General features: G+C 64.1%; 53 protein-coding genes and 3 tRNA genes (1 of these 56 only partly in view). 26 read left to right on the top strand and 30 right to left on the bottom strand.

Annotated features, from left to right (window positions below):
• Window positions 1-20 precede the first annotated feature (20 nt).
• Genes ACIPY3_RS00980 through ACIPY3_RS00970 form a run of 3 tightly spaced genes read right to left on the bottom strand, consistent with a single transcriptional unit; the run spans window position 21 to window position 3,155 of the window.
• On the bottom strand, window positions 21-917 hold the full coding sequence (locus ACIPY3_RS00980) for a carbohydrate ABC transporter permease (RefSeq protein ID WP_400329001.1): 897 nt from the start codon (window positions 915-917) through the stop codon (window positions 21-23).
• A complete protein-coding gene (locus ACIPY3_RS00975) occupies window positions 917-1,861 on the bottom strand; it encodes a carbohydrate ABC transporter permease (RefSeq protein ID WP_400328998.1) in 945 nt (314 codons plus the stop codon). Before ACIPY3_RS00975 ends, ACIPY3_RS00980 begins: the two co-directional genes overlap by 1 nt.
• A gap of 22 nt (window positions 1,862-1,883) precedes the next feature.
• The gene (locus ACIPY3_RS00970) at window positions 1,884-3,155 is read right to left on the bottom strand and encodes an ABC transporter substrate-binding protein (protein WP_400328995.1); all 1,272 of its coding nucleotides are present in this window, start codon (window positions 3,153-3,155) and stop codon (window positions 1,884-1,886) included.
• Window positions 3,156-3,380: 225 nt separating this feature from the next.
• Between ACIPY3_RS00970 and ACIPY3_RS00965 the strand changes: the two genes are divergently transcribed.
• Window positions 3,381-4,598: an ROK family protein gene (locus ACIPY3_RS00965; RefSeq protein ID WP_400328992.1), complete on the top strand. Its 1,218-nt coding sequence runs from the start codon at window positions 3,381-3,383 to the stop codon at window positions 4,596-4,598.
• 24 nt (window positions 4,599-4,622) lie between these two features.
• Here the strand turns inward: ACIPY3_RS00965 and ACIPY3_RS00960 are convergent, their stop codons facing one another.
• The 12 genes from ACIPY3_RS00960 to ACIPY3_RS00905 all read right to left on the bottom strand — a co-directional run bounded on the left by ACIPY3_RS00960 (window position 4,623) and on the right by ACIPY3_RS00905 (window position 16,277).
• On the bottom strand, window positions 4,623-6,194 hold the full coding sequence (locus ACIPY3_RS00960; protein WP_400269526.1) for a Na+/H+ antiporter: 1,572 nt from the start codon (window positions 6,192-6,194) through the stop codon (window positions 4,623-4,625).
• An 85-nt stretch (window positions 6,195-6,279) separates the two neighbouring features.
• The gene (locus ACIPY3_RS00955; protein ID WP_400328989.1) at window positions 6,280-6,936 is read right to left on the bottom strand and encodes an NAD(P)-binding oxidoreductase; all 657 of its coding nucleotides are present in this window, start codon (window positions 6,934-6,936) and stop codon (window positions 6,280-6,282) included.
• An 83-nt stretch (window positions 6,937-7,019) separates the two neighbouring features.
• Window positions 7,020-7,093, bottom strand: a tRNA-Met gene (locus ACIPY3_RS00950).
• Window positions 7,094-7,153: 60 nt separating this feature from the next.
• Window positions 7,154-7,225, bottom strand: a tRNA-Thr gene (locus ACIPY3_RS00945).
• 117 nt (window positions 7,226-7,342) lie between these two features.
• Window positions 7,343-7,801 (bottom strand): LysM peptidoglycan-binding domain-containing protein, encoded by a 459-nt coding sequence (locus ACIPY3_RS00940; protein WP_400328986.1) that lies wholly within the window; start codon window positions 7,799-7,801, stop codon window positions 7,343-7,345.
• A 98-nt stretch (window positions 7,802-7,899) separates the two neighbouring features.
• Window positions 7,900-9,963 (bottom strand): DEAD/DEAH box helicase, encoded by a 2,064-nt coding sequence (locus ACIPY3_RS00935; RefSeq protein WP_400328983.1) that lies wholly within the window; start codon window positions 9,961-9,963, stop codon window positions 7,900-7,902.
• A 382-nt stretch (window positions 9,964-10,345) separates the two neighbouring features.
• Entirely contained in the window at window positions 10,346-11,002 is a 657-nt protein-coding gene (locus ACIPY3_RS00930) for an MOSC domain-containing protein (RefSeq protein ID WP_400328980.1), read from the bottom strand.
• Between the two features lie 271 nt (window positions 11,003-11,273).
• On the bottom strand, window positions 11,274-12,110 hold the full coding sequence (locus tag ACIPY3_RS00925; RefSeq protein WP_400328978.1) for a hypothetical protein: 837 nt from the start codon (window positions 12,108-12,110) through the stop codon (window positions 11,274-11,276).
• A 1,011-nt stretch (window positions 12,111-13,121) separates the two neighbouring features.
• A complete protein-coding gene (locus ACIPY3_RS00920; RefSeq protein ID WP_400328974.1) occupies window positions 13,122-13,409 on the bottom strand; it encodes a hypothetical protein in 288 nt (95 codons plus the stop codon).
• Between the two features lie 269 nt (window positions 13,410-13,678).
• Window positions 13,679-13,876 (bottom strand): hypothetical protein, encoded by a 198-nt coding sequence (locus ACIPY3_RS00915; protein WP_400328972.1) that lies wholly within the window; start codon window positions 13,874-13,876, stop codon window positions 13,679-13,681.
• Window positions 13,877-14,103: 227 nt separating this feature from the next.
• Window positions 14,104-14,778: a response regulator gene (locus ACIPY3_RS00910; protein WP_400328970.1), complete on the bottom strand. Its 675-nt coding sequence runs from the start codon at window positions 14,776-14,778 to the stop codon at window positions 14,104-14,106.
• The gene (locus tag ACIPY3_RS00905; protein WP_400328967.1) at window positions 14,775-16,277 is read right to left on the bottom strand and encodes an ATP-binding protein; all 1,503 of its coding nucleotides are present in this window, start codon (window positions 16,275-16,277) and stop codon (window positions 14,775-14,777) included. Before ACIPY3_RS00905 ends, ACIPY3_RS00910 begins: the two co-directional genes overlap by 4 nt.
• A gap of 150 nt (window positions 16,278-16,427) precedes the next feature.
• Here ACIPY3_RS00905 and ACIPY3_RS00900 point away from each other — a divergent pair, with 150 nt between their 5' ends.
• Genes ACIPY3_RS00900 through ACIPY3_RS00885 form a run of 4 tightly spaced genes read left to right on the top strand, consistent with a single transcriptional unit; the run spans window position 16,428 to window position 21,010 of the window.
• Window positions 16,428-17,111, top strand: a complete 684-nt coding sequence (locus tag ACIPY3_RS00900; protein ID WP_400328964.1) for a Tat pathway signal protein — start codon at window positions 16,428-16,430, stop codon at window positions 17,109-17,111.
• A gap of 2 nt (window positions 17,112-17,113) precedes the next feature.
• Window positions 17,114-18,322 carry a glutathionylspermidine synthase family protein gene (locus ACIPY3_RS00895; protein ID WP_400328961.1) on the top strand — a complete coding sequence of 403 codons (1,209 nt, stop codon included), beginning with the start codon at window positions 17,114-17,116 and terminating at the stop codon, window positions 18,320-18,322.
• Window positions 18,319-19,842 (top strand): APC family permease, encoded by a 1,524-nt coding sequence (locus ACIPY3_RS00890; RefSeq protein ID WP_400328959.1) that lies wholly within the window; start codon window positions 18,319-18,321, stop codon window positions 19,840-19,842. The genes ACIPY3_RS00895 and ACIPY3_RS00890 overlap by 4 nt, the downstream gene beginning before the upstream one ends.
• Window position 19,843: 1 nt before the next feature.
• On the top strand, window positions 19,844-21,010 hold the full coding sequence (locus tag ACIPY3_RS00885) for an acyl-CoA dehydrogenase family protein (protein ID WP_400328956.1): 1,167 nt from the start codon (window positions 19,844-19,846) through the stop codon (window positions 21,008-21,010).
• Window positions 21,011-21,063: 53 nt separating this feature from the next.
• On the opposite strand, the gene ACIPY3_RS00880 is transcribed toward ACIPY3_RS00885, so the two are convergent.
• Complete coding sequence (locus ACIPY3_RS00880; protein WP_400328953.1) at window positions 21,064-21,705, bottom strand: TetR/AcrR family transcriptional regulator; 642 nt, start codon at window positions 21,703-21,705, stop codon at window positions 21,064-21,066.
• Between the two features lie 152 nt (window positions 21,706-21,857).
• On the opposite strand from ACIPY3_RS00880, the gene ACIPY3_RS00875 reads away from it, so the two are divergent.
• Genes ACIPY3_RS00875 through ACIPY3_RS00860 form a run of 4 tightly spaced genes read left to right on the top strand, consistent with a single transcriptional unit; the run spans window position 21,858 to window position 28,151 of the window.
• Window positions 21,858-23,192 (top strand): ABC transporter substrate-binding protein, encoded by a 1,335-nt coding sequence (locus ACIPY3_RS00875; RefSeq protein ID WP_400328950.1) that lies wholly within the window; start codon window positions 21,858-21,860, stop codon window positions 23,190-23,192.
• Window positions 23,189-24,139 carry a carbohydrate ABC transporter permease gene (locus tag ACIPY3_RS00870; RefSeq protein WP_400328947.1) on the top strand — a complete coding sequence of 317 codons (951 nt, stop codon included), beginning with the start codon at window positions 23,189-23,191 and terminating at the stop codon, window positions 24,137-24,139. The genes ACIPY3_RS00875 and ACIPY3_RS00870 overlap by 4 nt, the downstream gene beginning before the upstream one ends.
• On the top strand, window positions 24,136-25,068 hold the full coding sequence (locus ACIPY3_RS00865; RefSeq protein ID WP_400328944.1) for a carbohydrate ABC transporter permease: 933 nt from the start codon (window positions 24,136-24,138) through the stop codon (window positions 25,066-25,068). The genes ACIPY3_RS00870 and ACIPY3_RS00865 overlap by 4 nt, the downstream gene beginning before the upstream one ends.
• Window positions 25,068-28,151 (top strand): glycoside hydrolase family 2 TIM barrel-domain containing protein, encoded by a 3,084-nt coding sequence (locus ACIPY3_RS00860; protein WP_400328941.1) that lies wholly within the window; start codon window positions 25,068-25,070, stop codon window positions 28,149-28,151. The genes ACIPY3_RS00865 and ACIPY3_RS00860 overlap by 1 nt, the downstream gene beginning before the upstream one ends.
• 71 nt (window positions 28,152-28,222) lie before the next feature.
• Here the strand turns inward: ACIPY3_RS00860 and ACIPY3_RS00855 are convergent, their stop codons facing one another.
• The 6 genes from ACIPY3_RS00855 to ACIPY3_RS00830 form a co-directional block, all read right to left on the bottom strand.
• Window positions 28,223-29,557: an MFS transporter gene (locus ACIPY3_RS00855; RefSeq protein ID WP_400328938.1), complete on the bottom strand. Its 1,335-nt coding sequence runs from the start codon at window positions 29,555-29,557 to the stop codon at window positions 28,223-28,225.
• Window positions 29,554-30,081, bottom strand: coding sequence for a winged helix-turn-helix transcriptional regulator (locus ACIPY3_RS00850; protein ID WP_400328935.1), 528 nt, complete (start codon window positions 30,079-30,081; stop codon window positions 29,554-29,556). The genes ACIPY3_RS00855 and ACIPY3_RS00850 overlap by 4 nt, the downstream gene beginning before the upstream one ends.
• A 148-nt stretch (window positions 30,082-30,229) precedes the next feature.
• Entirely contained in the window at window positions 30,230-31,537 is a 1,308-nt protein-coding gene (locus ACIPY3_RS00845; RefSeq protein ID WP_400328932.1) for a glycosyltransferase 87 family protein, read from the bottom strand.
• Window positions 31,538-31,541: 4 nt separating this feature from the next.
• Window positions 31,542-32,711: a cystathionine gamma-synthase gene (locus tag ACIPY3_RS00840; protein ID WP_400328929.1), complete on the bottom strand. Its 1,170-nt coding sequence runs from the start codon at window positions 32,709-32,711 to the stop codon at window positions 31,542-31,544.
• A 34-nt stretch (window positions 32,712-32,745) separates the two neighbouring features.
• On the bottom strand, window positions 32,746-34,131 hold the full coding sequence (locus ACIPY3_RS00835; protein WP_400328927.1) for a cystathionine beta-synthase: 1,386 nt from the start codon (window positions 34,129-34,131) through the stop codon (window positions 32,746-32,748).
• A 66-nt stretch (window positions 34,132-34,197) separates the two neighbouring features.
• Window positions 34,198-34,590 (bottom strand): VOC family protein, encoded by a 393-nt coding sequence (locus tag ACIPY3_RS00830; protein ID WP_397324358.1) that lies wholly within the window; start codon window positions 34,588-34,590, stop codon window positions 34,198-34,200.
• Between the two features lie 143 nt (window positions 34,591-34,733).
• On the opposite strand from ACIPY3_RS00830, the gene ACIPY3_RS00825 reads away from it, so the two are divergent.
• The 3 genes from ACIPY3_RS00825 (at window position 34,734) to ACIPY3_RS00815 (ending at window position 37,600) form a co-directional block, all read left to right on the top strand.
• Entirely contained in the window at window positions 34,734-35,708 is a 975-nt protein-coding gene (locus tag ACIPY3_RS00825; protein ID WP_400328924.1) for a DNA-3-methyladenine glycosylase family protein, read from the top strand.
• Window positions 35,709-35,819: 111 nt separating this feature from the next.
• Window positions 35,820-36,788, top strand: coding sequence for an ATP-binding cassette domain-containing protein (locus ACIPY3_RS00820; RefSeq protein ID WP_400328921.1), 969 nt, complete (start codon window positions 35,820-35,822; stop codon window positions 36,786-36,788).
• The gene (locus ACIPY3_RS00815; RefSeq protein WP_400328918.1) at window positions 36,788-37,600 is read left to right on the top strand and encodes an ABC transporter permease; all 813 of its coding nucleotides are present in this window, start codon (window positions 36,788-36,790) and stop codon (window positions 37,598-37,600) included. The genes ACIPY3_RS00820 and ACIPY3_RS00815 overlap by 1 nt, the downstream gene beginning before the upstream one ends.
• Here ACIPY3_RS00815 and ACIPY3_RS00810 read toward each other — a convergent pair whose 3' ends face one another.
• Complete coding sequence (locus tag ACIPY3_RS00810) at window positions 37,601-39,277, bottom strand: AMP-binding protein (RefSeq protein WP_400328915.1); 1,677 nt, start codon at window positions 39,275-39,277, stop codon at window positions 37,601-37,603.
• 83 nt (window positions 39,278-39,360) lie between these two features.
• On the opposite strand from ACIPY3_RS00810, the gene ACIPY3_RS00805 reads away from it, so the two are divergent.
• Window positions 39,361-39,639, top strand: coding sequence for a putative quinol monooxygenase (locus ACIPY3_RS00805; RefSeq protein WP_385665677.1), 279 nt, complete (start codon window positions 39,361-39,363; stop codon window positions 39,637-39,639).
• 91 nt (window positions 39,640-39,730) lie between these two features.
• On the opposite strand, the gene ACIPY3_RS00800 is transcribed toward ACIPY3_RS00805, so the two are convergent.
• Window positions 39,731-40,111, bottom strand: a complete 381-nt coding sequence (locus tag ACIPY3_RS00800) for a thioredoxin family protein (protein WP_400328912.1) — start codon at window positions 40,109-40,111, stop codon at window positions 39,731-39,733.
• A 184-nt stretch (window positions 40,112-40,295) separates the two neighbouring features.
• Window positions 40,296-42,026, bottom strand: a complete 1,731-nt coding sequence (locus tag ACIPY3_RS00795; protein ID WP_400328908.1) for a GDSL-type esterase/lipase family protein — start codon at window positions 42,024-42,026, stop codon at window positions 40,296-40,298.
• A 258-nt stretch (window positions 42,027-42,284) separates the two neighbouring features.
• Here ACIPY3_RS00795 and ACIPY3_RS00790 point away from each other — a divergent pair, with 258 nt between their 5' ends.
• From ACIPY3_RS00790 to ACIPY3_RS00780, 3 genes are read left to right on the top strand one after another with little or no spacing between them, the layout of a single operon-like run.
• Entirely contained in the window at window positions 42,285-42,992 is a 708-nt protein-coding gene (locus ACIPY3_RS00790) for a TetR family transcriptional regulator (RefSeq protein ID WP_400328905.1), read from the top strand.
• The gene (locus ACIPY3_RS00785) at window positions 42,958-43,968 is read left to right on the top strand and encodes an ABC transporter ATP-binding protein (RefSeq protein WP_400328902.1); all 1,011 of its coding nucleotides are present in this window, start codon (window positions 42,958-42,960) and stop codon (window positions 43,966-43,968) included. Before ACIPY3_RS00790 ends, ACIPY3_RS00785 begins: the two co-directional genes overlap by 35 nt.
• Complete coding sequence (locus ACIPY3_RS00780) at window positions 43,961-44,761, top strand: ABC transporter permease subunit (RefSeq protein ID WP_400328899.1); 801 nt, start codon at window positions 43,961-43,963, stop codon at window positions 44,759-44,761. Before ACIPY3_RS00785 ends, ACIPY3_RS00780 begins: the two co-directional genes overlap by 8 nt.
• Here the strand turns inward: ACIPY3_RS00780 and ACIPY3_RS00775 are convergent.
• A complete protein-coding gene (locus tag ACIPY3_RS00775) occupies window positions 44,758-45,339 on the bottom strand; it encodes an acyl-CoA thioesterase (protein ID WP_400328896.1) in 582 nt (193 codons plus the stop codon). The genes ACIPY3_RS00780 and ACIPY3_RS00775 overlap by 4 nt on opposite strands.
• Window positions 45,340-45,516: 177 nt before the next feature.
• Here ACIPY3_RS00775 and ACIPY3_RS00770 point away from each other — a divergent pair, with 177 nt between their 5' ends.
• Both ACIPY3_RS00770 and ACIPY3_RS00765 read left to right on the top strand, forming a co-directional pair.
• On the top strand, window positions 45,517-45,738 hold the full coding sequence (locus tag ACIPY3_RS00770; RefSeq protein WP_400328893.1) for a hypothetical protein: 222 nt from the start codon (window positions 45,517-45,519) through the stop codon (window positions 45,736-45,738).
• 43 nt (window positions 45,739-45,781) lie between these two features.
• Window positions 45,782-46,543: a potassium channel family protein gene (locus ACIPY3_RS00765; protein ID WP_400328890.1), complete on the top strand. Its 762-nt coding sequence runs from the start codon at window positions 45,782-45,784 to the stop codon at window positions 46,541-46,543.
• Between the two features lie 362 nt (window positions 46,544-46,905).
• Here ACIPY3_RS00765 and ACIPY3_RS00760 read toward each other — a convergent pair.
• Window positions 46,906-46,987, bottom strand: a tRNA-Tyr gene (locus ACIPY3_RS00760).
• A 129-nt stretch (window positions 46,988-47,116) separates the two neighbouring features.
• Window positions 47,117-47,383: a hypothetical protein gene (locus ACIPY3_RS00755; RefSeq protein WP_397324371.1), complete on the bottom strand. Its 267-nt coding sequence runs from the start codon at window positions 47,381-47,383 to the stop codon at window positions 47,117-47,119.
• A gap of 199 nt (window positions 47,384-47,582) precedes the next feature.
• Here ACIPY3_RS00755 and ACIPY3_RS00750 point away from each other — a divergent pair, with 199 nt between their 5' ends.
• From ACIPY3_RS00750 to efeB, 5 genes are all read left to right on the top strand, one after another.
• Entirely contained in the window at window positions 47,583-48,074 is a 492-nt protein-coding gene (locus tag ACIPY3_RS00750) for a YajQ family cyclic di-GMP-binding protein (protein ID WP_400328886.1), read from the top strand.
• Window positions 48,075-48,306: 232 nt separating this feature from the next.
• Window positions 48,307-48,651 (top strand): type II toxin-antitoxin system HicB family antitoxin, encoded by a 345-nt coding sequence (locus ACIPY3_RS00745; RefSeq protein ID WP_400328883.1) that lies wholly within the window; start codon window positions 48,307-48,309, stop codon window positions 48,649-48,651.
• A gap of 211 nt (window positions 48,652-48,862) precedes the next feature.
• Window positions 48,863-49,717, top strand: a complete 855-nt coding sequence (gene efeU, locus ACIPY3_RS00740; RefSeq protein ID WP_400328880.1) for an iron uptake transporter permease EfeU — start codon at window positions 48,863-48,865, stop codon at window positions 49,715-49,717.
• A 31-nt stretch (window positions 49,718-49,748) separates the two neighbouring features.
• The gene (gene efeO / locus ACIPY3_RS00735; protein WP_400328877.1) at window positions 49,749-50,945 is read left to right on the top strand and encodes an iron uptake system protein EfeO; all 1,197 of its coding nucleotides are present in this window, start codon (window positions 49,749-49,751) and stop codon (window positions 50,943-50,945) included.
• Window positions 50,942-52,375: an iron uptake transporter deferrochelatase/peroxidase subunit gene (efeB, locus tag ACIPY3_RS00730; protein ID WP_400328874.1), complete on the top strand. Its 1,434-nt coding sequence runs from the start codon at window positions 50,942-50,944 to the stop codon at window positions 52,373-52,375. Before efeO ends, efeB begins: the two co-directional genes overlap by 4 nt.
• An 85-nt stretch (window positions 52,376-52,460) precedes the next feature.
• On the opposite strand, the gene htpX is transcribed toward efeB, so the two are convergent.
• Both htpX and ACIPY3_RS00720 read right to left on the bottom strand, forming a co-directional pair.
• Window positions 52,461-53,330, bottom strand: coding sequence for a zinc metalloprotease HtpX (gene htpX, locus ACIPY3_RS00725; protein ID WP_400328871.1), 870 nt, complete (start codon window positions 53,328-53,330; stop codon window positions 52,461-52,463).
• Window positions 53,331-53,423: 93 nt separating this feature from the next.
• Window positions 53,424-54,695, bottom strand: a complete 1,272-nt coding sequence (locus tag ACIPY3_RS00720) for an MFS transporter (protein ID WP_400328868.1) — start codon at window positions 54,693-54,695, stop codon at window positions 53,424-53,426.
• 92 nt (window positions 54,696-54,787) lie between these two features.
• On the opposite strand from ACIPY3_RS00720, the gene ACIPY3_RS00715 reads away from it, so the two are divergent.
• The 3 genes in view from ACIPY3_RS00715 to ACIPY3_RS00705 are tightly spaced (at most 30 nt apart) and all read left to right on the top strand, a layout consistent with a single transcriptional unit that may run on beyond the window.
• Window positions 54,788-55,618, top strand: a complete 831-nt coding sequence (locus tag ACIPY3_RS00715; protein ID WP_400328866.1) for a hypothetical protein — start codon at window positions 54,788-54,790, stop codon at window positions 55,616-55,618.
• A gap of 30 nt (window positions 55,619-55,648) precedes the next feature.
• Entirely contained in the window at window positions 55,649-56,125 is a 477-nt protein-coding gene (locus ACIPY3_RS00710; RefSeq protein WP_400272665.1) for a Fur family transcriptional regulator, read from the top strand.
• Window positions 56,126-56,132: 7 nt separating this feature from the next.
• On the top strand, window positions 56,133-56,227 hold the 5' end (the start) of the coding sequence (locus ACIPY3_RS00705) for a catalase (RefSeq protein WP_400328864.1). 1,387 nt of this gene lie beyond the right edge of the window; only the first 95 of its 1,482 coding nucleotides appear in the window; the start codon lies at window positions 56,133-56,135; the stop codon falls past the right edge of the window.

Here is a 56,227-nt window from a genome sequence, read left to right as displayed (position 1 = left end):
CTGGCCCGGCAGGTCAACACTCAGCCCTTGACGGCTCCCTGGGTCACGCCCGCCATGACCCATCTCTGCGTAAACAGGTAGGCAACAATCGCCGGAGCCATGGCCATCAGGTACGACGCGAAAGAGACGTGGTAGTTGTTGCTGAACTGCGTTTGGAACAGGCTCTGCCTCACGGGGAGGGTCTGGAGCGCCGGATCGGAAATGATCAACGACGGCATCATGAAGTCGTTCCAGGCGTACAGGAACGCGAAGATTCCCACGGTTGCGCTCATGGGGGCCAAGAGCGGGAAGATCAACTTCCAGAACGTCTGCCACGTGGTTGCCCCATCGATCCTGGCACTCTCTTCCAACTCCATGGGAATCGACCGGAGGAAGGCGGTGAACAGGAGCACGCTGAAGCTCAACTGGAACATGGTGGCCAGCAGGATGACGCCGAGCGGATTGTCCAGGCCCAAGCGGCCCGTCAACTGGATCTGCGGCAGCGCAACTACCGGGAACGGGATGAACATGGCCGCCAGCAGGTAGAAGAACGAGTAGCGGAACAGCCGCCGCTCCCAATTGCGCACTATGGCATAGGAGGCGAAGGCCGCCAGGACAATGGTGGCCACCACCGTCCCTGCCGTGACCAGCAAGGACATCGCAGCACCAACCGGGAAGTTGGTCAGCGTCCAGGCCTGGACAAAGCCGTCCAGGCTGAAGGGAGCAGGCAAGGAGAAGGCGTTGCCGTCCACCGCCTGGCCTTGGGTCTTGAAGGCCATGGAGACGGTGACGTAGAGGGGCAACAGGACCGTTACCGCGCACAGGATGAGGATGGTGGTTCCGGACCAGTTGATCCGTTCCGGCCTGTCGGCTGACCGACGGGTACTGCCGGTGGCTTTGGTGTTGCCCTCACGTCCGAGGGTTGCTTGTGTGCTCATCAGAGGGCATTCCGTCCGCGGGTCAGGGATAGCTGTACGAGGGAGATCAGGATGGCCACCACGAAGAAGATGGTGGCGTTGGCCATCTGGTAGGCGTAATCGCCACCGTTGAAGCCGGTGATGACGGTCATCGCGATGCTCCTGGTCGACGTTCCCGGACCACCGTTCGTCAGCCCGACGATGATGTCGTAGGCATTGAGGAAGCCTTTGAACCCCAGGATGACATTGATGACCACATAGCCGGCCACGAGGGGCAGGGTGATTTTGAGGAGTTGCTGCACTTTGCTGGCGCCGTCAATTTCCGCAGCCTCATAAACGTCTCCCGGCACGGCAACAAGTCCGGCGATGTAGATCAGGAGCGACCCCGGCACGGCCTGCCAGGCGGTGACCAGCACGACGGCGATCCACGCGAGATCGGGGTTGGCGAGGAGACTGCCCTCCAGCCAAGGAATTCCGGTGCCCGCGCCGAGCGCAGGGAGCGAATTCGAAAAGAGGAAATTGAAGACGTAGGCGATGATGATGCCCGAAACCACCATCGGGATGACAAAGACGGTGCGCAGCGCGGACTTCATCCGGATGCGGGAGGTCAGCCCGACGGCCAGCAGGAAGGCGATCACGTTGACCACGATCACCGTGACAATCGAGAATCCGAAGGTGAACAGGTAGCTCTGCAGGATGGCAGGGTCGCTGAAGATTGCAATGTAATTGGTCAGCCCAACGAACTCCCAGTCCCCGATTCCGATGGAATCCGTGAAGCTGAAGAAGATGCCAATGATGCCTGGAACGGTGATTGCCAGGGTGAACAAGACAAGGCTGGGCAGCAGGAAGAGGTAGAAGATCGGCTCCACCCGCCTGCCGCTGCGCCTGGCGGGACGTTCTTTCCCTGAGGCTGCCGGGCCGTTCGCGGAGGATTTCTCTGACGCTGGTGTAGTGATGATGGACATGTATCTGGCTCCTGGTTCTGCGCTACTGGCGGAAAGCCAGGCGTGCCCAATCTGAGTCAAGCGTGCGGAGGGTGGATGCAGGGTCGGCTCCGAACACGAGCGCCTGCGTGTAGTTCATGATTGGAATCGTCTTGGGGACCAGTACGGACGGACCCTGGTAGACCTGGGCCTTGTCGTAGTACTCCACCATTCCGGCGATCCGGGGATCCGGGACGCCGGCCGCATCCTTGGTAGGCGTGAAACCCAACTGCGACTTGTTGTACGCGTCGATGACCTCAGGCCGGTACAAGTACTCCAGGAAGTCCCGGGCGGCCTCTTTGTGCTTGGACGCTTCAGGAATCCACGCCGCGAGGTCGACGTTGACGCGGACCCGCAGATCCTTGGGATCCTCGGTCATGGGCAGCGGAAAGGTTCCGAGATCAAGGCCTGGAGCGGTCTTGGCAACTTCGCTAAAGGCCCACGGTCCCTGCAGGTACATTGCCGCCTTCCCCTGCGAGAAGGCGAGGTTGCCGTCTCCATATGCCCGGCTGGCAGCGTCCTTGTTCACGTAGTTTTTGGCGAGCGTCAGCATCTTGTCCACCGGCTGGCCAAAATCCTTCTGGAACGAAGCCTCGGAGCCGGATCCAACGGCCGTACCTTCGGAGGCCAGGTTGTCGAAGAAGCCAAGTGTGTCCACTTGGCCACCCACCGCATAGTCGAACCAGCCCTGGGCGATGGTCCAGTCATCTTTCCACGTGGCATAGAAAGGCGTCACTCCGGCAGCTTTGAGCTTCTCGCACGCGGCAATCAGCTCGCTCCAGGTGGTAGGCACCTTGATGTTGTTGGCCGCGAAGATTTGCTTGTTGTAGATCACCGAGGAGGCCATCACCGAATATGGCAGGGCACTGGTGCGGCCGGGGTAGGAACCGTACTGGTCCATAAGCGGCTGGAGGTCTTCGCGGACGCGGCTGGCTGCACCCGTGCCGGAGAGATCGCTCAACGCACCCCGCTGGACGAAGCGCGAAGTCTCCATGTTGTAGTTCGCCAAGGCGATGTCCGGCGGATTGCCGCGGACAAAGCTTGCCGAGACCACATCGACGCCGGACGTATCCAGCACCACTTCCGTGTGGTCCTGCGAGGCGTTGTACTCGGAGACGAGCTTGGTCATGAAACCAATCGCTTCCCGCTTGCTGAAGGTGAAGCGGATGGTTTCCTTCCCGTGCTCTCCTGCACATCCCGAAAGAAGACCGGCAAGCAATGCCAGCCCAAGGCCCATGGCGGCCCAACGTTTCTTGCGTGTCACTTTCACAGACACGTGATCCTTTCGTCGTGCGGCCCCTCTGCCGCATGCCAACGGGGTGATGGCGCGCGACACCACCCCGGGATTTTAGATAGGAGATAAATTTATTACCTGTCGCAAGTATTATGTGAGGGCCGCCACACCGTCAAGCCCGAAGCCGTAACACGGCGAAGTCTAAATTTATGTACTAAATTTAGAGAGGCCGATACCTCTGGCGGCCAGGAAAGGTGGGAACACACGATGCTCACTGGAACGGCGCCCTCAACCCAGCTGGTCCGCAGGCTTAACGCCGGGGCAATGCTCAAGGCCATGCGCGGCGCAGGGGTTGTCACCGGAACCGAGCTGATGGCCCAGACGGGACTCTCCCGGGCAACCGTCATTTCCATTTGCGACGAGCTGGTCCGGCTCGGCTGGCTTCGGGAACTCGAGAACCAGCGCGGCGCGGGCGATTACGTCAAGGGACGCCCGGCCCGGCGTTTCGTGTTCGACGATGGCGCCGCCAGCGTCCTGGGCATCGACATCGGTGCCAACAAGATCACCACGATCGTCGCCGACATGGCCGGAAACCCCCTCTCACAGGTCACCATGCCCTTCCGGACGTACAACGTCTCCGCGGCCGAACGCGCCGATGTGCTGGACAAGATCGCAGCCAACGCCTTGCAGGAGGCCGGGGTTCCTGCGGACTCCGTCCTGGCAGTATCCGTTGGCGTGGCCGCACCCGTCAGCCGGGAGGGCGAAGTCCTCACCGTCCAGGAATTCTGGCAATCCTTCGACGTTCGCCGGACCGTGTCCGAGCGCCACGGGTGGCATGTTCTCCTCGAAAACGACGCCAACCTCGCGGCCCTGGCCGAACGATGGCAAGGGACGGCCCAGGGGGTGGACAACCTGGTGGTCATGCTGGCCGGAGACCGCCTGGGTTCCGGGATCCTGGAATCCGGACGTCTCCTCCACGGCCAGGTGGGCGGCTTCGGTGAACTGGGATTCCTCGACAACGTGGACGGCGTGGGTAACACGTATGGAATCGCCTTCTACGCCGCCCTGGCGGGCCGAGAAGCCATGGAAGAGGCGGACGGGACAACCCTCCACGGGCTCTGTGGCGGCAACCCGGATGACCTGACCGCCGAGATGGTCTTCGCAGCAGCGGCCGATGGAGACGGTGCCGCCCGCAGCGCGCTGGACAGGGTGTCATTGCGCATGGCGAGGGTTATCGGCTCCATCAGCACGCTGGTCAACCCGGAACTGGTGGTGCTCGCCGGAGGGGTGGCAGCCTCCGCGAGGACATTGCTTCCGGGCATCCAGCAACACCTGCCGGAGTTCACCTTCACTCCCCCGAGGTTGGCCACGTCCACCCTGGGGGAAGGCATTGTCTCGCTCGGAGCCATCCGGCACGCCCTGGACTACGTGGAAGAGCACGCACTGGATCTCTCCCCTTCATCCCTGCCAAAGCGGGCTTCCTGACACCACCCCGCTGGAGGCTCCGGCCTACTCCGGCATGGACATGGTCCGCAGGTCCAGTTGCCGGAGCACCCGGTCGGCAACCTCCGGATCCGTCCCCGGCTCGTTGCGGGCCTGCACCACTTCCAGCCTGGCAGCGTCCAAGGCGATGGTCTGCACCGTGATGGCCAATTCCCGGCCACGCTCGCGCTTCTCCGCGGCGGACTCGTTCTTGAGCGTTCCATCCAGCAGCTCGGCGTGCAGGCGGCGCATCTTTTCCTTGACCAGGGCCACCTTTTCCGGCGGCAACTCCTTCATGAGGTCGTGCTCCTTGAGTGCCGCCACCGCGGCCGTCTGGGCACGCTTGGCCAGCAACCGGGCCGCGTCCTTTTCGTGCGAGCCATCCTCGGTGGCCTTGAGGACACGCATGAGCCATGGAAGTGTCAGCCCCGGCACCACCAGCGTGGCCAGCAGCACGGCACAGGCAATCACCAGGATCTCGTGCCGGGCCGGGAAATCGCTGCCGTCCGGGAGGGTGAGCGGAAGCGCCAACGCCAGGGCCAGGGTGGCAAGCCCGCGCATGCCGCACCACGTCAGGATGAGTACTTCCTTCGGCGTCGTAGGCTGCAGGAGGTTCCGGCGCCTGTTGGCAGACAGCGCCAAGAGACCCAGCCAGAGGTAGCGCACCACGAACACCAGCACGCAGATCACCACGGCCATGCCGATCATGCCGAAGATGGCTGTGCCCTCATCCCGGATGACGTGACGGATCTCCAGGCCCACCAAACCGAACGCCAGTCCCGTGGCCAGGAGTTCCACCACATCCCAGAAGGCGTTCCGGGTAACCCGCTCGGCGGCGTCCTGCGGCCGGGCGTGGCGTTGCAGCTCCAAGGCCGTGACGACGACGGCCACCACGCCTGAGGCGTGCAGCTCTTCCGCCAGGATGTACGCGGCGAACGGAACAACCAGCGTCACAGCACTCCTGGCCACCATGGAGGACACCAGCTTGGTGATGACCTTGGTGAGCCAGCCCATGGCGATGCCGATCAGCACGGCGAGTGCCGCGCCGATGACGAACTGGAGGATGATTCCCGGGCCTACCTCGCTGCCGGCCAGTGTGGCCGCCACTGCCGCCTGGAAGATCACAATGGCGGCCGCGTCGTTGAACAATCCCTCGCTCTGCAGGACAGTGATCAGTCGACGCGGCATATGGACCCGGCCGGCAACGGATTCCACCGCCACGGGGTCCGGCGGCGCCACCATGGCCCCCAAGGCGATTGCCGCAGGAATGCCGATCCCCGGGATCATGAGCCAGGCGGCTCCCGCCACTGCTGCGGTGGAGACCACCACCAGGGCCACGGCCATGAGCAGCAACGTCCTCCACCGCACACGGAACACGGCCCAGGAACTCTTCTGTGCCGTGGCGAAAAGCAACGGCGGAAGGAAGATGGGGAGGATCAGCTCCGGGGAGATCTCAAACTCGGGGAACCCCGGAATGAACGTCAGGGCCACCGCCAGCAGCAGCATCAGCACCGGGTAGGGAAGCCTCAGCCGGTCCCCCAAACCAACAGCCACCACCGTTGCAAGCAGCAATCCGATAATCAGCGCCAATTGATCCATAGTCCCGCTTCCCCATGAGTATGTCCGGCACTTCAGCGGACCAGGCCGCGAAAGTTCCCTACCAACATATCCCGGGGGGCGGGCCTCACTCCCCGGTCAGGGCGTCCACGACGTCCACGGCGCCGTCCTTGAACCTGATAGTGCGGTGGACTGTGTCCGGAAGTTCCAGGACCGCAGCCGCCACCAGGGCCACATTGGCCCGGGAAGTCTGCGTACCGTCGTCCGGGTTCGCTGGATCCACCTCGATCAGGCCCGTCGGCGGCACATCCGTCAGTGCCCCTGGGCCCAACACCGTCCAGTCCAGCGAGGTACTTCGCAGGTAGTCGTCGGCGGCCGCCTTGGCTTCGGCGTACGCAAAGAATCCGTGGTCCTCGGGGACTCCGTGGTCCTTCGCGGCGCCGAGGTAGGAAACCATCACGTAGCGGTTGACGCCGGCTTCGGCGGCTGCGTCCATGGAACGGATCGCCGCGTCCCGGTCCACCGCATACGTCCTCTCCGGGTTGCCTCCCCCGGCACCCGCCGACCAGACCACGGCGTCATGGCCCGCGAGCGCCTGGGCGAGTTCCGCCGTCGTCGAACTTTCCACGTCCAGGACCTCGGCGGCGGCCCCGGTTTCCGTGACATCAGCCACATGATCGGGATTCCGCACGAACGACGTGACATCGTGACCTTCGCCACTAAGAATCCTGGACAGATGCAGGGCCACCTTGCCGTGGCCGCCAATGATTGCGATTCGGCTCATGCACCCATTCTGTCCCAGATCGGCCCTACGTGGCGCGGCAACAAAAAGGCCCCGCAGGTGAAAACCTGCGGGGCCTTGCTTTGTAGCGGTGGGGAGGCTCGATCTCCCGACCTCACGATTATGAGTCGTGCGCTCTAACCAACTGAGCTACACCGCCACGGATGAGAAAAGCCTGCGTCAGCCGGTCAAAACCGCCTTGACGCAGGCCCTCATCCAGAGCCCCCCACCGGAATCGATCCGGTGACCTCGTTCTTACCAAGAACGCGCTCTACCACTGAGCTAGGGGGGCAACGAGTAAATACTCTACCGGAGGTTTTCCGAAGCTCCAAATCGGTGCAAAGACGGGGAAAAACAGCTCCGACACAATTTGCGAACCGGCCAATTTCCTGTTCTCAAAGCGGCCATTTCAGGGAAGACGGAGCACCTGTCCGGGGTAGATCGCATCCGGGTTCGGCACCTTGTCTGCGTTCGTCGCAATCAGCGCTCCAAGGTCCACTTTGAACTGGGCCGCGATGCCGCCCATGGTGTCCCCCGGTTCCACCACCACTTCCGTGACGCGGGGGGCCACTCTCCCCGTCTGCCCGGCCCCTGCAGCGGCCTCCACGGCGGCGTCCTGGCCCGCCTGCCGCACCTCCGGGTCCGAAGGCTCCAGACCGACGTCGTGCGCCTCCTGCGCTGCCGCAGCGGTGGCTGCCGCCTGCTGTTCGGCCGCCTGCGCTGCGGCGGCCTCCGCGGCCGCCGTGTCCGAGGCGGAAACCTCGACGGCGGCAGCGTCCTCAGCCGCTTGGCGCGCTGCCGATTCCCCGGCAGCGTGGTCCTTGTGTCCCAAACCGAGGTTCTTCTTCACGTTGTCCAGGAATCCCATGGCTCGATGGTACGGCGGGTGCCAGTGGCAGGGAACCCGTTAAACGGCCGAGGGGCCGGCTCGAAAGCCGACCCCTCGGTCAGGATGCTGCAGAGTGTTTACCACTTGCCCTTGCGGTTGAAGTCGCGGTGGCCGCCTTCGCCGCCGCCACGGGGCTTGCGGGCACCGTCGCCGTGACCGCCGAACCGCGATCCGCTGGACTGGCCGCGGTCACGGTCGCCGTAGCTGCCGGAGGTGCGCTCGCTGTAGGAGCGGCCGCCACGGTCTGCCGAGGAGCGCTCACCGTCGTTGCGGCGGAACTCCTTCTTGAAGCCACCGTTGCCCTTGAAGTTTCCGCCGCCACGGCCACCGGAGTAGCCGCCGCGATCGCCTTCACCGCGGGGCTTCCGTCCCGTGTCCAGCTCGAGGTGGATCAGCTCGCCGCCAATCCGGGTACGGGACAGGGCGCGCAGCTGCTCGGGGCTCAGGTCCGCGGGGAGCTCCACCAGGGAGTGGTCCGAACGGATGTCGATGCCACCGATCTGCGAGGACGAGATGCCACCTTCGTTGGCGATGGCGCCCACGATCGAACCCGGCATGACGCGCTGGCGGCGTCCGACGGCGATCCGGTACGTGGCGTTGCCCTCGGTCAGGGCACGGGACGGGCCGCGGGAGTTGAAGCCGTCCTTGCGCTCGCGCTTCTGGAATTCCGGTGCTGCAGGGAGGTCCTTGACCAGGAGCGGCTGGCCACCCTGTGCCATGACGGCCAGGGCTGCGGCGATCTCGGCGGCCGGAACCTTGTGCTCCTCCTCGTAGGAAGCGATGAGGTCGCGGAACAGCGAAACATCTTCCGACTCGAGGGTTTCGGTGATGCGCTCGGCGAACTTGCCCAGGCGCAGGGAGTTGACCGTTTCCGCGGTCGGCAAGTGCATCTGCTCCACCGACTGGCGGGTTGCCTTCTCGATGGCACGGAGCAAGTACTTCTCGCGCGGGGTCATGAAGAGGATCGCGTCGCCACTGCGGCCTGCACGTCCCGTACGGCCAATGCGGTGGACGTAGGACTCGGTGTCGTGCGGGATGTCGTAGTTCACGACGTGGCTGATGCGCTCCACGTCGAGGCCACGGGCGGCGACGTCGGTTGCCACCAGGATGTCGATGCGGCCCTCGCGCAGGGCGTCAACCGTGCGCTCACGCTGCTGCTGCGGGATGTCGCCGTTGATGGCGGCAGCCTGGAAGCCGCGGGCCTTCAACTTGTCGGCGAGGTCCTCCGTGGCCATCTTGGTGCGCACGAAGGCGATGACGCCGTCGAACTCTTCCACCTCGAGGATGCGGGTCATCGCGTCCAGCTTGTGCGGGCCCATGACCTGCACGTAGCGCTGGCGGATGTTGGAACCCGTGGAGGTCTTGGACTTGACCGAGATCTCGGCGGGGTCGTTCAGGTACTGCTTGGACATGCGGCGGATCTGGCCGGGCATGGTGGCAGAGAAGAGCGCCACCTGGCGGGTCTCCGGGGTCTGCTGGAAGATCTGCTCCACGTCATCGGCGAAGCCCATGCGCAGCATCTCGTCGGCTTCGTCCAGCACCAGGTACTGGAGTTCGGAGAGGTCCAGGGAACCCTTGGAGATGTGGTCGATCACGCGACCGGGCGTACCCACTACAACCTGGGCACCGCGGCGCAGGCCGGCGAGCTGCGGGCCGTAAGCCGAGCCACCGTAGACGGGCAGCACCGTGAAGTCATCCATGTGCTTGGCGTAGGAGGTGAAAGCCTCGGCAACCTGAAGGGCGAGCTCACGGGTCGGAGCCAGGACCAGGGCCTGGGTCTTGCGGGAGGGGCCGTTGAGGTCGTGGAGTTCGGCGAGGCGGGACAAGGCAGGAACAGCGAAGGCTGCGGTCTTGCCGGTACCGGTCTGGGCCAGGCCAACGACGTCGCGGCCTTCCAGGAGCAGCGGAATGGTGGCGGCCTGGATGGGGGACGGCTTCTCGTAGCCAACATCCTGGAGGGCTGCAAGGACGCGGCCGTCAAGGCCGAGGTCGGAGAAGCGGACGCCTTCCTCTTCGGCTTCGGCGGCAGGAGCGGCTGCGGTTTCGTCGGCAGGGGTTTCGACGGCGGCCGATGCTTCCGGAGCGTCGCTCACGGTCTCTGCGGTCTCGGCGTCAAGGTTCTCGTTGAGAGTCTCGGGCATGTGGGGAAATTCCTCATCCATAGGGCGTCGGCGCGGCCCGGTTGGGCTTGGCCGCAGTACACGCGAAAGCCCGGCAAGGGTGCCCTGCTTTCGCAGAAGTCCGGCGCTGTCGCAATCCCATGGCAGGACTTCGCGCTGCATCTCTTGGCTGCTATCCCAGCAGTCTGTACAGCGTTTTCTTTAGCCGGCGCTCCCTATGAAAATGCCCGCACACAGTTTGCGGGCCCCAACACTTACCAGTCCTGCCTCAAAAATTGGGCAGGATAAAGGGAATTCCGGAGTGGGGGATGTATCCAGTGTAGGGCACGGGCATGGTCCACCGCGACTTATACTGCGCCGGCGGCGGTGAGAGCTTGCGCACACTCCTCTGTGTGGGGCGGTGCTAGAGGCCGTTGCGGCGCAGGATTTTCTCGAACTTTGAGTGGTATTCATCCTGCAAACGGATCTCTCCATCGGCTTCGGCATCGAGCAGGGCCTGGACGATTTCCGGGGTCGGTTCGCTGAACCACTGGCCCACTGTGATGCCGTGCCTGGGGACGAAGAGCCGATGGATGTGGTCGCCGGCCGATATAGTCCCGGTCTTGATCACGCGCAGGTACGTTCCCACCCGCCCCTCGTTGGTGAACCGCTTGACCCACTGCGGCTCCCCCAGCACCCGTTGGAACGTGGCGCACGGAACACGCGGCGAGGTCACTTCAACTTCCAGGTCCAGGCCGATCTTCCACCGCTCCCCGATCACTGCTCCGGTGGCGTCGATGCCGGCTACGCGGAGGTTCTCGCCGAAGATTCCCGGCGGCAGCTCGCGACCCAGTTCAGCGGACCAGAAGTCGGCGTCATCCTGCGAGTAGGCGTAGAGGGCCTGGTCCTCTCCCCCGTGATCCTTGCGGCTGGCTTGGACATCGCCGTGAAGGCCCAGCTTGTGCACCTTAACGGGTCCCTCCACCGCGCGTTTGTCGATCGCGGTCACGCCCACGCTGCCTTCCGGGTCCGGCAACAGTTGGTGGACCCGGCAGACGGCAAGAAGGGAGGCGGTGTTCATGGGGATTAGTCTACGAGCCACCCACCCCAACCCTCTCTCACCAAACCCCCCTCCACGCCGGACGCTCTCTCACCTTTCGCTTTGGACTCGGCGTTGCACCGATCGGCGTACCACCACGACCCACTTTGGGCGGGGATATTCCCGACGCGCCATGCCATAGGGGTTTCAGGCCGACTCTAGCGCTCAAAGTAGGTGGCGGCGGTACAGCACTGCGCAGTGAATCACGACGGCGGCTGGCCGGCTGAGCAGCGAACCTGCCGGAGACGAAACTTCAGTCGCGCGACAGAACTTCCATCAGCACCGATTGGAAACCTGGACTGACACGAACGGAAAATGCTCCATCATCGGCCAGGTTGGTCAGTTGGTCGTAGCCACTGCCATTCCACCAGTAGACGTGTGGGCTCACCGGTCCGGGCGCCTCACTGTAGGCGCTCAGGGTGAATCTCGCCATTGCGTCGAGGACATGGATCACGCTGCCATCCTCGATGTGATGCCAGGCAAGCTGGTGGCGGTTCGGAACGCTCATCAACCACCCAAGATGGGTGGAGCCCGGTTTGCCCGTCATCTCCGCAGAAAGCCCAGGCAGCATCAAGGCGCGGCTTCCGGTGTAGACATTGTTGCCCATGAGACCGTGGAAAAATCCACCGCCCGGGGCCTCGAACCTTTCAAGCCGCTCTACTTCCAACTCGCGCAGGTTGGCTATACCCTGAGCCCGCAGCGCCTCCCAGCCGCCGAATCTCCTGGCATGGTCGTGATCAAACATTTGGACTAAGTCTGGAAGGTCGAGTGCCAGCACCTCGACGATGCCCGGAGCGAACTCCCTGTGCGGATACCGTTCCATCTTTGGCAGGTGCTTCTCCCCATAGAGACGAGCGAACGTTTGCTTCGCGATATTGCCAGGCTGAAGGTTTTCAAAGGGATCCGGAGTCTCGAAGCCTGCCAAGACACGCTGAAGGTGCTCCGCAATCGTGTTGCGCCATTGGACTTCATCTTGGGCATTGCATCGGGCTGCCACATTCCGGAAACCGTAGCCACGGCCTTGGGCGTCTACCGCATGCGGGCCATGGATCTGTACTTCGTAACCCATCTCGGCAAGGAGCTCACGCATGAGCCCACGGAACCTATTGGCCTCGGAAACTGTGAAAAAGGTCAGCTCCTCGTCTATTGGTTCGGGGGCATGGACCCTCTTCTTGAAAAAACCCACAGAGGCTCACTCTCGTGCCAGGGCCCTACCGTTCCAGTCAAGAGCCACGTTCGGAATTTGGATGAATAGTTGGTCTGACCCGCATCTGCTGTTGTTGGCGAAGTACGTTCGTACGCCGGCGGGTGAGTGGTGAACAGAATCTTTGGTTGCAGCTTTGCCTTCGTCGGCCCCTATAGACCTCGACCATGATGGACAAACTTGGCATATTCAATCGCTTTCTCGGGGCTCCAATCCCTGAGTTCGGCTAGCGTACCGCTTGATGTTTTGCGAACCTTGACCTGCTCGGTGCTAGGAAGTGTCGCCAGCAGCGCGTCCCCCCAATAGCTCACGAAGCCAACACCGGGCTCCCCAAATGGCTTATTGACAGTCGCGATGACTTCGTCGCTGAGTCCCGCGCACCAATCCATTTCCCAAATCTCACCGACGGCTTCCACAATGGCGGCTAACCCTGCAGGAGAGGGAACCGCCTCCGGATTCAAGAAAGCGATCTGAAGAGAGGTCCCTCTGCGGGTGACTGCACCTACCGTGCCCGTCAGAGCGACGAGGTCGCCGGGATTTGAATTATCCGTCGTGCCATACAGAGCCAGAGCCAGTCCGCCTTGCTCCCAACGGCGTCCCGCAATCGTCGACGAACTTCGCAAACGACTCGACTTGTCGAATGGCAGACCCTTCCTCTTTGGGGAACGGCACCATAGATATCTTGTGCTCACCCCCGACGTCGGCAAACCAGCCCAGGTCCGTGTGCATGCCGGATTCGATGGCGGCAAGCGTATCGAGAACCTTAGAGGCCAATTGATGTGTTTCCTCGGATCTGGCTTGCCACCTTCCAACGATGAAAGGCCGCTCGTGTTCTTGTCCCTGATTCACCTGGACGCTTCCTCCATGTTCACTTCACTCGTGGGATGTATCTCACATCTACCGGGTACTCCAGCCGGCGGATCGCACGCTCAAACTTTTCTGCAAGACCTTTGTTCGCAGTGAAGATCCATTCCAAACGCGCACCGGTGGCAGCGCGTCGAATTGCCTGGATAGTTGATTGTCAATCCATTTTTCGATCATCTTGTCGGTGGCACCGATCCTTTGGAAGAACGGTTTCATAAGAAAACCGTAGTTGCCTTTGATCTCTTGGAATATCTCTTGGGGCGGGCGGCCACGCCAAAGATGGCCGTCATATTCGACCACGACGTTGTCGTGGTCGATCACGTATTCGAGAAGTCTTCCTTCGGGTCCGGTGGCGGTGACTCCGGTTGCGAAGATTTGGTCTGGTACGCCGTTCGGGCTCCGACCACGCCAAGGCTCTTTCCAGGTGCCGGGGCCGCCGTCGTTGTCGCCGATGGTGGGTTGGAGGTCGGGGTGGCGGCCCGGAAGGGCATGGTCGCCGAGGCGTTGGTCGTAGGTGCCGGATGGGCCCGACGGCTTTGCTGGAGAGGCCGCCGGTGGCCCAAACAGCTATCCCAGAATCAGCCAAGGAATTAGCCGATGCCCTGCACGGCGTTCCGTGCAGCCGACACGGCTGTGGTTGCCGTGTCATCGGTTTGGGCGAGGGTGGAGCGGACCAGGGCGACGATGCCCCGAAACCGGCGCACCAACGCACCGAGGTCCTGATGCGAGGCATCCGACTGCCGAACAAGAGTAGGGAGCGTCTGCGCGCCCAGATCAAAAACAGCCATACAAAAGGCCCCCAATAGCCCTCGACAAACCAAACCCCGAACAAAAGAAGGGGTGCCCGTGACCGGAAATGGCCACGCAACCGGGGACATTGTGAACACACAAAAACGGCCCTAGGTGGCGAAAAAGGCTCTCCCTAGACCCAAACAAGGGAAATTAGGTGGTAAAAACCAAAAATTAGGTGCTACGAAAAATCATCTAGGTGGTGCCGAGAACAGGCGTCACCGAATTACGGATCGAACCTGTATCCCATCCCTGCCTCCGTGTGCAGGTGGCGTGGAGCCGCTGGATCGCGTTCCAGCTTCCGCCGGAGTTGCGCAATGTAGACGCGAAGGTACTGGGTCTCCTTGGCATACGCCTGCCCCCACACCTGGGTCAGGAGCTGCTGTTGGCTCACCAGCTTGCCCTTGTTCCGGACCAGCAGCTCAAGGATGTTCCACTCTGTTGGTGTCAGGCGGACCTCGGCACCATCCTTGACGATCTTCTTCCCCGCCAGGTCCACCATGAAGTCGGCAGTCGCCAGAGTGGGTTCCTCTTGCGAGGTGACGAGCCTGCGCGAGGCGACCCGCAACCGCGCGAGCAGCTCATCGAGGCCGAAAGGCTTGGTCACATAGTCGTCCGCACCGGCGTCGAGCGCTTCAACCTTGTCCTCCGAGGCATGCCGGGCGGAGAGGACAATGATGGGCATGCTGCTCCAGCCGCGGACGCGGCGGATGATCTCCACCCCATCCATGTCCGGCAAACCCAGGTCCAGGACCACAATGTCCACCTTCCCCTTGGCCACGGCAACAAGGGCATCTGCTCCCGTCCCGACAGAAAATGCCTGGTAGCCGTGTGCTTGAAGGGTGATCTGCATGGCCCGCGCAATCTGGGCCTCGTCCTCCACGATCAGTACGCGCGTCATTCCATGCCTTCCTGGTGCCCGGTCCAGAGCGGGAGGGTGACCACCATGGTCAAGCCGCCACCCGGCGTCGGCTCCGCCCGCAGAGTACCGCCCATGGCCTCTGTGAAACCCTTGGCAACCGCCAAACCCAACCCGACCCCCGGGCCGCCTCCGGCCGAATCATCCAGGCGTTGGAAGGGCTGGAACATCTCCAGGACCTCAGCCTGTCCCACTCCCTTGCCATGGTCCGCAATGCGAAGTTCACTGGCCGGGGTGTCCCCCACCGTGATGCCTGCTCCGGCACGTGCCGTCAGGACAACGTCCGAACCTGCCGCGTACTTCACCGCATTCTCGGCAATGTTCGCCACCACGCGTTCCAGCATCCCTGCGTCGGCCTGCACCGGCGGGAGATTGGGCTGCAGTTCGTTGCGGAGCCTGTCCGCGGGAACACCACGCAGCGCGTCCGGCAGCACTTCGGCCCACGCAATGCCGGCCAGCAACGGGTTGACGGCATCGGCCGTAATGCGGGACATGTCCAGCAGGTTGTCCACCAGATGGTCCAAGCGGTCTGCGTAGCTTTCGATCGTCTCCAGCAGTTCGCGCTCCACATCCGGAGGGAACTGCACGTCTTCCTGCCGCAGGCTGCTGACGGCCAGCTTGATGCCCGCAAGCGGTGTCCGCAGATCGTGCGAGACGGCGCGGAGGATGGACGTCCGCATCTTGTTGCCCTCGGCCAAGCGGAGATTGTCCCTGCGGCTCTTCACCAATTGCTGCCGCTCCCGCACCGCCACCACGAACGCACCGAAGGCGGCCAGCAGCCGCTGGTGCTGCAACGTCAGCGGCCCTCCGCGCAGCAACAGCGTGTAGTGGGGATCGACGACGGCGGCATGGTCGGCCGCAGCATGGGTCACCGGTGGATTGGGGCCGGCACTCGCCAGGACCCGCCATGTGGCTGGAACCCCGGCCGAGGCAGGAGTCGCGGCGCCCAGGAGGGTGACCGCCTCCATTCCCAGGTTCCCCCGCACCTTCTCGAGGAAGGATTCAAGGCTCCCGTCCGAGCTGAGGATCCGGAGGGCCAGCGCGCTGAGGGCCGTGGCTTCGGCGCCGGACCGCGCTGCTTCCTGGGCCCGACGGGTCGCCAGGCCTACAGCGAGCGCCACTCCGCAGGCGACGGCAAGGAAGACAACCACAGTGAACAGGGTGGTGGGGTCCGCGATGGAAAGGGACCCCACAGGATCTGCGGAGAAGTAGTTCAGGAGGAAACTGCCCAGAACGGCCGCCACCACTGCTGGCCACAGTCCCCCGATCGCCGCTACGGCCACCGCCACGGCCAACTGCAGCAGCATGATCATGGAGAAGTTACGGAAGTTGAGGACCGTCACCAAAAGTTCGACGGCGGGTGGCAGCAACAGCGCCAGGACCAGGCCGCTGAGCACCCGGCGTCGTCCAATGCCCCGCACCGGCGGGAGCCGCAACAACAACCCCTCGGCGTCGTCACTGTGGGAGTCGGCGGCAGGCATGGCTACATCCTTGCACGTCCGGCAGACGGGTAGTTCTACCCACCGGGCTATGTCATCGGTGCCCACGACCACCGCAAGGACTAGGCTTGCATTCAGAATTCCTGTCCGGCGCGGGCCGGACACTCCTACGGTCTATCCAGGGGGATACACATGGACCCAAAAGAAGGCCCTGACGGCCACGGCACCAATGCCGGTGGACAGGGTGCCAACGGCGAGCCGGGCGTCGGCAACAACGCCCCCAAGCCTCCACCGTGGCAAGTGCCGAAACCCGAACTCCACCCCGAATTGAGCACACCTGTGCCCGAAGACGGGAAAGCCACGGACGGGAAGGCCCCTGGCGCGGCGCCCACCGGACGGAAGGCCCAGCGCCCCAACGGACCGCTCCCCGTCGTCGATCCCTTCGAAAAGGAACGCGAACGCAAAGAACGCGATGCCGCGGCGCGCAAGAAGCGGTCGCAGCGCCGCACCGTCGTCGTGGGTCTGGGCGTTACCGCGCTGCTGGCTGGAACGATTACCGCGATCGTGGCCAGCAACGAGGCCGAGGCCGATTACGCACAGGTGTGCTTCAACGAGGAAACCGGCGAGCGCGTCGACGACGACCAGTGCAACAACAGCAGCTCGGCGGGTCGAAGCTCGGGCGTCTATGCCTGGTACTTCTACTCCAGGGGTGCAAGTGTGCCCGGCATTGGCCAGAACCGCAGCTCCTACCCGAGCGCCACCAAAACGGTTCCTCAAGGTGCAAAGACCTCCACCGGCTATAGCAGCAAGGGCGGAACGGTGAGCCGTGGCGGCTTTGGCAGCAGTTCGAAAAGCGGCGGAAGCTCGGGAGGCTAAGCGTGCGGCGACTCTCCTCCGTGCCACGGCCGGATTGGAAGAAGAAGATCGAAGAGCAGGGCCTGGTTTTTTCAACCACCACCATGCCCGATGGCCGGAAAATCGAATACTGGAACGAGTCGGCCTACTACGAGTTCTCCATGGACGAGGTGGAAACGCTCGAGAAGACCGCCGAGGACATGCATCTCATGTGCCTGGAAGCCGCGAAGTACCTGGCCACCGGAGCCATGGGAGACATCGGCATTGGCAGGCAGGCCTTGGAGCTCGCGGCGGAGTCGTTGCAGGCCGGTGATATGGACATCTACGGCCGCTTCGACTTCATCTATGACGGCCAGGGCGGCCCGGCGAAGATGCTGGAGTACAACGCTGACACGCCAACAGGCCTGATCGAAGCGGCAGTGGCGCAGTGGTTCTGGCTCCAGGATGTGTTCCCGGAGAAAGACCAATGGAACGGCATCCATGAGGCCCTGATCCGGCAGTGGAAGAAGTTGCAGTTCCGCACCGGCATGAGCACCCTGCACGTGGCACACTCCGAGGCCGAGGAGTCCGGCGAGGATTGGATGACCGCGGCCTACATGCGGGACGTTGCCAGCCAGGGCGGCTGGACCACCATTGGCATCAACATGTCGGACATCGGCTGGGACCCCAACCTGAACCGGTTCGTGGACCTGGACAACTTCATGATCAGCACCATGTTCAAGCTGTACCCGTGGGAACTGATGATGAAGGAGCCGTTCGGCCACCGCCTCCTGCAACGTGCCCACAACCCGCGTTGGGTGGAGCCGGCCTGGAAGATGCTGCTCTCCAACAAGGCGCTGCTGGCCGCCCTGTGGCACCTCTACCCCGGCCACGAGAATCTCTTGCCCGCTTACCTCGGCGATCCCGGTCCGCTCAAGGAGTGGGTTGCCAAACCTTTGCACGGGCGCGAAGGGGACAACGTCCGCATCCACGCTGCGGGCATCGACATCACGCAGCCCGGTGGCTACGGGCGCGAAGGCTGGTGCTACCAGCAGTACCACGCGCTGCCCGATTTCGATGGAAACCATCCTGTCCTGGGCCTGTGGGTGGTTGACGGTGAATCCGTGGGCTGCGGCATCCGGGAGTCCGATGGACCCATCACTGATTACTTCTGCCGTTTCGTTCCCAACACCATCGACGCACCTGCACCCCAGGGCCCAACCTCGACTTCCCTCTTTGGAGCCGCACTATGAGCACTGAAACCTCGACGCCGGGCGGCGCCCCGGGCGGCGACGGAACCGCCGTCGTTCCTTCCAAAGGCCTGCGGGCAGGAATCCTGGACCTGGGTGATTCCGTCATGCTGGGCCTGGCCTCCACTGCACCGGTCTATTCGCTCGCTGCCACGCTGGGCCTGATCGTTGCCGTCAACGGCAACTACACCCCGCTGATTCTGGTCCTCGGCTTCATCCCTGTGCTGTTCATTGCCTACGCGTTCCGGGAGCTGAACAGCGCCATGCCGGACTGCGGCACCACGTTCATCTGGGCTCGGAGGGCGTTCGGTCCATGGGCCGGCTGGTTGGGCGGTTGGGGCGTGGCCCTTGCAGGCATCGTGGTTTTGGCCAACCTGGCCCAGGTGGCCGGAAAGTATCTGTGGCTTTTGATCGGCGATGGCTCCCTCGCTGGGAACACGTGGATTGTCACGGCCACGGGTGTGCTGTTCATAGCTTTCATGACGTTCGTCAATCACCGGGGCATCCGGCTGGGCGAGCATGTCCAGCGGACGCTGACCTACATCCAATACATCTCCCTGGGCATCTTCGCGCTGGCGATCATCATCCGCATTGCCGGCGGCGTGCCGGAGGGCCAGGCCTTCGACTTTGAGTGGTTCAACCCGGTAGGCGCGTTCAACGATCCCAGTGCCGTGGTCCATGGCGTCCTCCTGGCCCTGTTCATCTACTGGGGCTGGGACACGTGCCTGGCCCTCAACGAGGAAACCGAGAACCCTTCAAAGACTCCCGGCCGCGGTGCCGTGATTTCCTCCTTTGTGCTCGTAGCCATCTACGTTTCCATGGCGCTCCTGGTGATGATGTATGCGACGATCGGCACGGACGGGATCGGGCTGGGCAACTCCGCCAACCAGGACGACGTGTTCCTGGCCATGAAGGACGTTGTGCTGGGTCCGTGGGGGTGGCTGATCGTGGTGGCCGTGTTGGCCTCGGTGCTGTCCTCCACGCAGACCACCATCCTCCCCACGGCCCGTGGAACGCTGTCCATGGGGGTCCACGGCGCACTGCCTGCCAGGTTCGGAAAAGTCCACGAGCGCTTCCAGACTCCGGGCTTCTCCACGCAAGTGATGGGCGTCGCTGCCGTGGTCTACTACGTGGCCATGAGCTTCCTCAGCGAGGACCTGCTGGCCGATTCCATCAGCGCCATCAGTTTGTTCATTGCTTTCTACTACGCGTTGACCGGTTTCGCCTGTGTCTGGTTCTTCCGGACCACCCTTCGCGAGTCGGCCCGTAACCTGTGGTTCCGCGGAATCCTCCCGCTCCTCGGAGCAGTGGCCTTGACGGTAGCGTTCTTCGTTTCCGCCGTCCAGATGTGGGACCCGGCGTACGGGGACACCCAGATTTTCGGCATCGGCGGAGCGTTTGTCAGCGGCGTGCTGCTGTTGCTCCTCGGCGTGGTGCTGGCCATCGTGTGCCGCTTCGCACCGGCCACCCGCGGGTACTTCACCGGTGAGCACGCGGACATGGGAATCGTCCGGGGCGAGTAGCGTGGGCCCCTCGACCTCGGACGTCCTTGATCTGGATTCGCTCCTGAGCGATGACGAACTCGCCCTGCGGGAGAAGGTGCGGGACTACACAGTCCAGCGCATCAAGCCGAACATCGCGCGCTGGTTCGAAAAGGCCGAATTCCCGCGGGAGATTGTCCCGGAACTCGGTGAGCTCGGAGTTCTGGGCATGCACCTGGACGGCTACGGCTGCCCCGGCCGGACCGCCGTCGAATATGGCCTTGCCGCGATGGAACTGGAGGCAGGCGACTCCGGCATCCGCACGTTCGTCTCGGTACAGGGCTCGCTTGCAATGACGGCCATCCACACGTGGGGTTCCGAGGAACAGAAGGAGCGGTGGCTCCCCCGGATGGCAGCCGGCGAGCTGATCGGTTGCTTCGCGCTGACCGAGCCAAGCGCGGGTTCGGATCCTTCTTCCATGGCCACCTCTGCCCGGCGAACTGCTGACGGTTGGGTGTTGGACGGCGCCAAGCGCTGGATCGGGCTGGCTTCCATCGCTGACGTGATGGTGGTTTGGGCCCGTACCGAGGACGGCATCCGTGGATTCCTGGTACCGGCCGGCACCCCTGGCGTTTCCGCTGCACCGATCGAGCCGAAGCTCTCCCTGCGCGCTTCAATCCAATGCGATGTGAAGTTCGACGGCGTGAGGCTGGGTCCCGATGCCATCCTCCCGGGAGCCTCCGGACTGCGCGGCCCGTTCTCCTGCCTCAACGAGGCGCGGTACGGAATCGCCTGGGGAGCCATGGGCGCGGCCCGCGATTCGTATGAGGCCGCGCTCGAGTATGCCGGGACGCGCTTGCAATTTGGGCGCCCCTTGTCCGGGTACCAGCTCACGCAGGAGAAGCTCGTGAACATGCTCCTGGAAATCCAGAAGGGAACCCTGCTTGCCCTTCATCTGGGCAGGCTCAAGGACGCGGGTCGCCTTGAACCGCACCAGATCTCCGTGGGGAAGCTCAACAACGTCCGCGAAGCACTCGCCATAGCCCGTGAAGCACGCACCATCCTGGGCGGCAATGGTGTCACCCTGGACTATTCACCGCTCCGGCACGCGAACAACCTGGAGTCCGTCCGGACCTACGAGGGCACCGACGAAGTCCACACCCTGATCCTCGGCCAGCACATCACGGGCATCGGGGCCTTCCGCGGCTGATCCCCTGCGTTGTTGGGCCTGCTCGGCGCGCTTTCGAGTGGCCCCCATTGGGACTACTTGCCTGAATCCGGACCGGCTACCGGTTCCGGTTCCGGCAGGAGAACCAGCTCGAAAAATCCACGGAGACCCTGCGCGACGTCAATTTCATCGGGGGCCAAGAGCCACTGCGTCTGCAGTCCATCCCACAGCCCCACCAATGATGCTGCCGCCTGCGCTGGTTCTACCCCGGGCCGCAGCCTTCCTTCGCCCTGCAGTTCCGTGAACCGCCGGCTGTAACTCCTGCGCAGGCGGTCGAAGCGATCCATGAAGTACTCCCGGCCAGGATGCCCGTCCGTCAGGGACTCCGCGCACAGCACTGTGTACAGCTCAATGACCCCTGGAATGTCCTCGTTGTACTTCGCCGTCCGGAACACCACCTCGGCGAAGCCCTCCGCCATGTCCGCCGGGTTTGCTGTCTCCGTGATTTCGTCGCGCCGGGCAAGGACCGCCATGAGCAGATCGCTCTTTGAAGGGAAGTAGTGCAGCAGGCTGGTCTGGCTCATGCCGGCTTGGTCAGCAACTTCCTGCAAGGACCCTCCGCGGTAGCCCCTGGCCGCAAAAACCGCATGGGCGGCATCCAAAATCGTCCGCCTGCGGGCCTCCGACTTGGCATAGGGACCGCGTCGCCCCGAGCGGTTCCCTTCCTTTGTGGTCATGGCATGCCAGTGTACAGGCGGATATGCCGGCCATCGCCAATTTCGAGTAGTCACTCGACTTTTGTGTTACCGTGGTCACATTCGGCCGTCGGATGGGTGTCTCCTCCCTGCGCCCAACGGCCTCACTAACCGACACAAAGAGGTGAAGGCACATGACCGCTCTCACGCGAAGACAACTGCTTGGCGCCGGACTGGGTACTGCCGCCATGGGCTTCCTGGCAGGGTGCGCAACCCCCGGAACCCAGTCAGTCAATACCCTGGCCACCATCCCGGCCGCGGAAGGGCCCGTGCGGCTCACCTACTGGGCGTGGCTCAAGGATTTCCAGAAGGTGGCCGACATTTGGAACGCCAAAAACCCCGGCGTTCAGGTGGATGTGGTTTGGATTCCCGGCGGCAACTCAGGCGGGTACCAAAAGCTTTACTCAGCCCTGGCCGCCGGCGGTGGGCCGGACCTTGCCCAGGTGGAACTCCGATCGATTCCCGAGTTCCTCCTGGTGAACGGTCTGGTTGATGTGTCCCGGTATGGCGCCAACGATCACGCCCACCTCTATGACAAGACGCTGTGGAACCAGGTGAGCTACGCAGGAGGTGTCTACGGCATCCCCCAGGACTCCGGACCCATGGCCCTGTTCTACCAGCCGGCCATCCTCGGGTCCGTGGGCGGAAAGACACCTGCAACCTGGGACGAGTGGGCGGCACTGGGAAAGGAACTCCGATCCAAGGATGCCTACATCGACTGCTTCCCCATCAGCGACGCTTCGCCCTTTGCTTCGTACGCGTCCCAGGCAGGAGCCGTTTGGCTGCGTCCCGAGGAGAACGGTTGGGTCATCAACATGACCGACGACGCCACCCTGGACACCGCCCGCTTCTTTGACCGGGCCATTGACCAGGACATCGTCAACACCGCCTACGGAGCCTTCTCCCCTGCGTGGTTTGCCGCTGCGGCCAAGGGTGGCATTGCTTCAACCATCACAGGCAGTTGGGGCGATGCCCTTATTGAGGGAGTCAGCGGAGCTTCGGGCAAATGGAAGGTGGCCCCCATGCCCACATGGGGCGGCAGAGGTTTCGGTTCCACCTACCTCGGCGGTTCCTCGGCGGCCGTCCTTGCCAACAGCAAGCATCCCAAGGAAGCCCTTGACTTCGCCGTGTGGCTCACCACGTCCAAGGAAGGCATCGACGCGGAGATCAAGTACAGCGGCATCGGCTGGTCGCCCAATCCGGAGTTCATAGGCACCCCGCGGCAACAGGCCTCGGAGTTCTTCGGCGGACAGCGCTACAACGCGGAAGTCTTCGTACCCGCTACCCAGCAGCAGAACACCGAATGGTCCTGGTGGCCGGTCACCCAGCAGTCGTTCAACATCCTCAGCGACGGTTTCCGCAAGAAGGCCTCGGGCACCAGCCTGGTGGACTCCGTGGTGGCGTCAGAGCAGCAAATCATCAGCGTCTTCAAGAACAAGGGGCTCACCATCCGGAAGGAATCGGCATGACCACCACTACCCGTCCTTCGCCTGCAGCGCAGCGCCCGGGACCGTCGACGAACCGGAGCAAGCGCAACGGCGCCGCCACCCGCGCACCCTGGATCCTGCTGGCCCCCTTTCTGGCACTCTTTGCCCTGACTTTCGTGCTGCCCATCCTGGCCGCCGTCGGCTCCAGCTTCACCAAGGTCACGCGCAGCGGCCTGTTCGGTGAAGCAGGTGTCACCAGTGAGTTCGCCGGCTTCAGCAACTATGCCCTGGCCCTGGGTGACGGCAGTTTTGTGGCCTCGATCGGCCGGATGCTCCTTTTTGGCATTATCCAGGTGCCGGTGATGATCGTCCTCTGCACCATCCTGGCCCTGCTCCTCGAATCGGCTTCCGCCCGCTGGCCCGGCTTCTTCCGGGCCGCCTACTTCCTGCCCTACGGCGTTCCCGGAGTCATCGCCACCATTCTGTGGTCTTTCCTGTACGTGCCGGGGCTCAGTCCATTGTTCGATGCCGCCAAGATCGTCGGCATCACGCCCGACTTCCTCGGCGCCAACAGCGTCCTGTGGTCCATCGCCAACATCGTGACGTGGAGCTACACCGGCTACAACATGCTCATCATCGTGGCCCAGCTGAAAGCCATTCCCGGTGAACTGTACGAGGCCGCCAAAGTCGATGGCGCCTCAAGCTGGCGGGTCGCCTGGAGCATCCAGCTCCCCTTGATTCGCCCGGCACTGGTCCTGACCACCGTGTTCTCCATCATCGGCACCCTCCAGTTGTTCGCCGAGGCGCAGGTCCTCAAGACGGTTGCCCCGGCAATCGACAGCCAGTACACGCCCAACCTCAGCGCCTACACCACGGCGTTTGCCTACAACGACTACAACGTCGCGGCCGCGCAATCGGTCATCATCGCCGTCGCAGCCTTCGCCCTGTCCTTCGCCTTCCTCGCATTCACGAACAGGAAGTCATCATGACCGTAACAGCCACCAGCAAAACCAAAGCCTCCACAGCCGGTACCGCCGGGCCGGTCAAACGGCCGGCGACAGGCCCGGACCGCTCGGCAGGCCGCCGTCGTTCATCAACCATCATCGTCACGGCCATCCTGGTGGTGGTCGCACTTTACTTCCTCATCCCCGTGTATTGGGTTTTCGTAGCCTCCACCAAATCCACGGCGGACCTGTTCTCCACCAACGGGTTCTGGTTCGCTCCCACGTTCGCCCTCGGGGAGAATCTCGGCAAGGTCCTGAGCTACGACGGCGGCATCTTCGGCCGCTGGTTCCTGAACTCGGCCATCTACGCCGGTGCGGGCGCCCTGCTGGCAACCTACTTCGCGGCCGCCGGCGGGTACGCCCTGGCCAAGTACCAATTCCGCGGCAGGAACCTCGTGTTCGGAACCATTCTTGGCGGCGTCCTGGTGCCCGGCACGGCTACGGCCCTCCCGTTGTTCCTGCTGTTCAGCCAGATGGGGCTCGCCAACACGTATTGGAGCGTGCTGCTTCCGTCCCTGGTCTCTCCGTTCGGTCTTTTCCTGTGCCGGATCTACGCGGACGCCACGGTGGACACTGCCTTGATCGAAGCAGCGAGGATCGACGGTGCCGGGGAATTGCGGATCTTCCACACGATCGGCCTCAAAGTCCTCACTCCGGCCTTGGTCACCGTATTCCTGTTCCAACTGGTGGGTATCTGGAACAACTACTTCCTGCCGCTGGTCATGTTGTCCGATTCCGATCTCTACCCCATCACGCTCGGCCTGAACAACTGGCTCAGCCAGGTTGACCGTTTGCCCGAATTCTACGAACTCACTACCGGCGGGGTTTTGTTGTCCATCATCCCGCTCAGCATCGCGATGATCGTCCTGCAGCGCTTCTGGCGCGGCGGGCTGACAGAAGGAGCCGTCAAGTAATGACCGTGTCCCCAGAGATTGCCTACATCACCGATCCAGGCCCCGGATCAGGCAACCGTTTACCCGCACGTTCGTGGCTGCACACCAATGCGCCCACCCTGTCATTGAACGGACAGTGGCGATTCCGTCTCCTGCCCGGAGCGCCAGGAACACCCGGCGGGCACGGAGTCCTTCCCCACGGCGAGAGCACAGAAGGCGTTGCGGCCGAAGGCCTGGACGACTCAGGCTGGGACCAGATCCCGGTTCCCGCCCACTGGGTCCTGGAAGGAGACGGCCAGTACGGACGGCCCATCTACACGAATGTCCAGTTCCCGTTCCCCATCGATCCACCGTTCGTACCGGACGAAAATCCGACGGGAGATTACCGGAGGACCTTCGAGCTGCCCGCCGACTGGGCCTCGGCCGAACGGGTTGTGTTGCGCTTCGATGGTGTTGAATCCCGCTACAAGGTATGGGTTAACGGCGTGGAGATCGGCGTCGGCGCGGGCAGCCGGCTGGCCCAGGAGTTCGACGTCACGGATGCGTTGCGGACAGGGACCAACCTGATCGCGGTCCGCGTCCATCAATGGTCGGCGTCCAGTTACGTCGAGGACCAGGATCAGTGGTGGATGCCGGGGATTTTCCGCGATGTGACGCTGCATGCCCGGCCGCACGGAGGAATCGAGGACGTGTGGCTGCGCACGGGGTATTCGAGCACCGGCGGAGGAACCATCGAGCCGGAAATTACCGCATCCCCGGCCGCGTTCCCGATCCGTTTGACGGTACCTGAGTTGGATGTCGACGTCGTCTGGAACTCGCCTACCGACGTCGCCCCGGTGGCGATCGCCGCCGTCGAGCCCTGGTCCGCGGAACTGCCGCGGCTGTATTCGGCCACCGTAAGCAGCGAGGCCGAGACCATCACGCTTCGGCTGGGCTTCCGCACTGTGGAGATCCGAGGCGACCGCTTCCTGGTCAATGGCCGCCGGGTGGTCTTCAACGGAGTGAACCGGCACGAAACCCACCCGGACCGGGGCAGGGTCTTCGATGAGGCGTTCGCCCGCGAGGACCTGGCCATGATGAAGCGGTTCAACGTGAACGCCATCCGCACCAGCCACTACCCTCCCCATCCACGCCTGCTGGACCTCGCCGATGAGCTCGGCTTTTGGGTCATCCTGGAATGCGACCTGGAGACGCACGGCTTTGAAGCGCAGGGCTGGGTGGGGAATCCCAGCGACGATCCTGCCTGGCGTGCGGCCCTGCTGGACAGGATGGAGCGGACTGTTGAGCGGGACAAGAACCATCCCTCGATCGTCATGTGGTCCCTGGGCAACGAGTCGGGGACCGGTTCCAACCTGGCGGCCATGTCCGCGTGGACGCATGCCCGCGACGCCGGGCGGCCGGTCCACTACGAAGGCGACTACACCGGCGCCTACACGGACGTGTACTCAAGGATGTACTCCTCCGTGCCGGAGACCGCGTCAATTGGCCGCGATGATACGGGTGCGCTGCTGCTGGGCTGCTCCGCCGCTGAATCGGCGCGCCAACGCACCAAGCCGTTCATCTTGTGCGAATACGTGCACGCGATGGGCAACGGTCCCGGGGCGATCGACCAGTACCAGGAGCTCGTGGACCGCTACCCGCGCCTGCACGGTGGCTTTGTCTGGGAGTGGCGCGATCATGGCATCCGCACCACAGCCGCGGATGGTACGGAGTTCTTCGCCTATGGTGGCGATTTTGGCGAGGTGGTCCACGACGGCAACTTCGTGATGGACGGAATGGTCCTCTCCGACTCGACGCCAAGTCCCGGCCTGTTCGAGTACAAGCAGGTTGTGGCTCCCCTGCGCGTGGGCTTCTTGTCTGAACCGCACGACGGCGGGACGCACCAGGTCCTGACGCTCGCCAACCTGCGGCACTCGGCGGATGCATCCGACGTCGTGATTCGCTGGCGATGGGAAACAGACGGCCATGTGACCTCTTCGGGCGAACTCGAAGCCGTCAATGCAGCCGGTCAGCCGCTTGGTGCCGGCGAAACGGCGCGCTTTGACGTCCCTACGGTTGCGTCCGGGAGTGACGGAGAACAGTGGTTCACGGCCGAGGTTGTGCTGCGCAAGGACACCGAGTGGGCGGATGCCGGTCACGTGATCTCCGCTGCCCAGCTGCAACCAGTCCGGCCCCGAAACCGCAGGACCGGACCCCGCCCTATGCCTATCTCCAGCCCCACGGGCATTCCGGCCGGCACTCTCTCCCTGGGGCCGGCAACATTCCACGGCGGAAAGCTTGTTGAACTGGCCGGCCTCCCGGTAGCCGGGCCGCGCCTGGAACTGTGGCGGGCACCCACCGATAACGACGCCGGCGCGGGGCGTGGCAGTTACGACCCCGCCGATCCGTGGCTCAACAACGGCGACGGCGTCCCGGCTCCTTCACTCGCGGAGACGTGGCGCAAAGCTGGGTTGGACCGCTTGGTTGGCCGAGTTGAGGAAGTCGCGGCAGGCACGGACAGCATTCAAAAACGGACCCGGTACTCCGCTGCCAACAACCGCCAGTGGGTGTCCGTTGCCGAAGAATGGCAACTCTGCGAAGGCGAGCTCTGGCTGCGCCTGGAGATCGTGCCGGGCTCGGGCTGGGACATGGTGTGGCCCCGGGTGGGCGTTCGTCTCGACCTGCCGGCGTCCGTGGATCGCGTCTCCTGGTTCGGAAGCGGTCCACGGGAGTCGTATCCGGACAGCGTCCACTCAGCGCTCGTGGGGCGCTACTCCTCCGGCATCGATGAGCTGTCCGTCCGTTATTCCAAGCCGCAGGAGTCCGGCCACCGCTCCAGCGTCCGATCCCTGGAACTGCACAACGCCGGCTCTCCGTGGCTTGGGTTTGAGGCCCTGCCGGACTCCAGGGATCGCTTGCCGGGCTTCACCCTCACCCGGCACACGGCCCAGGAAATCTCGGGAGCAGCGCATCCCCACGAACTGCCATCCAGCAGCGGCAGCTACCTGTACTTGGACGCCGCCCAGCATGGTTTGGGGTCCCGGGCCTGCGGTCCGGACGTGTGGCCCGACTTCACGCTCCGGCCCGAAGCCCGGACGTTGACGTTCCGCGTGACCCGGCTGTAGACGAAGGTTGCCTGGCCCGCTCTGCGCGCTTTCGTACAAAGATAGCGCGCAGAGCAGGCCCAACAACGCGGCTACTGGACAGCTACAGGTTCTTTCCGGGCAGCGTCCTTGCGGATCGTCGCACTGATCACGGCAGCCACCGTGCACATCGCGGCTGCCCCCAGCCAGGCGTAGTTGTAGTGTCCGGTGGCATCGCGGATGTATCCGGCAAGCAGGGCGGCCGCGGCCGCACCAAGCTGGTGCGCGGCGAATACCCAGCCGAACACCACGGAGCCGTCGGCCCCGAACACCTGGCGGCAGATCGCGGCAGTCGGAGGCACGGTGGCCACCCAGTCCAGCCCGTACACCACCACGAAGATGATCATGCTTGGCTCAACGGACGAGCCCAGCAACAGCGGCAGCACCAGCAGTCCGATGCCCCGGAACTGGTAGTAGACAGCCAGCAAGATACGGGGGTTGAACCGGTCGGTCAGCCAACCGGAAGCGATGGTCCCCACAATGTCGAAGATTCCGACGACGGCCAGCAGGCCCGCGGCCGTGGTTTCGGGCATGCCGTGGTCGTGGGCCGAAGGAATGAAGTGCGTACCGATCAGACCGTTGGTGGTGGCCCCGCAGATCGCGAAGCCTGCAGCCAAAGCCCAGAAGGTACGGACCTTGCTGGCGCGCTTGAGGACCTGGAGCGCCCGGACTGCCGCGTTCGGTGAGTCCCCCTTAACCGCAGCGCTGTCCGCAGCGGCGGGGGCCGCCGTCGTGCTTTCCAAAGCGGGTTCCGCACCGTAGGGCAGGACGCCGACGTCGGAGGGCGAGTTCCGCAGCCACCGCAGCACCAGCGGAACTACGGCGAGCGCACCGGCGGCGATGAGCAGCGAGGCCCCGCGCCAGCCGGGATCCTGGGCCAGCATGGCGATGAAGGGAAGGAAGACCAACTGCCCGGCCGCACTGCCTGCAGTGAGGATGCCGATCACCAGTCCGCGGCTCTTGGCGAACCATGTGTTGGCGATGGTTGCGGCAAACACGAGGGCCATGGAACCGGTGCCCAGCCCGATGAGCAGACCCCACGTGAGGAGAATCTGCCACGACTGGTTGACGAACACCGTCAGTGCAGATCCCAAACCGATGAGGCACAGGGCAATCGCAGTGACCCTGCGGATGCCGAAGCGCTCCATCAAGGCCGCCGCAAACGGTGCCGTCAGGCCGAAGAGGACCAGGTTGATGCTGACTGCCAGGGACAACACCGTGGTGGACCAGCCGAATTCCTGCTGCAACGGAACCATGAGGACGCCCGGTGCGGCACGGAATCCCGCAGCCCCTACGAGGGCAAGGAACGCGACGGCAGCGACGATCCAGGCAGGGTGGAGCCGGCGCCGCTTGCGGGTGGGAACTTCGGTGGTCTCGGGCGCGGTCATGCGGGGATCTCCGTTTCGGCGTGTTCGTAGGCCGCGGGCGGCGCGACGGCGAGCGGCATGGGCTGTTCGCTGCGCTTGAGGCTGTGCCAGCTGGTGTTGGCGGCAGTCAGTGCCGCACCGCAGTGGGTGCACGTATCCGCCGACGAGGTTGGCTTGCCGCAGTCGGTGTGGATGACCCGCATATGCGAAACCTCGTTGGGCGCATCCAGGTGCTTCTCGGCCCAGATGATGATGGCGTTGAGGACCGGGAGCGAGTCCTCCCCCTTGGGCGTGAGGACGTACTCCTGCCTGGTCCGTGCGCCGTCCTTGTAGGGCCGCTGTGCCAGGAGTCCGGACTCCACCAGCCAGCCAAGCCGCTTGCTCAGCACATTGTCCGCCACTTCCAGGCGTTTTTTGATGGCGTCGTACCGGCCGTTCCCGAAAAAGACCTCGCGGAGGACGAGGCTTCCCCAGGGGTCACCGAGGACATCGAGGCCGCGGGCAAGGCTGCAGGTGCGTGCAGACCAGTCAGATCGCAAAGGCATACCCTGAAAGCTAGCTGACTTTTCTAAAGAAAGCTAGGTGGGGGTACCTTCGCGACCTTCTTTGCCGGGCCCGGAGTGGGAAAGCAACCTCATTCGATTGCTCAGCCGGCCAGCTGTCGCCAAAGTCAGTGGTGACGGCTCGGCTGGGCTACCGGGGCTCGACGACGGGTCCCGGCAACCCGTTCCTCAGCCCGGCCCGGGACGGGTGGTAGGCAAGTGCCCAGTACACCATCATCGCGATCCCACACACCACGCCCAGGCTGGACACCATGAGCTGCCACTGCGTCTGCGGATCCTTCCCCCATTCGGCGGCTCCCGCCCACACGGCCAGGTTCTTGGGGGTCATGTAGAAGGCAATAGTGGAGAAGGCCACAATGATCCAGCCCGCCGTCCGCATCCGGCCGTTGCGGGAAGGCACCCGGTGCATCGCGAAGGCCATGCTCGGCAGCGCAACGGCAACCCACACCCAGTGGTGGGACCACGAAACCGGGCTGACCAGCAGCATCAACACGGCAGTGGCTGAGACTGCCACGAAGTTCTCCTCGACGTCCACGGCCCACTTGATGATCAAGGCGGCAAGGGCTGCCAGCCCCAGGGACAGGACCAGCCATACCAGGCTGGTGGTTGAGGAATCAGGCATGCCGAAGTGGATCAGGAGGCCTTTGAGCGACAGGTTGTCCACGTAGCCAGGCCCACCGATACGTCCCGTATCCGGCAGGATCTGCGTCCAGAACGCCAAGGACGCCTGCGGCAAGACGGCCCAGGCAAAGGCGATCGATCCAAAGAACCCGGCGGCCATCCACCCCAGGGCCTTGAAGTCCTTGCGCACCAGGAAGTAGAGGCCAAACGCCAGGGGCGTGAGCTTCACACCTGCCGCCATGCCGATCAGCAATCCGGCAGGCCAACGGATCAAACCGGCCCGGGACTTACCGTGCAGGGCGAAGTCGGCGAGGATGACGCCCATCAACACAATGTTGATCTGGCCGAAGACGAACGTATCGCGCCACGGCCCCAGGAGCAGGATGGCCCCTGTCCCCAACAACGCGGTGGTCCGGAACCGGTAGTCGGCGAATGCCACCCGCCAGGAGGTCAGGCCGAAGAAGTAGTGGCGAGTCAGCCAGGCGGCCACCACGCCGGCCCCAAAAAGGGCTGCGAGGATGAAGACCAGGCTCCCACCGAAGAAACCCAGTGCGGCCAGTCCCGTGAACAGCAACGCAGCGAAGGGCGGGTAGGTAAACGGCAGGCCATCGCGGACGGCGTACAGGTCGCCGCCTTCAAGGACCCTTCCGCCACCGTAGTAGTAGACCTCGAAGTCGTTCAGCGCCGGCTCGTAGTCCGTGTACAGGAACCAGACCGCCACGGCCAAGGTCAGCGCGGCGGCCATGGTCAGGATCCAGCCGCGCTTGGCCGTGGAACGCGTCGCCGGTTGGGAAACCGCAGGTGAAGGAGATGCCACGGTCCTAGCCATTGCTGATCTTGGCGAAAGCCTGTTCAAGGTCGGCAATCAGGTCCTCTGATTCCTCGATCCCGCAGGAAAGGCGCAGGAGGTTCACGGGGACGGCCAGTTCGGTTCCCTTGACCGAGGCGTGGGTCATCTCGGACGGGTAGTTCATGAGGGACTCGATGCCGCCCAGGGATTCCGCGAGCGTGAACACGGACGTGGATTCGGCCACAGTGCGCGCCGCCGTTTCCCCACCCTTGAACTGGACGGAGACCATGCCGCCGAACTTCTTCATCTGCTTCGCGGCGAGATCATGGCCCGGGTGGTCCGGGAGGCCCGGGTAGAGCACGGCCTCCACCTCGGGGCGCGTCAGGAGCCACTCGGCAACTGCCTGGCCGTTTTCACTGTGCCGGTCCATCCGCACGCCGAGCGTCTTGAGGCCTCGGGTGGTCAGGAATGCGTCCATGGGCCCTGATACGGCACCCACTGCGAACTGGATGAAGCCGATCTTCTCCGCCAGCTCGGCGTCCTTGACCACGATCGCGCCACCCACCACGTCGGAGTGGCCACCAATGTATTTGGTAGTGGAGTGGACCACGACGTCGGCACCCAAGGCGAGCGGGGTCTGCAAGTAGGGAGAAGCGAAGGTGTTGTCCACCACCAGGAGGGCACCGGCGTCGTGCGCTACGGTGGCGAGCGCCGCGATGTCCGTGATCTTCATCATCGGGTTGGACGGCGTTTCCACCCAGACAATGCGGGTCTGGTTCGCCGCCACGGCGCGCGCAACGGCGTCGAGGTCGGACATGTCAACGGGAGTGTTGCCGATCCCCCAGTCGCCGAGGACCCGGTTGATGAGCCGGTAGGTTCCACCGTAGGCGTCGTTGCCGAGCACAATGTGGTCGCCCGGCCGTGCGATGGCACGGATCAGCGAATCTTCGGCAGCGAGCCCGGATCCGAAGGAAAAGGCGGCCGTGCCTCCTTCGAGTGCCGCGAGCTGCTCCTGCAAGGCGTCACGGGTGGGGTTGCCGCCGCGGCCATACTCGTAGCCGGAGCGCAGGCCCCCAATGCCGTCCTGGGCATACGTGGAGCTGAAGTGCAGCGGCGGCACCACGGCACCTGTACGGGGTTCGAAGTCCTGGCCGGCGTGGACGGCGCGCGTGTTGAAACCTGCGTTGGTGTTGGCAGACATGAAGGCTCCTCTTTCTGTGCTTCTGGCTCGGCGCTTAGTTGCTCAGGTACGCGAGCAGGTCGTGGCGGGTCAGGATCCCCACGGGGGCTCCGGCGAACGTGACCATGACGGTATCGACGTCGGACAGCAGCTCACGCGCGGCGGAAATGGTCTCCAGAGAGCCGATCACGGGCAGGCGCTCGCCCATGTGTTCGGCGATCTTGTCCGTGAGCTTCGCTTCGCCCTTGAACAGCTTGGAGGTGAGGCTCCGCTCATCCACGGCACCAACCACTTCGCCCATCACCACGGGCGGTTCCTGCGTTAGGACAGGGATATGGGAGACGCCGAACTCGTTCATGATGTTGATGACATCGCGGACGGACTCGTTGGGGTGGATATGGACCAGGTCCGGCAACTCTCCGGTCTTGGACTTCAGCACCTCGCCAACTGACGCTTCTTCGCCGCCGGAGAGGAACCCGTAGGAGCGCATCCACTGGTCGTTGAAGATCTTGGCCAGGTATCCGCGGCCGGAGTCCGGCAGGATCACCACCACCACGGCGGATTCGTCCAGGTCCTTGGCGGCCTGCAGGGCAGCTACCACGGCCATGCCGGACGAGCCGCCCACCAGCAGCCCTTCCTCGCGGGCCAGGCGCCGGGTCATGGCAAAGGAGTCAGCGTCGGAGACCGCAATGACATCGTCCGGGACGGACTGGTCGTAGTTGTCCGGCCACATGTCCTCCCCGACGCCCTCAACAAAATAGGGGCGTCCGGTCCCGCCTGAGTAGACCGAGCCCGCCGGGTCCGCGCCGATGACCTTGACCCGGCCGCCGTCGGACTCGGGGCGCTCCGCCGAAACCTCCTTGAGGAACCGGCCTGTGCCGGTAATGGTGCCGCCGGTTCCGGCCCCGATGACCACATGCGTGACGCGGCCATCCGTGTCCCGCCAGATCTCCGGCCCGGTGGACTCGAAGTGGCTGCCCGGCGCGGCGGGGTTGGAGAACTGGTCCGGCTTGAAGGCACCGGGAATCTCGCGGACCAGCCGGTCGGACACACCGTAGTAGCTATGCGGGCTGTCGGGAGCGACGGCGGTGGGCGTCACCACGACCTCGGCGCCATACGCCTGCAGGACGGCACGTTTGTCCTCGCCCACCTTGTCCGGCACCACGAATACGCATTTGTAGCCCTTTTGCTGGGCCACGAGGGCCAGCCCCACGCCCGTGTTGCCCGAGGTCGGTTCAACGATGGTTCCGCCCGGCTTGAGCAGGCCGTCCTTTTCAGCGTCCTCGATCATCTTCACGGCGATCCGGTCTTTGATGGATCCGCCGGGGTTGACGTACTCGAGTTTCACCAGGACTGTGGCTTTGATCCCGTCCGTGATGTGGTTGAGCTTGATGAGCGGTGTATTGCCGATGAGGTCCAACACGGACTGGGCGTACTTCATAGGTACAAAGTTACCGTCTGCCCGGGATCGGTCCGTTCCGGGGCCTCCCGGGCCAGCCGCCTCTGCTTAGCTTCCCGCGGATTGGTCCGTCTGCCACAGTCCCAGGATGTTGCCTTCCGTGTCCTTGAAGTACGCGTACCATCCCATGGTTGGCACGGCGTCTTTGCCCTGCACCACCGAACCGCCGGCCTGTTCCACCTGGCCGAGGGCGGCGTCGATGTCGTCAACATCAATGGTGAGGATAGGCGTTTTCAGGTTCTCCGACCGGGGAAAGAGGGCTCCGTTGATGGCCCCGGGCTCTTTGGGCATACCGGTTTGCTCATCAGAGTCGGTGGTGAGGGCGATCGTGTAGTCCATCCCCTGCATGGGGCTGAGGTTCCAGCCGAAGGTGCTCTGGTAAAAGGTGTTGGCCCGTTCCTTGTTGTCCGTGGGAATTTCGAAATGCACAATCGCGGCCATGGCTGGCGCTCCTTGTTCCTGGGGATTTTCCTGGGGGTGGCGCGGCCTGTTCCACGCCACATCAGGGAGTCTAGCCGCGTACCCCAGCGGCGGTAAGGGCTTCACGGGGGCAAATTGTCAGCCCGGCATGGGACCATGAAAGCATGACCATTGCTGAAGCTCCGCCGCTTGTTGCGGCCGCGGCGGACGCATCGCTCAGGTGGCATCCGGGAACCCCTTACCGCCTGGATCAAACGCTGTTCCCTCTGCAGCGAGGCAACGGCGACCCTTCCTTCGCAGCCCACCCCAGCGGATACTGGCTGGCTTTCACTACCGCTTCCGGACCTGTGACGCTGCGGCTTTCCTCCGGCGGTTTGGGGTCCGGCTCATGGGTGGACGCACAGGCCTGGGGTCCAGGTGCGGAAGACGCCATCGCCGGTGTCCCGCGCCTGTTGGGCGCCGACGACGATTGGGCAGCTTTCGACGAGCCTGCCTTCCATTCCACCCTCCCCCGCCTTGTCACTGAAGCACGACGCCGGAACCTGGCTTTGCGGCTGCCCTCCACCGGGCGGGTGATCGATTCACTGGTGCCCACCATTTTGGAGCAAAAGGTCACCACTTTGGAGGCGCGCCGCGGGTACCGGTATCTGATGTACCGCTACGGCACCAAAGCACCGGGCCGGGTAGCACCGCAGGGCCTCCTGGTTCCGCCCACGGCCCGGCAGTGGCTTGCCGTCCCCTCATGGGAGTGGCACAAGGCCGGCGTGGGACCACAGCGTTCGGCCACGGTGATGCGGGCGCTGCAGTCCGCCGTCGGGCTTGAACGCCTGGGTGCGCTCAGCGCTGCTGAAGCCGGAGCCAAAATGCAGACCATTCCTGGCATCGGCATCTGGACGGCTGCCGAGGTGGTGCAGCGGACCCATGGCTGCCCGGATTCGATTTCCGTGGGTGACTACCATTTGGCGGCTTACGTGGGGTACGCCTTGACCGGCCGAAAGACGGACGACGCCGGGATGCTCCAACTCCTGGAACCCTGGCGGGGGCAACGGCAACGGCTGGTCCGCATGCTTTACCTGAGCGGCTTCCGGAAACCCACGTTCGGCCCCCGCATGACGGTCCAGGACCACCGCTCCCACTAAGCATTCAATGCGGACGGGAGTTGTCCGCAGGAGTATTTACGGTGCCCTGCGGCGGGTATAGCGTGGCGTCCAAAGGACCCCAGCAGTGCCAGCCCAGCCCCGGGAGCCACCGTGATCCATACCCAGCAGCTCACCAAGACTTTCACCGTCAAGAAGGAAACAGTCGAGGCGGTCAAGGGGGTGGACATCGACGTCGCGCCGGGCGAACTCGTCGCGTTCCTGGGCCCCAATGGGGCCGGAAAATCGACCACCCTGCGAATGCTCACCACTCTGTTGAAACCCACCTCGGGAAGGGCCACGGTAGCCGGCATCGACGTTGGCCGGGATCCCGCCGGAGTCAGGGCGAAGATTGGCTACATTGGCCAAGGCAACGGCGGCGGCCACAGCTACCGTGTGATCGACGAGCTCATCATGCAGGGCCGCTTCCATGGCATGAACACCGCCGACTCCAAAGCCCGGGCCGAATCCCTCATGTCTTCACTGGACCTCACCGATCTCGCCAAGCGAACGGTAATCAAGCTCTCCGGCGGCCAGCGCAGGCGCATGGATGTGGCATTGGGCCTGATGCATTCGCCTGGGCTGCTCTTCCTCGATGAGCCATCCACCGGGATGGACCCGCAAAACCGGGCCAACCTGTGGGAACACATCATGCGTATGCGCCAGGAGCAGGGAACCACCATTGTGCTGACCACCCACTATATGGATGAGGCGGATTCCATGTCCGAACGGGTGATCGTCATTGACCACGGCACGATCATTGCCGATGACACCGCCGCCCGCCTCAAAGCCAACCTCGCCGGGGACCTGATGGCCGTCGAAGTGGCCGCCGGCTCAGCTGCCGAGGTCCGGGGGCTCCTGGGTCGTGCTGCGACCGAAGGCGAGGTTCAGGAAAACGCATACGACGGCGTCGTCCGGTTCAGCCTGCGGCTTGCCCGGGGCGCCCAGTTGGCGCCGGTCCTGCTGAAGGAAATGCACGACGCCGGTGCTCCCGCCCGGTCACTGGAACTGAAGCCGCCCACGCTTGACGATGTCTTTCTTGAACTCACCGGGCGGAGCTTGCGCGAAGGAGCTGAGGTTTGATGGCCGGACAAGCAGTAACCCTGGCAACAGAGGTTCAGAAACCGCGGATCGGCGGAATCCTCAACGACACCTGGTTTGTTTTCTGGCGGGAGATGCTCCTGCCATTGCGGGACCCCTTCTCGCTGATCTTCTCCCTCATTCAACCGCTGGTATTCCTGGGCCTGTTTGGGCCGCTGCTCGGAGCAGCCGTAGGGGCACCGGCGTTCGGCGGCCAGTCGACGCTGCAGTGGTTCCTGCCTGGAGTGGTGGTGATGATAGCCCTGTTCGGCACGTCCATGACCGGCTCCAACCTCCAGTACGAGCTGATGACCGGCTCCTATGAACGGATCCTGGCCACCCCGCTCTCGCGATCGTCGCTGATGGTGGGCAGGGCCCTGAAGGAATGGGCTCCACTTGTGGTGCAGGGCTTGCTGATCTCAGTGGTCTGCATCCCGTTCGGCTTTGTGTTTCATCCCGCTCACGTCCTGTTGGGACTGGTGATCCTGGGTATCTTCGGCATCGGGCTCGGGGCCCTGTCCTACGCCTTGGCGCTGGTGTCGCAGAACAAGGAATGGATCTTCTGGGGCGTCCAGCAAACGCTGCTGTTCCCACTCATGATCCTGTCCGGCATCATGCTCCCGATCGAAGCCGGCCCTGGCTGGATGAAGGTAGCCAGCCTGTTCAATCCGTTGACTTATCTGGTCAATGCCGAACGCGAACTGTTCGCCGGAACCGTCGGTATCCACACTTTCTGGGGGCTGGTGGCAGCCGTGGCGACTGCCGCCGTCGGGCTTGTGGTCGGTATCCGTACCATAGCGCGCAATACCAACTGATTAGAGGTGGAGGCGCGTCACCGCTTCCTGGCGCATGTCGATCTTCCGGACCTTCCCGGAGACGGTCATCGGGAAGCTCTCCCGGACATCCACATAGCGCGGGATCTTGAAGTGGGCCAGCTTGCCCCGGCAATACTCCGCCACGTCCTCGGCAGTGAGGGCGGCTGCCCCGGGTTTGAGGATGATGCAGGCCATGAGCTCCTCGCCGTACTTGGCATCCGGAACGCCGATCACCTGCACGTCCTGGATGGACGGGTGCAGATACAGGAACTCCTCGATCTCCCGGGGATAGATGTTCTCCCCGCCCCGGATCACCATGTCCTTGATGCGGCCCTCGATCACCACGTACCCGTCCTGGTCCATGCGGGCGAGGTCTCCGGTGAGCATCCAGCCGTCGACATCAATAGCCTCGGCGGTCTTGTCCGGTTGGCCCCAGTAGCCCTGCATCACGGCGTATCCACGGGTGCACAGTTCGCCGATTACGCCCCGTTCCACCGCCTCCCCGCTCCCGGGGTCAACGATCCGGCTTTCCAGGTGCGGCATGGTCCGGCCTACCGTGCTGGTCCGCTGTTCCAGGGTGTCGCCCGCGCGGGTCATGGTGGAAACGGGCGAGGTCTCCGTCATGCCGTAGCAGATGGCCACGTCCACCATGTGCATCTCGCCGATCACCCGGCGCATCACCTCGATGGGGCACAGGGAGCCGGCCATGACCCCGGTCCGGAGCGTGGACAGATCGTAGGATCCGAAGTCTTCCAGCGCCAGTTCGGCTATGAACATGGTGGGCACTCCATAGAGTGACGTCCCGCCGAAGTCCTGCACAGCTTCCAGCGCGGCCGACGGATTGAAACCCCTCCCCGGAATGATCGTGGCGGCACCGAAGCTGAGTGCGTTGAGGTTTCCGATCACCATGCCAAAGCAATGGTAGAACGGCACGGGAATCACCACACGGTCGTGTTCGGTATAGCCGAGCAGCCGCCCGATGGAGTGTCCGTTGTTGAGGATGTTGTGGTGGGTCAGCGTGGCACCTTTGGGGAACCCCGTGGTGCCGGAGGTGTATTGCAGGTTGATGGGATCGTGCGGGTCCAGTTGCGCCATCCGCTCGCGCAGCGCGGGAGGCCCGACGGCGTCGGCCCGGGTCAGCAGTTCGGCGTACGTCAGTTCGTGGCCGGTTTCCGGTACGCCGGAGCGCAGGCCCAGGAGCGGATCGCCGGGGAGGAACACCAATTCCTTGAGCTCAGGACATGAGGCGAGGGCCGCCCTGGCCATGCCCACGTAGTCGCTGTTCTTGTCCGTGGGTGCAGTGACCAGCGTCCGCATGCCGTTTTGCTTCACCACGAACTCCAGCTCGTGGCTCCGGTAGGCCGGATTGACGTTGACCAGCACAGCACCGACCTTGGCGGTGGCGTATTGCAGGATGGTCCACTCGGCGCAGTTGGGACTCCAGATGCCAATCCGGTCTCCCTTGGCCACGCCCAAGGCGAGCAGCGCGCGGGCGAGACGGTCGACGTCGTCGTTCAGCTTTTGGTAGCTCCAGCGGCGGGCTTCCCCGCCCGGCGCGGCTGCAGCCTCTATCAAGGCGTCGCGCAACGGGAACTGGGCGGCTACGCGTTCAAAATTGGCGCCAATGGTCTCTTCAAGCAGCGGGACGTCAGTGTCACCGGCGGTGTAGGACAACATGACGGAACGCTACCAAGCCGTCGCCCGCAACAGAACCGTAAACAGCTCAAAGGTGAACGTGTCCTCCCGGTAGTGTTGAGGGCATGAGTGCACCCATCGACCTGCAGGCAACGTTCATCCCCAATGACGGCGAATTCTTCCGTGTGAAGCTCGCCCTCGAGATCGCGATCGACGAGGTGGTCAACGAGCCCGGTTGCATCCGCTACGAACTGACCGAAGCCACGGAAGAGAAGCTCGTCCTGACCGAGCGTTGGGAGTCCGAGGAACTGCTGGAGAAGCACTCCAAGGGCATCGCCGTCCAGGACCTGAACGAATCCCTGAGCGCCCTGCTGGCAGAGCCGGTCCAGCTGGAACGCCTCTGATCCCGAAGTCGCTGCAAACGCAATGAGGTCGCCGGAATTATCCGGCGACCTCATTGCGTTTCCGGCGATCCCGTCGACCGCCGGGGAAGTTCTAGTTTTCTTCGGCCTGTGCAGCGCGCTGCTTGGCGACGTGGGCGTGGACCTCTTCCATGTCCAGGCCCTTCACGGCCTCGATGACCTGCTCGAGCTGCGGACCGTTGAGGGCACCTGGCTGCGAGAAGACCAGGACTTTTTCACGGAAAGCCATCAGCGTGGGGATGGAGGTGATTCCTGCCTCGGCGGCGAGCTGCTGCTCGGCCTCGGTGTCCACCTTCGCGAAGAAGACGTCGGAGTGGTTGTCCGACGACGCCTGGTAAACGGGGGCAAACTGGCGGCACGGGCCGCACCAGGCGGCCCAGAAATCCACCAGGACAATATCGTTGCCCTCAATGGTCTGTGCGAACTGTTCTCCAGTGATGTCAACTGTAGCCATGATTCCACCGTACGCGACCCTGGTCTGGAAGTCCCGTGCGGGGACCGCCTGTTCGCTTCCCGCGTCACCGGGAATAACCACGGAACCTGCTCCGTTGCGGGGCCCGCCGTGCGCTCCAACAGCGCTGCAAAGAACGCAAAGCAGGCCCCGCGACGGGAGTGCCTAACCGCCGGACACCGGATGCCTACCTGCCCAGCACGTATTTCAGGGCCGAGGCGTAGAGTAGCGCCACCTTGTTATGGCCGGTCTGGTTCATGTGGATGTTGTCCAGGAAGTTTCCGTCTGCCCCGGCGATGGTGGCGGTGCCGGCCATGGAAACGTGCGGCCAGCCCCGGAGCGCGGCCTCGCGCATCAGCATGCCATCCACCCAGCGGCGCTGGAAGTGGGTGGAATCGTAGCGGGAGAGCACGCCGTTGATGACAATGGTGCTCCGCGGATACTTACGCCGCAGCTCATCCCACAACTTGTTGGCCTGGGAAAGGATGGCGGCGTCGGTGGCCATGATCCGGGCATCATTGCCGCCCAGGTTCACTATCACCACTCCGGGGTTCCCCTGCGGCAGGAGGATCCGGTCCAGGAGGACGGCGTCCGTCGCGGAACCAACCGAACTCCCGGAGACGTAGCCCATCCCGCCGATACTGCGGACCACCTGGCGTGGGTAGCCTGCCGCGCGGGCCCCCTGTTCACCCCAGGAGTCCAGGTCCAGCTGCGAGTCTCCGAGGATTACGGCCGTGGAAGCATCCACTGCCTCCGCCGAATACAGTTCCTGGGTGGTTTGGTTCCAGATGGTCTCCAGCTTTTGGAAGGCAACGTGGTCGCCACGGGAATCGGTCCAGGTGTCGCGGACGGGCCAGCCGAAGTCGCCCGGGTTCACGGACCACACTTTGTAGCTTGGATGGCCGACAATCCGGGTTCCTGAACCTGGACCCCATACGAGCCAGCCGTTGGCGAACTGCTGGACCAGCCCCCCGGCCTTGGGAATCTTGTCCGTCAACGGCAGTCCCAGTTGGCCTGCCCCGCCGCCAAGTGCCACGTAGCGGTTGTGGATGTCACCATGCGTGGTGGAGTGGGCTCCTGTGGCCGCGGACCAGTACACGGTGCCGCCCTGGAACTGCTGGTACACGAAATTCGCCTGGCGGTTCTCTTCTCCCACGGGGTAACCAAGCGCCCCGTTCTGTCCCCCCGTTGAGGACCAGTAAGCCCGGATGGCCCCGGTCAGCACACGGGCCCCGGTGGCCGGAGACCAAACGATGGTTCCGCGTTGGTATTGCTGCGCCGATCCCCCGTTCTTCAGCCCGGTGGCCTCATCCGAGGTGGGGTAGCCGAGCTCTCCGCCCTCCAGGCCGGATTCCCGCCAGCGCCCACGGATGGCTCCCATGGAGGGATGCGCCCCACTGGCTGCCGACCACACAATGAAGCCGCGCTCGAAGACCTGGTACGCACCGCCGTCGGGCAGTCCTGTCCGTTCCCCGGTGACGGGGTAGCCAAGGTACCCGCTGTCAGTGCCCGAACGGACCCAGGCAAGATGGATGGCACCGCTGGTGCGCTGCGCCCCGGTACCCGGAGAAGACGTGATGGCTCCGCGTTCAAACACCTGCTTGGAGCCACCGTTGCGAAGCCCCAGGGCCGTGTCCGTCATCGGGTAGCCGTGGTATCCCGCCGGGCCGCCGTTGTCCCACCATGCGGTGCGGACCGGACCGTTGACCACTACCCGCGCACCGGTCCGGGCTGACCAGGCGATGTCTCCACCGGCGAAGCGCTGCACGCATCCGGAGGCCGCACATTCCTCTTTGGCAGTTGGCTTGAGCAGGACGCTCCGCGCCCAGGCACTCGTGTTGTACAACTGGCCGATGGCACCTGACACGGACGGCGCCGGTGTATCCGTGGCTACTGCCGGAACCGCTGTTCCAAACACACCCCCGGCCAGCAAGAGAACGCTTGCGCAGATTGAAAGCCCGCGGCGGGCATGGCCACTTTTTGACCCTGTGGAACCCATACTGCTACCCCATAAAAACTTGGGCGGAACGCCCGGCTGCTGCCTCCCCACCGGACACAGTCAGGCAAGTATGTTGGACGGCGGCGCCTACCTGTTAATCGACGCGGCCATTGGTGCAACATCGTTATTTTCCGATAGCTCTTGCGGCGTGTTGAACATGTGTTTAGTCTTTGAAACATGCGTTCAACCGCAGAGGATTTGACCACCCGGGCACGTATCCGGGACGCCGCCATCGGCTTGTTCGGCCGGGACGGCTTTGCCCGCGCCACCGTCCGGTCCGTCGCAGCGGAGGCGGGAGTGAGCCCCGGCCTGGTGATCCACCATTTCGGCAGCAAAGCCGGCCTTCGCGAAGTCTGCGACCAGCACGTCCTGGCCCAAACAGCCAGCCAGGGACGCGAGAAGGCCGACCCCGGGACCACCCGGCTCCTCATCCAGGACTACCTGAACAACCCGCACGAGTACGCCGACGAGATCGCCTACATCCGCCAATCCCTGGGCGACGAGTCGGACGCTGGAGATGCCTTCTTCGACGGGGTGGTCAGCCAAACGGAGGACATCATCCACACTGGCATCAAAGCCGGCACCATCCGCGCCTTCGAGGACGTCCGCGCCACGGCCGTGGTCATCGCGTCCAACAGCCTGTCCATGCTCATGCTGGGCCGGCATGTTTCCCGGGCGCTCGGCACGCCGGTCTCCGAGCCACACGGCATTGGCCCCGAGCTCCTGCGGCACCTGACCCTTCCCGCCCTGGACATCTACACCCACGGTTTCTACACAGACTCGCGGTTCCTCGAATCGGCCCGCGAAGCCCTCCACCACCAACCAAGCACCACCGAAGGGAGCATGCCCCGTGACCCAGGCAATCGTCGTCGAGGGGTTGCGTAAGAAGTTCGGCCACCGCGAAGTCCTGCACGGACTGGACTTCGCCGTGGACGCCGGCACAGTGTTCGGCGTGATCGGACCGAATGGCGCGGGCAAGACCACCACCATGCGCTGCCTGCTGGACATCATCCGTCCGAGCTCAGGAAGCATCTCCGTCCTGGGCCAGGATCCACGCCGGGGCGGAACCGCGTTGCGCCGCCGGATCGGGTACCTTCCGGGCGAACTGCACTTGGAGAACCGGACCACCGGCCGACGCGTCGTGGAACACTTCGAGGCCATCAGCGGCCCCGTGGACCGCGCCGACGTCAAGGCGCTCGCGGACCGTTTGGACCTCGACCTGGACCGGCAAACCCGGAAGCTTTCCAAAGGCAACAAGCAGAAGCTGGGGCTGCTCCAGGCCTTCATGCACAGGCCCGAACTCCTGGTGCTGGACGAGCCCACCAGTGGCCTGGACCCACTGGTCCAGCAGGAATTCCACTCCATGGTCCGCGAGGCCGTGGACAACGGCGCCACCGTTTTCCTCAGCTCCCACGTCCTGAGCGAAGTCCAGCAGGCCGCGGACGCTGTCGCGATCCTGCGCGACGGCGGCATCGTCACCATTTCCACTGTGGAAGCCCTGCGGAACGCGGCTGTGCGGCAGGTGAAGTTCAACGTCACGGGAACGGAAACGCACGACGTCGGCGCGCTGCTGGCCCGGGTGCCGGGCGTCGCCAACGTGGCGCTGCGGGAAGTTTCCCCCGACGGCGCCTCCCGCCCCGCCGTGGAGGCCACTGCCACCCTGTCCGGCCAGGTCCAACCGCTGGTGCGCGAGTTGGCCGGGCTGGAACTCACTGACCTGGTGTTGGAGGAACCGGACCTCGAAGAAGCCGTGCTCACGCTCTACACGGGCCACTACGAGGGCAACGGCCACCATTCATCCGGCACGCCGGCAGTCACCGGCCACGCCGCAGCGCCCAAGGAAAAAGCCCATCATGCCTAGGATCCTGCCCCTATTCACCAAGGCACTGACGGATTCCTGGCGCTCCACCATCGCGTGGGGGCTGGGACTGACAGGCGCCATCCTGCTCTACTTGCCTCTCTACCCATCCATCGGGGGCAGTTCGCAGATGCAGCAGATGATCGATGCCTTGCCACAGGGGATGACCAAGGCCCTGAACTACGACCAAATCGCCACAGGAACCGGTTACACCCAGGCCACGCTGTTCGGGCTGATCGGCTTCCTGCTCATGTCCCTGGCATCCGTGGGCTGGGGTGCCGCAGCCGTGGGCGGCGACGAGGAATCCGGGCTGCTGGAGCTCACGCTGGCCCACAGCGTCACGCGCATCCAGGTGGTCCTGGAACGGGCCCTGGCACTGGTGGTCCGCGTCGCCGCGCTGGCGCTGCTCGTCTTCGTCCTGGTGCTGGTACTGAACGGACCAGCGCAACTGGGTATCGACGTCGGGCACCTCGCCGGAGCCGTGGTGCTGTTCGCCGGGCTGGCACTGCTCAGCGGAACCGCTGCCTTGTGCCTTGGGGCGCTGACCGGCAGGAAGGTCTACGGGATCGCCGCCGGCGCGGCAGTGGCCGTCTTGGGGTACGTTTTCAACGCAGTGGGCAGGCAGAGCCCGAACATGGAGTGGTTGCTGAACCTCTCGCCCTACCACTGGGCCTACGGCAATTCGCCGGTAACGAACGGCGCCGATTGGGGAGCCGCAGTTGGCTTGCTGGGCATTTCGGCGGCGCTCATTGCCGTGGGCGCTGTGGCCCTGCAGCGGCGCGACGTGGGCGTCTAGCTGTTGCCTCGAGTGTGCTCCCGCGCCTCCGCCGCGCCCCAGGTATGCGGGGCCGGACGGCGGGCGCCTGGGAGGGCATTGTGTTCGCGCCATTCGTGGATCCAGTCCGGAAGTTCCAGATCCGCGGGCGGGGCACCGAACTCGGCGAGGATGTCCTCCTGGCTCACCGGCTTTCCCTTGGCAACCAGTCGCGTGGCGATATGGGCCCGCGCATAGATCTCCCCGTCCACCACCATGCGCTGCTCAAAGTAGATGGCCTTGGCGTCCAGGCCGATGATCCTGGTCTCCACCGTGTAGCGCTGCCATAGCTGAAGCGATTTCCGGAAGGCGATGGTCTCCCCCGCGGCCACCGGGCTCCAGCCGCGCTTACGCATCCTGCGCCAAATGCCGCTGCGCAACATGAGGTCGAAACGGCCCAGGTCCATGAGCGAGAAGTACATGCCGTTATTGACGTGCATCGCGATGTCGATGTCAGTAGGCAGGACACGCAAGGGCAGGGACGAGGTATCCCAGACAGCGAGCGGTGAACGCTTGGCGGAGGTAAAGAGCAGCATGATCGTGCGGAGAAGCAGGTGCATGCTTTTCATGTTACCCATCAGTAACATGTGCCGGAAAGAGGTATCCATCTGGCGGACCGCACCCGCCAGTCAAGGTGGGTTTATGTCCAACGTTTGCACAAACGTTTACCGCAGGTTCACGAAAACCGTGCACAATATCTGGAACTCATGAACACGTACAACAAACGGGGGGCTCCCTTGAGCACACTGCAAACCACCACGGCCGGCGGGGACGTCTGGCCCGAGCTCGCCATCCGCCAGGAAGTGGTTCTGGCGGACGCCCGAGGGAACCGCATCGAAGGAACCATCGACGGCATGACCGATGACCGCAGCACCCTGTGGGTCCAGCTCAAGGGCGGTCTGGGCCGCCAATTGGTCCACCACCTGGACGGCTACTGGCTCGAAACCCCGGCGGCGTAGTTGCCACGGCCGTGCAGGGCCACACCGTGACTAGTATTCCGGTATGACGCAAGCGCGATACCGGGACCTCGTCGAGTGGCCCCTGATGATCACGGCCCTGATCTTCCTGGGTGCCTACGCCTGGCAGGTCATAGGACGCGTCGATGGCGCCGCGGCCCAGCCCTTCGAAGTGATCCTCTGGATCACGTGGGGCATCTTCGCCCTGGACTACATCGCCAACCTTTGGCTCGCCGACGACCGCAAGCGATGGTTCTTCTGGAACCTGCACGAGCTCCTCATCGTGGTGCTCCCCTTCTTCCGCCCCCTCCGGCTCCTTCGGCTCGTCACCTTGCTCTCCGTGCTGCACCGCACTGTGGGAGAAACCCTGCGCGGACGCATAGCCACCTACGTGGCCGGCTCAGCCGCAATGCTGGTGCTGGTGGGTGCGCTCGCCGTCCTGGACGTTGAACAGGGCGCCCCCGACGCGAAAATCGTGACGTTCGGCGACGCCTTGTGGTGGGCCATCACCACCATTACCACCGTGGGCTACGGCGATCTCTACCCCGTAACACCCATGGGCCGCGTGGTGGCTGCCGCATTGATGATGAGTGGCATTGCCGTCCTGGGTATTGTCACCGCTTCCATTGCCTCGTGGCTGGTGCAGCGCATCGAGGAAAACGCTGAAGGCGTGGCAGCCGCCGTCGAAGACAAAACCCTGGCCGCTGAGGCGCCTGTGCGTGCCGAGATTGCGGTCCTGCTGACTGAGATCACGGCCTTGCGCCAGGAGATCGCCGAGTTGCGGGAGTTAAACGAGGAGCGCCGATAGGTCCGGGGTTGCTTGCACGCGCCTGGACTCGTCCGTACGGGCCGCCCGGGCCGCGATTGACAAGCGCTGCCAGGGACTGACAGGCATACGACGGCGGCCTGGCGGGCCGCAGATCGGCGGGGAGTCGGCGTGGGCCGTACCGCTACGACCCCCTTTGGAGTCCCCGCTCCCGCGACACGCCCCTGGGCTGCGGCTAGTCGCCCGGCATGGCGGTCAAAGTAGGTCGTGGCGGTACACGCCTGCCGCGCTGGAGTGGGCCGGGCGACACAGCCGGGGAGGTTCCAAGGACGCTTGCCGACGATGACCGCGTGGGCAAACAAAAAATCCCCGGAACCAGTGGTTCCGGGGATTTCCCGTTTGGGTGGCAGATGAGGGATTCGAACCCCCGTAGGCAGTGCCAGCTGATTTACAGTCAGCCCCCTTTGGCCGCTCGGGTAATCTGCCGAACTTCAAAAGAAGATCACTTCCGGAAGACCATTTCTTTCGATCCGGTAACCGAAGGCAGAGACAACCTTACAGAACTTCCGGCCAAGAATCTAATCGAGTCCCGAGGTGCGGAATTCGCCCGTATTTTCAGGCTTCACCAAGGATCCGGCCGGCCAGTTTGGCCTCGAACTTCGCAGCCTGTTCGGCGGTGATTTGGTTGAGCTCCACGGCCCTCTGCAGGTCCGCGTGGACGCCATCCATCCGTGCCGCAGCATTCGGGACCGGGCTCAGCACGATCGACGCTGCCACGGCGGCCGCTGCCACTGCGCTTGCCGCGGCTGCCGCCGCCGTTCCGATGGAACCGGCCGCAGCGCTTGCGGACTTACTGACGTAGTGGACGGCCTTGTTGCTCATGCTTACCTCCAGGGTGGCTTTTCCAACTGGTACAACTCTCAGGCAGCCGGCTCGGTTCCAACCATGCGTGTGCTGTGAGCGAACTGTGAAAGGGATCCCCAGCCACATCCACCTGCTTCCGTACTAGGCTTGAGGGCAGACAAACAGGGCTTGATGGCAGAAAAACCGCCCTTACCGGGCCCCCAACCTAAGGAGAGTCATGGCAGGCGAATCAACATTCGACGTCGTCAGCAAGGTGGACAAGCAAGAAGTCGCCAACGCGCTCAACCAGTCGCAAAAGGAAATCGCACAGCGCTACGACTTCAAGGGCGTCGGCGCGGAGATTGACTTCAGCGGCGAGAAGATCCTCATGAAGGCCAACTCCGAAGACCGTGTGCTGGCGGTACTGGACGTGTTCCAGTCCAAGCTCATCAAGCGCGGCATTTCCCTGAAGTCGCTGGACCAGGGCGAGCCCTTCCCCTCGGGCAAGGAATTCCGCCTGGAGTGCACCATCAAGGAAGGCATCGCACAGGACATCGCCAAGAAGATCAACAAGATCATCCGCGACGAAGCGCCCAAGTCCGTCAAGTCCCAGATCCAGGGCGACGAACTCCGCGTCACCTCCAAGTCCCGCGATGACCTGCAGGAGACCATGGCGATCCTCAAGAAGTTCGAGGAAGCCGACCTGCAGTTCGTGAACTTCCGCAGCTAAAGCGGATTTGGCCGTGTGATTACTGGGCGCTAGTCCCAGCAGTCCGCACGGAGTCCGCAAAATCTCCGAGGACCGCAGCGATCAGCCTTGATCCTGCGGTCCTCGTTTCATTATGGCAATGGCCTGACTGCAGATCGACCGCGAAAAGAACCCACCCGCGATGCCACATTGCCGCTGTGAGTGACTGGCCAAATGGTCCCAATAGTGTGACCATTCTTGGAGGAGGCAGACGATGATGGCGACAACTGAAATACCGAAGGTGGCGCACTACCGCTACACAGTCTCCTGGTCCCCTGAGGACCAGGAGTATGTCGCTCAAGTTACTGAGTTCCCGTCGCTCTCCTGGCTGTCTGCCGACAAGGACGAGGCTCTGCACGGGCTGGAAAAGTTGGTCAACGAAGTAGTACAGGACATGATCAGCGAAGGTGAGCAAGTACCACTCCCCTTGGCTGAGCGCGAGTTCAGTGGAAATCTCAGGGTGCGCGTTTCTCCCGCAAAGCACCGCCAATTGGTCATTCTCGCCCAGGAACAAGGGGTCTCGCTGAACCGATACCTCGTTGAACGCCTCGCCGGATAGCGCCCACCCTGCATCAGCGAACAGCGCCACGAAAGCCGGGGTCCGCTCTCACCACAGAGCCGGACCCCGGCTTTTTTGCGCCCTTAAGTCCATCGATCGCCGTAATGGAGGCAACTATTTAGGGCACAAAGGTTTTGCGTAATGCCGTCGCGCCAGTATCCTTCTTGCTTAGGCGAGCCTAAGTAAGGCTCCCTGAACGAAAGACACCCTTATGACCGCCAACTTCCTGATCGGCCTGCGCGAAGGCCTCGAAGCATCACTCGTCGTGGTGCTCCTCATGGCCTACCTCATCAAGACCGGCAGGAAGGCGCTGATCCCCCGGCTGTGGGCCGGCGTGGGATTGGCCGTGGCGATCTCCCTCGGTTTCGGCGCGCTCCTGACCTTCGGCCCCCGCGGCCTGACGTTTGAAGCCCAGGAAGCGATCGGCGGCGGCCTTTCCATCGTGGCCGTTGGCCTGGTGACGTGGATGGTGTTCTGGATGGCCAGGACGGCACGCACGCTGGGTGGCGAACTCCGCTCGCAGGTGGACAAAGCTGCCGACGGCGCCGCCTGGGGCCTGGTGCTTGTGGCGGCGCTGGCCGTTGGCCGCGAGGGCCTGGAAACCGCACTCTTCATCTGGGCCGCAGCACAGGCTACCGGCGAAACGACGCTGCCCCTTTTCGGCGCCCTGCTGGGCTTGCTGGCCGCAGCGGGACTTGGTTACCTGCTGCACCGCGGTGTGCTGAAGGTGAACCTCGGCAAGTTCTTCACCTGGACCGGCGTGGGGCTCATCATCATTGCGGGCGGCGTGCTCGCCTATGGCATCCACGATCTCCAGGAAGCCGGCATCCTGCCCGGCCTCCACAACCTGGCCTTCGACGTCTCGGCCGCAGTCCCGCCGTCGTCCTGGTACGGCACCTTGTTGAAGGGCACGCTCAACTTTTCCCCGGCCACCACCTGGCTGGAAGCCGCCGCCTGGCTGCTCTACGTCGTCCCCGTGCTCTTCCTGTACATCCGGACCAACAGATCGACGCCTCCCAAGGCGAAGAACGTCCCCTCCGCTCCTGCTGTCACGGCCCACCCGTAGCCGCACTCTTCCCCAACCCAAGGACCCCTCCATGTCTGGAACTTTCCGGCGCTCCGCGTCTTCCTCCGCTTTCCGCAAGGCCCTCGCCGTGATCGGCGCAGCAGCCGCCGTCCCGCTGGTGCTGACCGGCTGCACGGACAACACCAAGACCTCGGCAACCGCCACTGACGGCCCCATCCAGGTGAGCAGCACGGCCAGCGAATGCAAGGTGTCCTCGGCAACGGCGCCGAGCGGCAACCTGACGTTCCAGGTGAAGAACGACGGCAACGAAGTCACCGAGTTCTACCTGCTTGCCGAGGACGGCCTGCGGATCATTGGTGAAGTGGAGAACATCGGCCCGGGAATCTCCCGCAACCTGGTGGTCACCGCACCGGCCGGCAAGTACAACACCGCGTGCAAGCCCGGCATGCAGGGCGATGGCATCCGTGCCTCGTTCGAGGTCACCGAGTCCGGGAACAAGCCCAGTGTCGATGCCGACTTCCAGAAGCTCCTTGACACCGGCACCCAGCAGTACGCCGCGTACGTGAAGGACCAGACCGAGCAGTTGGTCACGGGCACCAAGGCCTTCGCCGACGCTTTCGCGGCCGGGGATGCAGCCAAGGCCCGCGAACTCTACGCCTCCACCCGCATGCACTGGGAGCGGATCGAACCCGTGGCTGAGTCCTTCGGCGACCTCGACCCCAAGCTTGACGCCCGTGAAGCGGACCTTGAGCCCGGCCAGGAATGGACCGGCTGGCACAAGGCAGAGAAGGACTTGTTCCCGCCGGCTGGCTACACCCCCATGACCGACGCCGAGCGCAGCGCCATCGCCAAGCAGCTCGTCGCCGACACCGAAGACCTGGGACAGCGCACCCGCACCGTGGAACTCACCGCCGACAAGCTCGGCAACGGCGCCAAGGAACTCCTGGACGAAGTCGCCACCGGCAAGGTTACGGGTGAGGAGGAAATCTGGTCCCACACGGATCTCTGGGATTTCCAGGCCAACGTGGACGGCGCCCGGATCGCGTTCGAGAGCCTGAAGCCTGCCCTGGAGCAGAAGGACGCCGAGCTCGCCAAGTCTTTGGACGAGAAGTTCGCTGCCCTGCAGACAGAGCTCAAGAAGCACGCCAAGGGTGATGGCTTTGCGTACTACAACGAGCTCAGCCAGGAGCAGGTGCAGCAACTCGCTGCCCTGGTCGATTCCCTCGGCGAACCGCTGTCCAAGCTCACCTCAGCCGTAGTCCTGTGACCGGCTGCCCCTTCGGGCACACCGATGGTGATCACCGCCCGGACCAACTGAATGCCGCCACCGGCTCCGGTGAGGGCGCCGCCGTCGTGCCTTCTGCCGGGGAGGCAAACCACGGAACGTCCGACGGCGGTGCTGCCGCCGGCGGTGGTGCCTCGCGGTTGTCCCGGCGCGGGCTGCTCTCGCTCGCCGGCGTAGGCGGCGCCGGTGCCGTGGCGGGGCTGGCCGCAGGCTTCCTGGGCCACGACGCCGTGACAGCGGGGAGCGCGAGCGCTGCCACGCCCGCCGCGGATTCGGTGGTCCCGTTCTTCGGTGAGCACCAGGCCGGAATCAGCACGCCGGCGCAGGATCGCCTGCATATGGCCGCCTTTGATGTGACCACCGAGGACCGTAAGGAACTGGTCAAACTCCTGAAGGACTGGACCGCAGCCGCCGAGGCGATGACCGCGGGCAAGGCAACTGGTGCCACGGGTGCTGTCGATGGTCCTTACGATGCGCCACCCGAAGACACCGGGGAAGCCCTGGACCTGGAAGCTTCCCAGCTGACGCTCACGTTTGGCTTCGGTGCCGGGTTGTTCGAAAAGAACGGCAAGGCACGCTTCGGTTTGGATGGCCGCCGGCCCGAAGCCTTGATCGACCTCCCCCACTTCCCTGGCGACGACCTTCAGCCCGGCCGGACCGGCGGAGACCTGGTGGTCCAGGCCTGCGCCGACGATCCCCAGGTGGCTGTGCACGCAATCCGCAACCTGGCCAGGATCGGCTTCGGCAAGGTCCGTGTCCGGTGGTCGCAGCTCGGCTTCGGCCGGACGTCGTCCACGTCAAGGGCACAGGTGACGCCGCGCAATCTCTTCGGCTTCAAGGATGGCACCAACAACCTGAAGGTTGAGGACCAATCGCTGTTGAACGAGCACGTGTGGGTGCCATCCGGCGACCGCCCGGAGGAGAACTGGATGACGGGCGGAAGCTACCTCGTGGCACGCCGCATCCAGATGCACATCGAGATCTGGGACCGTACCTCCTTGCGGGAGCAGGAGGGCCTGATTGGCCGGACCAAGGGCGTGGGTGCGCCGTTGTCCGGCGGCGACGAGTTCACGGCCCCGGACTTCACGATCGCCGGGCGCGACGGCGATCCGCTGATCCCGCTGGATTCCCACGTGCGGCTCGCCCACCCGGAGCAGAACGGTGGGGTCCGGATGCTGCGCCGCGGCTACAACTTCACCGACGGCTCGGACGGGCTGGGCCACCTGGATGCGGGCTTGTTCTTCATCGCCTTCGTGAAGGACCCCAGGACACACTACGTGCCCATGCAGTTGGCGCTGGCCAAGGGCGACACCCTGTCCGTCGAGTACCTGAAGCACACCGGATCGGGGCTCTTCGCGGTACCGCCGGGTGTACAGCAAGGCGGATACATCGGCGAAGGGCTGTTCGCCTAGCTGCCCGTTGCTGGCCCGCTGTCCCGTTGCCGCCCAGCAACAGAACAGCGGGCTTCAGGCGTTTTCGGCACTTCGTGCCGCGCTTTTAGGAGAGCGGGCGCCCGGCCATCTGTTCGAGCCTGCGGATGCGGTCCGCCATGGGCGGGTGGGTAGCGAACATCCGCCGCATTCCGCCTCCCCGGAAGGGGTTGGCGATCATCAGATGCGAGGCATTGACCAGGCGCTGGTCCTGCGGCAGGGGTACCTGGGTCACTCCGGATTCGATCTTGCGCAGGGCAGAGGCGAGGGCCAACGGATCTCCGGTCAGCTCGGCGCCGTCCTCGTCGGCGTCGTACTCGCGGGTCCGGGAAATGGCCATCTGGATCAATGAAGCAGCGAAGGGCGCCAGCAAGGCCATGGCGATCATCGCAATCGGGTTGGCGTTCCGCCGGTCCCCTCCCCCGAAGAACAGCAGCATCTGGCCGACAGAAGTAATGACACCGGCAACGGCCGCTGCGACCGAGGAGGTCAGGATGTCCCGGTTGTAGACGTGCATGAGTTCATGGCCCAGCACGCCCCTGAGTTCGCGCGCATCAAGCAGGTGCAGGATTCCCTCCGTACAGCACACGGCCGCGTTCTTGGGGTTGCGGCCCGTGGCGAAGGCGTTCGGGGTCATGGTGGGCGAGAGATAGATCCGCGGCATGGGCTTGTTGGCCCGGACGGAGAGTTCGCGCACGATCTGGTAGAGCTGGGGTGCCTGCGCTTCGCTGACGGGGTAGGCAGCCATGGACCGGATGGCGATCTTGTCGCTGTTCCAGTAGCCGTAGGCCGTGGTGGCGACGCCGATCAGCGCCATGATGACGATGGGCGCGGAACTGCGGGTGCCGGCGCCGATGATGGCCCCCAAACCCAACAGCACAGCCCACAGCACACCGAACAGCGCGGCGGTTTTGAGTCCATTGTTGTGTTTGTGCACGGTGTTCTTTCGCTTTCGTTGGCCCTTTTGCTGGAGTTCTGTCTGGATTAACGTCGACGCCGGCCAGCATGTTCCGGCATTCGGCGCCGACGCCTACGGCAAGGGATGCTTCGCATCGTAGGCCACGAAGCCCGGCTGTACGCGCGACGCCAGCCATGCCAGGACCATGCAGAGCACCCCGCCGATCAGCAGCACGCCACCTTCGCTCAGGAACTGGGTGACACCGCCGGCCAACAGATCCCCCACTCGGGGACCGCCGGCCACCACCACGATGAACACGCCTTGCAACCGTCCCCGCATGTGGTCCGGGGTGGCCGACTGCAGGATGGTGGTGCGGAACACGGCGCTGACTGAGTCCGAGATTCCTGCGAGCGCGCAACAAGCCGCAGCAGGGATGAGCCATAACGTCACGCCGTTCCGCCCGGAATCCCCCGCCATGAGCACCACTGCACCGAACGCGGCAATGGAGGCGCCCCAACCCACCACGGCGAAAACAACGGCGCTGCCTTGGCGGCGTACGCGGCCCAGGGGACCGGAAAACAGGCCGGCGAGGAAGGCACCTACAGCCGTGGAGGCAAGAAGCACACCCACGGTGGTCTCACCCCCGCCGATCATTACCGCCCCGATCGCCGGCATGAGGGCGCGGGGCTGGGCGCAGATCATGGCGATGAGGTCGATGATGAAGGTCATGCGGACGTTCGGCCGGGTGCCCAGGAACCTGAAGCCCTCAACCACCGAACGCAGACCTGGCCGCACGGCGTCCTTGGAGGGCGGGAGCGGCGGAAGCTTGAGAAGGCCCCACAACGCGAACGTGAAGCTGACGACGTCGATGGTGTAGGTCCAACCGAAGCCGATGGTCGCCACCAGGACGCCCGCCAGCAACGGCCCCGCCGTCATGGACAAGCCGAAGGTCAGCATGTTCAGGGCATTGGCGGCCGGCAGCAGGTCCTTGCGCACCAGGAGCGGGATGATGGCACTGCGCGCGGGACCGTTGATGCCCTGGGCTCCGCTCTGCACGGCAACCAAGGCGTAGAGCAGCCAGATGTTGCCAATCTCGAACCAAGCCTGGAGCGCCAATCCTGCGGTGGTAGCCCAGAGGACCAGAGACGCCACCAACGCCACCTTTCGGCGGTCATAGGCATCCGAGACCGATCCGCCGTAGAGCCCGGCAATGACCAAAGGAACCAAGGCGAAAATGCCCAGGAGCCCCACGTAGAGGCTCTCCTGGGTGAGCCGGTAAACCTCCAGGCTGACGGCCACCAGCGTCAGCTGCGTGCCCACGGCAGCTACCGATGCCCCCAACCAGAGCCTCCGGAAGGCCGGGCTTTCTTTGAGGGGAGTGATATCTGCCAGGAGTCTTGCCACCCAGCAACCCTACCCAGTGCCCGGCGTGGGCAGGACTCCCGGCGTAACCACACCCTTGGTAGGCTCACCCGGGGAAGGAAGGAGGGGTACGTATGGCGTTGTCACGTCAGTTGCTGTTCCGTTCCGCCATCTGGGAAATAGCCCGGCCCCGCCACCCGCTGACGGCGGGACACCTTGTGGTCCGGTTGTCCGATCCTTCCACCGCATTCGGCGAGGCCTCCGCTGCCGACTGGCTGCTGTGCCATAACCTCGCCCGGGCCGCTTTGCAGGATGTCCTGGGTGTCGTCCGGTGCGCCGTCATGTTCGCGCACCGCTGGCATCCGCTCGGCTCGGCCCTGGGTGAGCCGGTCGCGGAATCCTCCACCCCCACGTTCCACCTTTTCGGCCGTTGGGCTTCTGAAACCACGACGCCGGGACGCCAGCTTGCGCTGCCTGCCCACCGGCGGCTGGCCGAACCCGAGGAGACCCTGGAAAGGGTGGACTCGGAACTTCGGGAGTCGCTCCGTTTCTTTGCGGAGGGCCCCTTCCTGCCCGAACAACCTTCGGCTGTCCACCACTCACGCACCCAACCGCCGCCGGGGGTGCCGTTCGCACCTGGCCCAGGCGCCGGCGTCGTGCGTGCCCGGACGCTGGTGCCCCTGGTGGCGGCGGTGGATGCCTCCCGGCACCATAGCGTCATTGAACCTGCCAGTGGAGCCGCCTCCATAGCCGGGCTGCTTCCCGGTGAACTGGTGGCCATGGCCGCGTCGCTGGGTGCACTGCCCCTGACGAGCGGCCTGAGCGGCTTCAGTTGTGTCGCCGTGGAAGGCGAACGCGCCGGTTCTGCCGTGCGGATCCATGCCGTGGGCAGGTCCGGGGCCGAAGACGGGAGTCCGCTGTTGGATGTGTTCCGTTTGCCAGAAGTTAGCCTCGCCTTATTGTGAACTCATCAAAATAAGTGTTTCAATGAATGCATGACCGATCACACGACCGACCAGCAGGCATGGGCCGCAGCCCTGCATGCCCATGGACGGCGCGTGACCAAACAGCGGCTGGCAGTGTTGGCTGCGGTCCAGCATCATCCGCACTCTCCGGCAGAGGGCATCCTTGCCGCTGCACGCGAAGAGCTTCCTGAACTGACGGCGCAGTCCGTTTACGTGGTGCTCAGCGACCTCACGGATTTGCAGATGCTGCGACGCTTCGAACCCCCGCACTCACCCGCGCTGTACGAAACGCGGGTAGGCGACAACCACCACCACGCCGTGTGCATCAGTTGCGGCCGGGTGGAGGACGTTGATTGCGCGGTAGGACACGCACCGTGCCTCACGCCGCATTGGGACGAGAACTCCAAGCCAATGACCATCCAGATCGCAGACGTCCTTTACCAGGGAATCTGCCAGGACTGCCAAGCCAAACAACAGCTTCCCAAACAACCAGCAACCCAGAAATAGGAGAAACATGACTGCCATTTCGACCACACAGTCAGGTGCCCCCGTTACGTCGGACGCGCACTCCAAGTCCGTCGGCGCCGACGGTGCCATCATCCTCACCGA

Source organism: Paenarthrobacter sp. NPDC089714 (genome assembly GCF_044748905.1).
In the GTDB taxonomy this organism is placed as follows: Bacteria; Actinomycetota; Actinomycetes; order Actinomycetales; family Micrococcaceae; genus Arthrobacter.
This window is presented reverse-complemented; position numbering and strand designations above follow the sequence as displayed.

Excerpts from the sequence above, each read along its gene's own strand:
- ACIPY3_RS00870 (WP_400328947.1), top strand. The coding sequence starts at position 23,189 with ATGACCACCACTACCCGTCCTTCGCCTGCAGCGCAGCGCCCGGGACCG.
- ACIPY3_RS00835 (WP_400328927.1), bottom strand. The coding sequence starts at position 34,131 with ATGAAGTACGCCCAGTCCGTGTTGGACCTCATCGGCAATACACCGCTC.
- ACIPY3_RS00710 (WP_400272665.1), top strand. The coding sequence starts at position 55,649 with ATGACCGATCACACGACCGACCAGCAGGCATGGGCCGCAGCCCTGCAT.
- ACIPY3_RS00825 (WP_400328924.1), top strand. The coding sequence starts at position 34,734 with ATGACCATTGCTGAAGCTCCGCCGCTTGTTGCGGCCGCGGCGGACGCA.
- ACIPY3_RS00890 (WP_400328959.1), top strand. The coding sequence starts at position 18,319 with ATGAGCACTGAAACCTCGACGCCGGGCGGCGCCCCGGGCGGCGACGGA.
- ACIPY3_RS00875 (WP_400328950.1), top strand. The coding sequence starts at position 21,858 with ATGACCGCTCTCACGCGAAGACAACTGCTTGGCGCCGGACTGGGTACT.
- ACIPY3_RS00815 (WP_400328918.1), top strand. The coding sequence starts at position 36,788 with ATGGCCGGACAAGCAGTAACCCTGGCAACAGAGGTTCAGAAACCGCGG.
- ACIPY3_RS00910 (WP_400328970.1), bottom strand. The coding sequence starts at position 14,778 with ATGACGCGCGTACTGATCGTGGAGGACGAGGCCCAGATTGCGCGGGCC.
- ACIPY3_RS00900 (WP_400328964.1), top strand. The coding sequence starts at position 16,428 with ATGGACCCAAAAGAAGGCCCTGACGGCCACGGCACCAATGCCGGTGGA.
- ACIPY3_RS00865 (WP_400328944.1), top strand. The coding sequence starts at position 24,136 with ATGACCGTAACAGCCACCAGCAAAACCAAAGCCTCCACAGCCGGTACC.
- ACIPY3_RS00925 (WP_400328978.1), bottom strand. The coding sequence starts at position 12,110 with ATGCGTGAGCTCCTTGCCGAGATGGGTTACGAAGTACAGATCCATGGC.
- ACIPY3_RS00905 (WP_400328967.1), bottom strand. The coding sequence starts at position 16,277 with ATGCCTGCCGCCGACTCCCACAGTGACGACGCCGAGGGGTTGTTGTTG.
- ACIPY3_RS00780 (WP_400328899.1), top strand. The coding sequence starts at position 43,961 with ATGCCTAGGATCCTGCCCCTATTCACCAAGGCACTGACGGATTCCTGG.
- ACIPY3_RS00715 (WP_400328866.1), top strand. The coding sequence starts at position 54,788 with ATGGCGTTGTCACGTCAGTTGCTGTTCCGTTCCGCCATCTGGGAAATA.
- ACIPY3_RS00930 (WP_400328980.1), bottom strand. The coding sequence starts at position 11,002 with ATGAACACCGCCTCCCTTCTTGCCGTCTGCCGGGTCCACCAACTGTTG.
- ACIPY3_RS00850 (WP_400328935.1), bottom strand. The coding sequence starts at position 30,081 with ATGCCTTTGCGATCTGACTGGTCTGCACGCACCTGCAGCCTTGCCCGC.
- ACIPY3_RS00830 (WP_397324358.1), bottom strand. The coding sequence starts at position 34,590 with ATGGCCGCGATTGTGCATTTCGAAATTCCCACGGACAACAAGGAACGG.
- ACIPY3_RS00755 (WP_397324371.1), bottom strand. The coding sequence starts at position 47,383 with ATGAGCAACAAGGCCGTCCACTACGTCAGTAAGTCCGCAAGCGCTGCG.
- ACIPY3_RS00915 (WP_400328972.1), bottom strand. The coding sequence starts at position 13,876 with ATGGCTGTTTTTGATCTGGGCGCGCAGACGCTCCCTACTCTTGTTCGG.
- ACIPY3_RS00800 (WP_400328912.1), bottom strand. The coding sequence starts at position 40,111 with ATGGCTACAGTTGACATCACTGGAGAACAGTTCGCACAGACCATTGAG.
- ACIPY3_RS00775 (WP_400328896.1), bottom strand. The coding sequence starts at position 45,339 with ATGCACCTGCTTCTCCGCACGATCATGCTGCTCTTTACCTCCGCCAAG.
- efeU (WP_400328880.1), top strand. The coding sequence starts at position 48,863 with ATGACCGCCAACTTCCTGATCGGCCTGCGCGAAGGCCTCGAAGCATCA.
- efeO (WP_400328877.1), top strand. The coding sequence starts at position 49,749 with ATGTCTGGAACTTTCCGGCGCTCCGCGTCTTCCTCCGCTTTCCGCAAG.
- ACIPY3_RS00765 (WP_400328890.1), top strand. The coding sequence starts at position 45,782 with ATGACGCAAGCGCGATACCGGGACCTCGTCGAGTGGCCCCTGATGATC.
- ACIPY3_RS00980 (WP_400329001.1), bottom strand. The coding sequence starts at position 917 with ATGAGCACACAAGCAACCCTCGGACGTGAGGGCAACACCAAAGCCACC.
- ACIPY3_RS00965 (WP_400328992.1), top strand. The coding sequence starts at position 3,381 with ATGCTCACTGGAACGGCGCCCTCAACCCAGCTGGTCCGCAGGCTTAAC.
- ACIPY3_RS00855 (WP_400328938.1), bottom strand. The coding sequence starts at position 29,557 with ATGACCGCGCCCGAGACCACCGAAGTTCCCACCCGCAAGCGGCGCCGG.
- ACIPY3_RS00860 (WP_400328941.1), top strand. The coding sequence starts at position 25,068 with ATGACCGTGTCCCCAGAGATTGCCTACATCACCGATCCAGGCCCCGGA.
- ACIPY3_RS00810 (WP_400328915.1), bottom strand. The coding sequence starts at position 39,277 with ATGTTGTCCTACACCGCCGGTGACACTGACGTCCCGCTGCTTGAAGAG.
- ACIPY3_RS00750 (WP_400328886.1), top strand. The coding sequence starts at position 47,583 with ATGGCAGGCGAATCAACATTCGACGTCGTCAGCAAGGTGGACAAGCAA.
- ACIPY3_RS00805 (WP_385665677.1), top strand. The coding sequence starts at position 39,361 with ATGAGTGCACCCATCGACCTGCAGGCAACGTTCATCCCCAATGACGGC.
- ACIPY3_RS00880 (WP_400328953.1), bottom strand. The coding sequence starts at position 21,705 with ATGACCACAAAGGAAGGGAACCGCTCGGGGCGACGCGGTCCCTATGCC.
- ACIPY3_RS00975 (WP_400328998.1), bottom strand. The coding sequence starts at position 1,861 with ATGTCCATCATCACTACACCAGCGTCAGAGAAATCCTCCGCGAACGGC.
- ACIPY3_RS00940 (WP_400328986.1), bottom strand. The coding sequence starts at position 7,801 with ATGGGATTCCTGGACAACGTGAAGAAGAACCTCGGTTTGGGACACAAG.
- ACIPY3_RS00960 (WP_400269526.1), bottom strand. The coding sequence starts at position 6,194 with ATGGATCAATTGGCGCTGATTATCGGATTGCTGCTTGCAACGGTGGTG.
- ACIPY3_RS00840 (WP_400328929.1), bottom strand. The coding sequence starts at position 32,711 with ATGTCTGCCAACACCAACGCAGGTTTCAACACGCGCGCCGTCCACGCC.
- ACIPY3_RS00955 (WP_400328989.1), bottom strand. The coding sequence starts at position 6,936 with ATGAGCCGAATCGCAATCATTGGCGGCCACGGCAAGGTGGCCCTGCAT.
- ACIPY3_RS00745 (WP_400328883.1), top strand. The coding sequence starts at position 48,307 with ATGATGGCGACAACTGAAATACCGAAGGTGGCGCACTACCGCTACACA.
- ACIPY3_RS00790 (WP_400328905.1), top strand. The coding sequence starts at position 42,285 with ATGCGTTCAACCGCAGAGGATTTGACCACCCGGGCACGTATCCGGGAC.
- ACIPY3_RS00935 (WP_400328983.1), bottom strand. The coding sequence starts at position 9,963 with ATGCCCGAGACTCTCAACGAGAACCTTGACGCCGAGACCGCAGAGACC.